Below are 57671 nucleotides of genomic sequence, written 5' to 3' on the forward strand. Positions count from 1 at the left end.
TGTTGTTCAAGCACCCCGAGGGAGGCCCACCGCTCTCCCTCATACAAGTTGACGATTTAAGAGGAAAAACCCATCAGGGAAGGTGGCCGTACTCATCCAAGGGCGGACGCCTGTTGCTCCAAGGCCGCGGCGGCGAGGCCCTGAATACGCTGGAGACCGAAGGTCAAATGCTCCAGCGTGTCATGCCGGATCTGATGGGCCTGAAGAACATCCTCGCCATCAACGACGAGGCCCATCACTGCTACCGCGAGAAACCGAACGCGTCCCTGGGGGGCGCCCCCGAAGGCGAGCTGAAGGGCGACGACAAGAAGGAGGCCGAGAAGAACAACGAAGCCGCCCGGCTCTGGATCTCCGGTTTGGAGGCCGTCAATCGCACACTCGGGCTGGCGCGCGTCCTCGACCTCTCCGCCACACCCTTCTTTCTACGCGGCTCGGGCTATGCCGAAGGCACGCTCTTTCCCTGGACCATGAGCGACTTCTCGCTGATGGATGCCATCGAGTGCGGCATCGTCAAGCTCCCGCGCGTGCCGATTGCGGACAACATCCCCGGCGGCGAGATGCCCATGTTCCGCAACCTCTGGGAGCACATCCGCGCCAAGATGCCCAAGAAGGGGCGCGGCAAGGCGGCCTCGCTGAATGCGCTCGACCTTCCGCCGCAGTTGCAGACCGCTTTGGAGGCACTCTACGGACACTACGAGAAGACCTATGCCCTCTGGACGAAGACCGGAAAATCGTCCCCGCCGTGCTTCATCGTCGTCTGCAACAACACCGCCACGTCCAAGCTGGTCTACGACTACATCTCCGGATTTCAGCGCAGCCAGAAGGACGGGGGGCAGGACGGCAGCTCAAAGCTGGAGCCCGGTCGCCTGGCCCTGTTCCGCAATCACGACGAGCACGGCAACCCGCTGCCGCGCCCCCGAACCATTTTGATCGACAGCGAGCAACTGGAATCGGGCGAGGCGCTGGACGCCAACTTCCGCGCCATGGCCTCGGATGAGATCGAGCGATTCCGCCGAGAAATCATCGAGCGCACCAATGACGCCCGTCAGGCCGAGAACCTGACCGACCAGGACCTTTTGCGTGAAGTCATGAACACCGTCGGCAAGCCCGGCCGACTCGGGGCCGAGATTCGCTGCGTCGTCTCCGTCTCCATGCTCACCGAGGGCTGGGACGTCAGCACCGTGACCCACGTCCTCGGGGTGCGCGCCTTCGGCACGCAGCTCCTGTGCGAGCAGGTCATCGGCCGGGCACTGCGCCGCCAGTCCTATGATCTCAACGAAGAGGGTCTCTTCAACGTCGAGTATGCCGACGTGCTCGGCATCCCCTTCGACTTCAACGCCACGCCCACGGTCGCCCCGCCGCAGCCGCCGCGCGAGACCATCCAGGTCAAGGCGATGCGCCCCGAGCGCGATGCGCTGGAGATCCGTTTCCCCCGCGTCGCCGGCTATCGCACGGAGCTACCGCAGGACCGCCTGAACGCCCAATTCGACGCCGACTCCATCCTGGTCATTTCACCCGAGCTGGTCGGCGCCGCCGAGACCCGCAATTCCGGCATCATCGGCGCGACCGTGGATCTCAACCTGGTCCATACGGGCAACGTGCGTCAATCCCAGGTCCTCTACGAGCTGACATCCCATCTCTTGCTGAGTCGATTCCGTGACGCCGACGGCGAGCCGCAACTCCATCTGTTCGGCCAGCTCAAGCGCATCGCGCGTCAATGGCTCGACGCCTACCTGCAATGCAAGGGCGGCACCTATCCGGCCCAACTCAAGTACAAGACCCTCGCGGACATGGCCTGCGAGCGCATCACCGCCGGCATCACCCGCGACCAGCTCGGCAAGCGACCCATCATGGCGCTTCTCGACCCCTACAACCCGGTCGGGTCCACCACGCACGTTAACTTCAACACCTCCAAGACCGAGCGCTGGGAGACCGACGCGCGCCGCTGCCACCTCAACTGGGTCATCCTCGACAGCGACTGGGAGGCCGAATTCTGCCGAGTCGCCGAGGCCCATCCGCGGGTCAGGGCCTATGTCAAAAACCACAACCTGGGCTTCGAGGTCCCCTACCGGTATGGCTCCGAGATGCGCCGCTATCGCCCCGACTTCATCGTGCAGGTCGACGACGGCCACGGCGAGGAGGATCTGCTGAACCTCACGGTCGAGATCAAGGGTTATCGCGGCGAGGATGCCAAGGAGAAGAAGACCACCATGGATGTCTACTGGGTGCCCGGCGTGAACAACCTCGGCACCCATGGCCGCTGGGCCTTCGCCGAATTCGCCGATGTCTACCAAATCGAGGCCGACTTCAAGGCCAAGGTCGAAAGTGCGTTCAACACGATGATCGAGCAGGTTGTCGGCGAGCTCGAAACACAGGATGCTTAGAGATAGCTTAAAAACAAGGTGTACAGATGCGTGACCGGCATCAGACGTAGGTTGGGCAAAGCGCAGCGTGCCCAACTGCTCCCAGCGATGCCGGCGCTGATCGTTGAAAATCCGTTCATCTAAGGAGCCACGATGGCCCCCAAGCCCAAGACCTCATCGCTGAACGTCGAGACCCTCACTCACGATGAGGCCACCCGCAAGAACATCCCGACGGCCGAATACCAGTCGATGATGCGCAAGGACGAGCAGGCCCCGGTACGGGTGACCTATGCGCGCGGTGCTGCGGACCGTCCCGATCCGCTCGCGGACGAGAAGGCGCGGCGCAACCGCGACCTCGACCCCCAGCTCATCTGGCGCGGCAAGGATCAACAGGATTGGAGCGATCTCGTCGTCCATGCGCCGCCGCTCTATATCCAGGAGAAGATCCATCCGAAGGCGTTGATCGACGATTTGCGTCGGGAGTCGGCGGGGAGTGGCGACTGGTCAACGGGGAGTGAAGAGCGACAGGGCAAACTAGACCTGTTCGGCGACTTCAACGGGATTCCCAAGGACGCGGATAAGACCGAGTTCTATCGGCACGACCAGAACTGGTCGAACCGCATGATCCTGGGCGACTCGCTTCAGGTCATGGCCAGCCTCGCCGAGCGCGAGGGTCTACGCGGCAAGGTCCAGTGCATCTACATCGACCCACCCTACGGCATCAAATTCAACAGCAACTTCCAATGGAGCACTACCAGCCGCGATGTGAAGGACGGCAATGTCGCGCACATCACCCGCGAACCGGAGCAGGTGAAGGCGTTTCGGGATACCTGGCGGGATGGTATTCATTCTTATCTGGCTTATTTGCGAGATCGGTTGACGGTTGCGCGCGATCTGCTGACCGATTCGGGATCGGTGTTTGTGCAGATTGGGGATGAGAATGTCCATCGGGTTCGCATCCTCATGGATGAAGTATTTGGTGAAGTCAACTTTTGCGCTCAGCTCACGGTAGTCAAAACCGCCAGCCAATCCGCCGAACTCATCGCAGGTACAGCCGATTACGTGTTGTGGTTTTGCAAGAGCCGAGAGTCAACAAAATTTCGAATTCCGCTAGCTCCGAAAGGGTTAGACGCAGACAAATCGAACGTGTATCGGTGGCTCAGAAAACCGGATGGCAGTGCGAGGCAGCTGACTATTGAAGACCGTGCGTCTGGTGCTACGGAAAACGTCTTTCGGCAGGACAACATCACATCGCAACGTCCTCCTGGCGATTTCCCTGTAATGACGAACGGACGAGTATTCGGGCCAGGAAAAGGCTACTGGAAAACCGGCGAGATTGGGATGTCTCGGCTAATCAAGGCGGCTCGTATACAGCCTGCCGCAAACAGCCTCACCTACATTCGGTTTCTCGATGACTTCAGGGCACAAGCGATCAGCAATGTCTGGACTGACACCGGCACCGGAAGCTTCACAGACGAGAAGGTGTACGTAGTACAGAGTGGTACAAAGCTGGTCCAGAGATGCATACTGATGACCACCGACCCCGGCGACCTCGTCCTCGATCCCACCTGCGGCTCCGGCACCACCGCCTACGTCGCCGAACAATGGGGCCGCCGCTGGATCACCATCGACACCTCCCGCGTCGCGCTCGCCCTGGCTCGCGCCCGCATCATGGGCGCCCGTTATCCCTATTACCTGCTCGCCGACTCGCCCGCGGGCCAGCTCAAAGAGGCCGAGATCACCCGCGGTGCCATCTCGTCGCAGCCGACCCGAGGCGACATCCGCCACGGCTTCGTCTACGAGCGCGTCCCGCACATCACGCTCAAGTCCATCGCCAACAACGCCGAGATCGACGTCATCTGGGACAGGTGGCAAGAGACCTTGGAGCCCCTGCGCGAGGCGTTGAATGCCGCGATGGGCAAAACATGGGAGGAGTGGGAGATCCCGCGCGTTGCCGAGGACATTTGGCCCGCCGAGCCACGGCGGCTCTTCAACGCGCTGAAGGGCGAGCAGGCAAAGGGCACGAATGCCAGACCCAGCACGATCGAAGATACCCTGCGTGGAATCAACAAGGCCCTTGAACGCGACTACAGCATCGCGACGCTGCCGGCTCGCCCGGTCGACCCTTGGCCCGAGCCGGCCGCCGCGCTGCACGCCGAGTGGTTGAAGGCCCGCATCAATCGCCAGCAAGAGATCGACGCCTCCATCGCGGCCAAGGCCGACTCCGAGTATCTCTACGACAAACCCTACACCGACAAGAAGACCGTCCGTGTGTCCGGCCCTTTCACCGTCGAGAGCCTGTCGCCCCATCGCGTGCTGGGTGTCGACGCGGACGACGAGCTGATCGACCCGGCGGACAGCATCGCCAATCCGGATGCCGGTTACGGAGACAAGCCGACCTTTTCGCAAATGATCCTGGACAACCTCAAGGTCGCCGGCGTGCAGCAGGCCCACAAGGACGACAAGATCACCTTTACCTCGCTGACCCCGTGGCCCGGCGATCTCATCTGCGCCGAGGGCCGGTTCGTCGTCGGCGACGAGCCCGGCAGCGTCGATGGCAACGCAGCCTCGCCCGAGCCCACCGAGAACCCGAGCTCACTCACTGAAAAGCGCGCAGCGATTTTCATCGGCCCCGAGTTCGGCACCGTCACCCGCCCGGATCTGGTGCTTGCCGCACGCGAGGCGGGCGAAGCCGATTTCGACCTGCTGATCGCCTGCGCCTTCAACTACGAGGCCCACGCCACCGACTTCAACAAGCTCGGACGCATCCCCGTGCTCAAGGCGCGTATGAACGCCGACCTGCACATGGCAGAAGACCTGAAGACCACCAGCAAGGGCAACCTCTTCGTGATCTTCGGCGAGCCGGATATCACGATCCTGCCCGCCGAGAACGAGCGGATCCGGATCAAGATCAACGGTGTGGATGTCTTCCATCCAAGCACCGGCGAGGTCCGCAGCGACGGCCCCGAGGGCATCGCCTGCTGGTTCATCGACACCGACTACAACGAAGAGAGCTTCTTCGTCCGCCACGCCTACTTCTTGGGCGCGGAGGATCCCTACAAAGCGCTCAAGACCACCCTCAAGGCCGAGATCGACGAAGACGCCTGGGCGAGCCTCAACAGCGACACCTCTCGGCCCTTCCCCAAACCCGCCTCCGGACGCATCGCGGTCAAGGTGATCAACCATCTCGGAGACGAGGTGATGAAGGTGTTTCGGGTGACGCCGCCGTGACACCATCGTGGCCACGCCGCGCGGACGGCGCTCAAGCGTGGCCATTTCTCGGATCCGGGCGGGCTGCGGCGCCGGCATGGAAGTGGCGCCCGACCGGCGATGGCTGATCGAAGCGGCAATTGAGGCATGCCGAGATATCGGAACACCGCTCGGACAGAAAGGCCGATTACCCGCTTGATTTCTCGGCAACCATCACGGAAATCAAGGCATGTTTGTAGACGCATTCGACGGTCTGAAAACCGGCATCCCGAAGCCATTGGATCTGATCCGAGAGCTTGGCCTCCTTATCCAATTGTCTTCGACGCATGAGGCGATCCATATCCTCCCGAGAATGCTCGAAACGATCCACGTAGTCGCGCCAGTAGCCCTCGAACCGCTCCGCGTACCTGCTTGACTCGGCGAGATGCTGGTCGGCGTTGACGAACATGCCGTGCGGCGCCAGAGCCGCATAGACGTTTTCGAACAGGCGCTTTTTGTCGTCATCCTCGAGATGATGAATCGACAAGGCCGAGATGATCAGATCGAATGTCCCGCTGATTCCCGAGGTGCAATAATCCGCGACGACATAGCGTACGTTGTCGTTTCCAGCGAACCTGTCGCGGGCAACCTCGAGCATCTTGTCGGAGACATCCAGCAGCGTGACCCGGGCGTCGGGATATTTTTTCAGAATGAACGCGCTGAACAAGCCCGTTCCGGCACCGAGATCGAGAATGCGCGGCGTGTCCATGATCGATTCGGCAAAGTAGGTCGCCGTCCCGTAAAAGTCGTCGAAGCCGGGGACGAGCTTTCGCCGTTCTCCATCATAGTTTTCCGAAACCGCATCGAACTGTTCCTTGACGTCGTTTTCCATTCAGCTTTCCTCACAAAAATAGCGCCTCTTCGGTCTCTTTAATCCGTCCGATAGAGGCCGATCTCGACACTTGGCGATGAGCTCGCCGGGGCTTCGCAGGATCCTCGAAATCGCCTACGCTTGGAAGTGCATACCTTCTTCTTGGTTTACCGCATCCTTCGTGCCCTCGGGCTTCGAACAGTCTTTCCCGACCAACGGACCAACCCATGGCCCCACGCCGCGACATCCGCGATCAGATCGATGCCTTTCGATCGCTCTGTGACCGGGAAACCCCGGAGCGCGTTCTGGCCGCGGCACGAGAGGCGTTGACGCACCGGCATCGGCTGATGGTTGCGAAGGCCGCGGAGCTGGCCGGTGATCGGCTGATCTATGCGCTCGAGCCGGACTTGATCGCGGCCTATCGCCATTTCCTGGAGGATCCCGCAAAGCGCGATCCGGGCTGTACGGCCAAGGGCGCGATCGCGCGAGCACTGGTCGCGCTGGACAGTCAGGACGCGGGTTTCTTCATCGACGGCATCCGCTATCGCCAACCCGAGCCGGTGTGGGGCGGCAGCGTCGATACGGCCGTCGATCTACGCGTGAGCTGCGCCATCGGGCTCGCGGCCACGAGCGATCCGCGTGCCCTGATCCACCTGGTCGGCCTGCTCCACGACCCGGAGCCGCATGCCCGCAGCGGCGCGGCGCGTGCGATCGCCTGTACGCAACCCTTGGCGGCCGAGGCGGTGCTGCGCTCCAAGGCGCTCGGCGGCGATCCGGAGCCGGAGGTGACGGGCGACTGTCTTGCCGCACTCCTGCAGGTGGCCGGGGAGGATGCACTCGATTTCGTCGGCGGTTTCCTCGTCACGCCGAGCATGGAGATCAACGGCCTCGCCGCACTCGCACTCGGGGAGTCGCGGCTCGACGGCGCCTTGGATCTGTTGCGCGCCCGCTGGGAGGCCGAACCCTTCAAGCGCGGCGCGGAGCATCTGCTCCTGCGGGCGGCGGCGCTGCACCGCAGCGAGGCGGCGCTCGACTGGCTCGTCTCGGTCGTGGCGGATGCCGATCGCGCAAGCGCCGAGGTCGCAATCGCCGAGCTGGGTGCCTATCGCAACAATGCTCGACTGCGGGCGCGCCTGGGCGCCGTGATTGCCGAGCGTGATGATCCGCGACTCGGCGCCGCCTATGCGAAGGCATTTCCGATCACGCCGCCGGGGGCATAGAGCGCCCCGGCGTCGACCGCTATCGGCCGCTCCTCTGGACCGCCGCAATCCCCTCCCCCGACCCTTCCTGCGACGAGGTAGGCTTCCAGACAAACCCTGCAAGCTCATAGCCGAGGACCATCGACTTTCCGTCGACGGAGACCAGGATCTCGACCTTCTCGGGCGAACGCATGGTCCGATTCTCGACCGCCTTGATCGACTCCGGAAAGCTCTGCTGCAAGTCGCGGCAGACCAGCTCCCCGTCTGGGCCGATGTCGCCGATTTCCGGTGGATCGGGTATGCACATGGCCATGCCTTCGAACGTCGCGAACGACAGGCAGGCAATCAGGGGTAGCTTCGTCATGGTCGTGTCCTCCTCGCCGATGGTCGACAGATCCCGCTGTCCGAGTCCGGAAACGTATTTACGGCTCGCCGGACCGCGGGGGTGTCTTAAGGCTTAGGCCAATCGGCACGCATTGTCCTGACGAAAACACGCCGAAAGTCGGATGATTCGCCGCAGGGCATGTCCTCGTTTCTCCGTCGGCTAAACTCAGACCCATGAGCAAGCCCGAGCCTGCCCCAGAGCCTACGCCAAGCCGGCTAGGTGCCGACATGTCTCCCGCGACACGGGGAGAGGATGGCTTTCGGGTCGGACCCTGGTCGGTCGAGCCGAAGGGAGACCTTCTGCGCCGGGGCACTCACCTGGTCCGGGTCGAGCCCAAGGTGATGGATGTGCTGGTCTACTTCGCCGGGCGCGCGGGCGAGGTGGTCTCGCGGGAGGAGCTGGAGCGCGACGTTTGGCGCGGCGCCTTGGTGGTCTACGACGCCATGACCAAGACGGTCACCAAGTTGCGCCAAGCGTTGGGGGACGATCCCCGCAACCCGCGATTCATCCAGACCGTGCCCAAGCGGGGTTACCGGTTTGTCGCCGAGGCCGAAAGGGCCGATCCGATCGAGGGCTCGCAACCCGAGGCGTCCGATCGCATCCGGCGACCGCTTGGCTCCCCGCGACGTCTGCTGCTCGTGGTCATCCTCGGGGTGGCGGTATCGGCCTCGTTTCTATTCTATCTCGGGGTGCTCCGGCCTTTCGGCGGGCCCGCCGGTACACCCGGCGGGGCAGTGGAATCGAGCGGTCCGACGGATCCCGTCCCGCCGAAAGTGACGCGTGTATTGGTCCTGCCTTTCGATGTCTTGGGCCAAGATCCAGACCAGCTCTATCTCGCGCGTGGTATCACGGCCGACCTGATCGCCGACCTCTCGAAGCTCTCGGGCTTGACCGTGACGGGTGCCGAAAGCCGGAGCGAAGCGGCGGACATCAAAGAGGCTGCATCCCCCGGAATTCGCTACGAGGTCTGGGGCGGCGTACAACGCGCGGGCGATCGCATCCGGGCGGAGGTTCGTCTTACGGATGCGCTCAGCGGTCGCCAATTGTGCGTCGAGCGCTACGACCGACCGTTCGAGGATCTTTTCGAGGTTCAACAAGACATCGGGAGCCGCTTGGCGCGCGCCCTCTCGGTGACGCTGACCGAGGTCGAGCAACATCGGATCGCGCACCGCTACACCCGCTCCGTTCAGGCTTATGACCTCTTCCTTCGTGCACAGTCGCAGCTGTTGGTCCGCCGCGGGGACGAAAACAGACGCGCGCGGGATCTGTACCTTCAGGCCATCAGACAAGACCCCGGATTCGCGCGTGCCTACGCAGGGCTCGCACTCACCTATGCATACGATTACCGCAATCAGTGGAGCAGCGACGGGGCAGCTGCGCTTGAGCGGGCGGTGACGATGGCGGAAACCGCCGCGGAGATCGATCCGACCATCCCGGAGGTCCATTGGGCACTCGGCTATGTGAAGGTCCAGCAGCGTCGACACCAAGAGGCGCTGGCACACCTCGATGAGGCGCTACGGCTGGACCCCGGGTTTGCCGACGCCTTGGCGCTCAAGGGCGGCATCGAGACCTACGCGGGCCGGCCGCGAAGGACCATCCCGCTCGCCAGGGCCGCCATCCAGCGCAATCCGGGCGCGGGTTATCTCTATTACATGATCCTCGGACGGGCCTACTTCTTCATCGACGACCAGATCCAAGCGATGATCAACCTGCGGGAGGCGGCCATGCGCAACCCCGAGGACCTGGAAGTCCGCGTCTTTCTCGCGGCAGCCCTCGACCTCGGCGGGGAACACCAGGATGCGGCCTGGGAAGCGGAAGAGATTCTCGCCATTCATCCCGATTTCTCGACCGACGCCTGGCTGGACACCTACCCCATGACGGACCGGGACCAGCGACATCGGCTCGTCGCAACCCTGGCGAGATTGGGGCTTTGACCGGCGCAGACGAACCCTTCGGAGTGAACGCTTTCGAGCCATGACCCATCCAACCTCGCCAAACACGCCCGACGACTTCGCCCGCTCTTGGGATGCGCGCTACCAAGGCGCGACAGCGATCCCGCAACCGGCGCTGGTGCTGCGCCAATGGCCGCACTTGCTCCCCGCGGGAGGCACCGCGCTCGACCTCGCCTGCGGACTAGGCGGCAACGCGCTGTGGCTGGCCGAGCGGGGTTTCCGGGTCTCGGCATGGGACCTGTCCCCCACTGCCATTGCGCGGCTCCGGGAGGGGGCGCGCCTGCGAGGACTGCACCTTGATGCCCGGGTCCGCGACCTGATCGCGGTGCCGCCGAGTCCAGAGAGCTTCGACCTGATCCTGGTCGCACATTTCCTGGATCGCGACCTGGCCCCGAGCATTGCCGCCGCTCTGTGTCCGGGCGGCCTGCTCTTCTATCAGACCTTTGCACGGGAGTCGCGCAGCAGCCGCGGCCCGACCAACCCGGCCTATCGTCTTGCTCGCAACGAGCTGATCACCCTCTTTCCCGACCTGACCATCCGCGCCTACCGAGCCGAAGGTCGACTCGCCGCACCCGAGAGCGGTTTGGGCGACCTGGCCTTGATGGTCGCCCAACGGATTTGAGAGGCGGAAACCGACATGAGCGCGAGACTGCAGATCCAATTGCTGGGCGGTTTCGCGGTGGAGCGCGACGGCACGCCCGTCACGCTGCCGACCCGCAAGGCCGCCGCACTCTTGGCCATCCTCGCAATGCCGCCGGGCGCCCTGATCACGCGCGAGCGTCTCGCCGACCTGCTCTGGTCGCGCAGCGCCGAGGCTCAGGCGCGCGGGAGTCTCCGCCAAGCCGTAGCGCAGCTTCGCAAGGCCATGGAGGATGACTCGGGCGCGCTGATCGCGGCCGTCGGCCCCGGCCTTCGCCTCGCATCGCCGGGCGTCGAGGTGGATGCGGTGACTCTCGAGCGGGCACTGACCTCGGGGTCGCCGGCCGACCTGGAGCTGGCCGGGCAGCTCTATCGGGGCGAATTCCTCGCGGGACTCGCAATCGAGGAGGCACCCTTCGAGGATTGGCGGGCGACGGAAGCGGAACGGCTGCGGCGGCTTCTGCTGCGCGGGTTACAGGCCCTTCTGGCTCGGCATGTCGACCGGGGCGACCTGGAGGCGAGTCTCGATCTGGGCGAGCGCCTGGTAAGGCTGGAACCGCTCGCCGAGGAGACCTATCAGGCATTGATGCGCCTGCATCTCGGCCGCGGGGCCTTGGGCCCGGCCATGCGGGAGTACCAGCGTTGCCGGGCGGCCTTGGCGGCGGGTCTGGGTGTCGCGCCCTCGGCGGAGACCGAGGCGCTTCGACGAGCGATCCGCACGCGGCCGCCCACCCGCTCCCCCGCCCACGAGGAGAGCGAGCCCCGGACCCTGCCGGTTCTCGCGGTCCTGCCCTTCTCTGATACGGGCGAGACCGAGACCTCCGAGGACCCAGTGCGCGATTACTTCGTCCGTGGCTTCACCGAGGACGTCGTCTCCGCACTGGCGCGCTTCCGGTCGCTGCGGGTGATCTCGGCGCAATCCTCGTTCGCCGAGGCGGATCTGCAAGCCAGTCCGCGCGAGATCGGGGAAGGTCTCGGCGCAACCTATCTGCTCGTCGGCAGTCTCGGACGCGGCAAGGAGCGCGTGCGCCTGAGCACCGAGCTGCTGGATGTGCGCGCCGGCCATCTGGTCTGGTCCGATCGCCACGAGGTCGCGACGACCCGCCTACCGGAAACCCGCGACGCGATCGCCCGCGGTGTGGCCGCGGCGCTGGCGGCCCGTATCGACGGCGACCTGCTGCGCCAAGCCATGCGCAAGCCGCTCGACAGCCTGGAGGTCTACGACTGCTGGCTGCGCGGCATGGCCCGCCTGCGTCAGGGCACGCCCGAGAGTCTTGCCGAGGGCCGGCCGCTGTTTCGCAGGGCGCTCGAGCTGGACCCGGGATTTGCACGTGCCCACTCGGGCCTGTCGCTGACCTATTTCAACGAGTGGACCTGTCTCGCCTGGCAACGCTGGCGCGAGGACGAGCGCATGGCTTTCGAGCATGCACGAGACGGCGCCGCCCTGGACGAGACCGACCATGTCACCCACTTCGTGCTGGGTCGGGTTCTGCTGTATCGACGCGAGTTTGCGCGGGCGGAGCAACACCTGGATCGCGCCGAGGCGCTCAACCCCAACGATGCGGATATGCTCGCGCAACTGGCCATCGCCGACGCCTACCTCGGGCATCCCGTGCGGGGGGCCGAGCGCATCGAGCTGGCGATGCGCCTCAACCCCTATCACGACGACTGGTACTTCGCCTATGCGGTCTATCCCAACTTCGTGGCCCGCCGGCTGGAGACGGCGATCGCATTCGGTCTGAAGGCGCCTCACGTCGCCACCGATGTCACGGCCTACCTGGCCGCGGCCAGTGCCCACCTCGGGCAGATGGAGACGGCCCGTCGGCACCTCGCCTACTTTCGGGAGATGTTCCGGAGCAACATCATGCAGGGCAGCGAGCCGGCCGCGGAAGAGCCGATGCGCTGGCTGTTGCATGTGAATCCCTTCAGCCGGATAGAGGACGCGCGTTTCTGGGCCGACGGGCTGGCCCGGGCCGGGTTGGTGATCTCGGATGATCTCTGGCGCGATTTTCCCGACGGACCCTGGCCCGGCTAAACCTAAACCGCGTCCAGAGCGACATGCATAATTTTCATGTTGTATTCGGCCTTGGGGACTTCACCTCCCTTGGTGGAGGCACGGTTTAAAATTTTATATTTTTTAAACCTTTAAACCGCGCCAGCTCCAACAATCGTCGAATTTGCCGGGGCCGATCCCATCCAGAAACACCACATACCGCACTGGGCGCGGTTTAGATCAAAAGTACTGGCAATGATCCGCCCGCGCGGCAATCTCCTGGAGAAAGACGCCCGGATCCATGATCCCCTCGGCCTCGGGCAAGAGGTCGTCTTCGGCGACGTCGAACGTCATGGCGGCCAAGCGACAGCCATGCAGCCGGACGTGACCGGTCGAGGAGAGCAGCTTCAAAAAGTCATGGATCTCCAGCGGATCCCCGTCCCGCCGCAGCCGTTGCTTCAGCCAGTCCTCGCGATGTGCGTAGCGCGGATCCATCCGACACTCGCGCACCCCCTCATGCGTGAGCAGACGCACCGACCAAAGGACGAAGAGGATGTCCACCTCGACGCCCTTGCGGCCCATCTCCCAGGCAAAGGTCAGCGGGGTCAGAAGCCGATCGAAGGCGTCGTCGCGGATGACGATGGCGAGACGCCGAATGGACGGCGCCGCGGACAGGTCGGCCTGTCCCGCATCCGCCCTCCCATCCGGCCGGGCGCTAGGGACCTCCTCGGATTGACGCATGGCGGCCTCGGTATCGAGGCAGATGCCGGGCTGACCTGGGATTTGTCGCGTTTGAATCGTCGCGGATGACATGATCTCGACTCCCGCCGCCGGGTGTCGCGGAGACCCCGGCGGCGTTTTGTATTGAAGGGTTCAAGCAACCTGCCGTACGCGCGGTTCGGCCGCTCTCGCCAGGAGGGCATGCGCACTGGCGCTGTCCGGCTTGAGATCGGTCCGCTCGGCAATCAGCGCCCGCGCCAAGGCGAGCTGCCCATCCCGCAGCGCGGCCTCGATCAAGGTCAGATCGATCAGATCCCGTTGGGCATGGCTGCCGCCGAACCGATTGGCCCGATCACGGACCGGACGCAGGAGACGCACCGTCTCGGCATAGTCGCCCTCGCCGAAGGCATGGATCGCGCGAGTGACCGGGGACCCGACCTCGCGGACGAAGAAGCGGTTGTCGCCCGAGCCGTCCGTCGCGTGCGCTTGTGCCGCGAAGACACGCTCGGCGGCCTCTCGCCGCTGCGCACCCGTGAAGGCCATCATGGCGTGGGCGTCGTTGAAGGCGTAGTTGCCCACGTCCGCGATCGGCTCCCAGCCATCCGCCACGGCCTGCCAACGCTCGCCGAGCGGGATGCCACGAAGCTTCAGGCGCCACAGGAGCGCGGAGGCGTCGATCATGTCGAGCACGACCCGGGAGCGCGGTCCGTAGATGGGTCCGTCGAACAGCCGCAGGACCTCGTCGACCTCGCCCAGCTCCAGGTGATAGAGCGCCAGGTGCCACCAGAGGTGAACCGCGAAGAAGTTGTCGACGGACCAGGCGTCCGAGTCGCTGCGCAGCCAGTCGATGCCCTCGACCGTGCGGCCCTGCATCTCCATGACATGGGCAACGGCGTGCCAGGCCCAGGCGTCGTGTCGCTCCAGCTCGACCGCACGCCGCCCCGCGGCCTCCGCACGCGCGTAGAGCCCGGTCTCCTCCAGCCCGAAGGCGTGCATCCCGACAATGACGTGATAGCCGGGCATCTCCGCGGACCATGCAGGCAGCGCGCGGGCGATGCGGTCGCGGAGCAACCGGGTCGAGCCCGTGTAGAAGTCCACCAGATGACCGACCTGCAGCGCGAGGATGTCGTGCGGGTGCTCGATAGCGATGTCCTCCAAGATCCTCGAGGCGACATGCCACTCGCTGTCCGAGAGGTGCTTCACGACGCTCAGATGGGCACGCTCGCGCGCCGTGCTCGGGAGGGTTTCGGCGGTCTCCAGATCCGCGCGGGCCACGGTAAATCCGTCCGGCTCGGTCCCCAGCAGATGCAGATAGGCATGAAGAACCCGGGCCATGACGAATTCCGGACTCCGGCTCACCGCCTGCTCCGTGGTCGCCACCGGGTCGCCCCGATAGCATTGAAACTCATGAAGCGCCTGTTGATAGAGATCGGCTGCGGTCGCATCGGCGCCGCTCATGGGAAGGCCGATGGCATCGTTTCGGGTCATCGCGATTCCTCCTCGCTTTGGTTTATCTGTCGTTTGATCCACCGGGATGCTGCGGTGTTGAAGATAGCCTAGGTCCCGTCCGTCATTCGGCCGTGAAACCTGCGTGAAAATTGGGGTAAAAATGCGGACCACCGGTGGCGCAACGTCGGTGCATCCGCCGGGCTGTGCGCTTTGCTGGAGTTCTATCACGGAGAAACGCCGGTAGAACGCGCAATGACAAAAGATAAAAACGTCTTTCGACATCATGAATGAATACCCTTCTTTACGCCCCAGAACACGGCGAGAATTCCCATTTGCTCAACGCCTTTCGGCATCACGGATGAATGGACTTCGCTCGAGGCGCGTCCGACGACATTCTGTTTCGAGTGCTCAACGCCTTTCGGCATCACGGATGAATGGACCACATCCGCGGGGACCGCGCCGAGGTTGTCCTGGATGTGCTCAACGCCTTTCGGCATCACGGATGAATGGACCAGCACGTTGGCCCCACGCACCTCGCACGTCTGGTGGTGCTCAACGCCTTTCGGCATCACGGATGAATGGACGTCGGCGGAGCGGAAAGCTAACGGCCACTCGAACAGTGCTCAACGCCTTTCGGCATCACGGATGAATGGACACCTGGACAGGGATACGCCGCGAGTGCTCGACGTGGTGCTCAACGCCTTTCGGCATCACGGATGAATGGACGATCGCTTGACCCTCCTCGGGCTGTCTGATTGGGTGTGCTCAACGCCTTTCGGCATCACGGATGAATGGACCTGCGCAACTGGAGGCCCGGTAAGCCGCATAAGCCGAGTGCTCAACGCCTTTCGGCATCACGGATGAATGGACCCGCGATCACGGCCGCGCGCGACGCGGCCATCGACGCGTGCTCAACGCCTTTCGGCATCACGGATGAATGGACCCCGACCTCGCCCAGTGGGACATTACCCGCGTCGAGTGCTCAACGCCTTTCGGCATCACTGATGAATGGACCGGACTGGATCGGCTTGGGCAGTGAGGAGGGGTTTGCGCTCAACGCCTTTCGGCATCACGGATGAATGGACCTGAACCGGAACGCGGCGAGTGTGCTCGACATGGTGCTCAACGCCTTTCGGCATCACGGATGAATGGACCGCGGGTGCAACGTGTGACCAAACAAAGGCCGCCGGTGCTCAACGCCTTTCGGCATCACGGATGAATGGACACAGCACGCCGTCTCCGCCGGGCGCGCCCTTTCGCAGTGCTCAACGCCTTTCGGCATCACGGATGAATGGACCGTCGTACAGCGAATTGATCGCAGCGTCTGCAGACTGTGCTCAACGCCTTTCGGCATCACGGATGAATGGACCATCGGCCCGGACGGACGCCCGAACAACTCCGTCGTGTGCTCAACGCCTTTCGGCATCACGGATGAATGGACCCGGGACCGAGCGCCTGCGCGTGACCGCGACCGGGTGCTCAACGCCTTTCGGCATCACGGATGAATGGACTAGGCGGCCTGGCAAGCGGCGATCTCGGCGAGGATCTGTGCTCAACGCCTTTCGGCATCACGGATGAATGGACGATCGAGTCGGCCGGGCTTGGTAAAGTCGTCGACATGTGCTCAACGCCTTTCGGCATCACGGATGAATGGACACCCATGATTACGAGGTTTTGGCAACATGCCAGCTACGTGCTCAACGCCTTTCGGCATCACGGATGAATGGACCAGCCACGGAAAAAGCGACCGTCATCCCGATCTTGTGCTCAACGCCTTTCGGCATCACGGATGAATGGACATGCGCGAAGCCGGGACGATCGTCCGTGACGACGTGTGCTCAACGCCTTTCGGCATCACGGATGAATGGACGCGCACCGAGCATGACTGTCAGTGCTGCAGGCAGTTGTGCTCAACGCCTTTCGGCATCACGGATGAATGGACTCAACACATGCCGAAACCCGTTCGATCTTCTCGAAGTGCTCAACGCCTTTCGGCATCACGGATGAATGGACTCCCGAAGTTCGCGAGATCCCGCCGCACATGCTCTAGGTGCTCAACGCCTTTCGGCATCACGGATGAATGGACCCGAGAGCGATCCGTCGGAGTTGAAGCGAGGCGCAGAGTGCTCAACGCCTTTCGGCATCACGGATGAATGGACCGCCCTCCGACAACCCGACACCGACCCGGCAGATCTCGTGCTCAACGCCTTTCGGCATCACGGATGAATGGACCAGCGGAGACTGGGCGGGCGGGGAAATCTATCAGCAGTGCTCAACGCCTTTCGGCATCACGGATGAATGGACGATCCGATTGGCGTAGGGGCGCAGGTACGCCTCGAGTGCTCAACGCCTTTCGGCATCACGGATGAATGGACACCTGACCAACGCAGCGCCTGGGATCTCGGCGCCATGTGCTCAACGCCTTTCGGCATCACGGATGAATGGACGCTCAATCCAAAGCGGCTCGCCGTCCTGGTCGAGCAGTGCTCAACGCCTTTCGGCATCACGGATGAATGGACACGGTTTTTTTCTCATCTTTCGCATTTCTTCGTTTGTGCTCAACGCCTTTCGGCATCACGGATGAATGGACCCGGCCTGATCGGTCGCGTGCTTTCTCGGGGGCGCAAGGTGCTCAACGCCTTTCGGCATCACGGATGAATGGACCGGCAGCACGTGCGATGTTGCGCCCCGTCCCGGTGTGCTCAACGCCTTTCGGCATCACGGATGAATGGACCCATGCCGACCAAAAAACAATCGGCTTTCGCAACGAGTGCTCAACGCCTTTCGGCATCACGGATGAATGGACATTCAAACGACAATGGGAAAAGAACCTCAAAATTGCGGTGCTCAACGCCTTTCGGCATCACGGATGAATGGACTTTTCTACTGCCGTGCACAGCCACCGCTGACATTACTGTGCTCAACGCCTTTCGGCATCACGGATGAATGGACAGACAAAGGCGATGACCGGCCCACGCCTTGACCGGTGCTCAACGCCTTTCGGCATCACGGATGAATGGACAGGGGGGAAGCGCTTTTTTCATGATCCGCGCCGAGAAGTGCTCAACGCCTTTCGGCATCACGGATGAATGGACAACACGACGACAAATAACAATAACACAATTGCATTGTGCTCAACGCCTTTCGGCATCACGGATGAATGGACGCAATGCCGGATCGCGCTGCAGCGCGCCACATCACAGTGCTCAACGCCTTTCGGCATCACGGATGAATGGACGCTGGCGGTCGGCATCCGTGGCCATCTCATCCATCAGTGCTCAACGCCTTTCGGCATCACGGATGAATGGACCGCCGTCGAAGACTTCGCCGACGCTTACGGGGTCGCGTGCTCAACGCCTTTCGGCATCACGGATGAATGGACGAGGTACACGCTGATGACCGACGTGATCAAGATCGAGTGCTCAACGCCTTTCGGCATCACGGATGAATGGACGCGGGATCTCACCTGTTAGGTGTTAGCGCAACCCCGGTGCTCAACGCCTTTCGGCATCACGGATGAATGGACTCGAGCGAGACGAGGCCGTTGCGCACCAGGCCGACGTGCTCAACGCCTTTCGGCATCACGGATGAATGGACTCCGCCGCGCGCTTGATCGACCTCATCGCCGTCGAGTGCTCAACGCCTTTCGGCATCACGGATGAATGGACTCGCTTTCTTTGCGAGTGAAGCTCCGGACGTGATTTGTGCTCAACGCCTTTCGGCATCACGGATGAATGGACGACCGACGACGAGAGCGTCGGCCGCAGCCTCGAAGCGTGCTCAACGCCTTTCGGCATCACGGATGAATGGACCTTCTGATTCATGGTGGGGTGTGCAAGAGAACAAATAGTGCTCAACGCCTTTCGGCATCACGGATGAATGGACGACTTGTTGGATTTTAACCCCATCAAGTAATTGAGTGCTCAACGCCTTTCGGCATCACGGATGAATGGACCGCGCGGAAATAATACCTTGTTTTAAAAGAGCAATTCGATACGACCCGCAAGTATGGATGACCCTCAGGCCATTGGCATCCATGTGTGGTGAGCGCTCCAAGGAAATTGGACCCGAGATTCCGGAGGTTAGGCGATACAGGCATCGATTGCAGCTGGAAGGGTCGAATGCGCCTTTAAAAACAGCACGGTTGCGGGACATTCCGAGATTCGGCGTCCGCCCACAGATCGATCCATGTCGTCACAGAACTTGGAAGCGTGCGGGCGTTTGAGTCCAACCGGAGTCTTTGCCTTTCTCCTGGATTCGACCGGCGCAGCGGACGCAGAGGTGAACGAACATGAGGTCGTCCTCGGCGTCGAGGATGGTCTCCAGCTCCCATCGCAATGCCTCCATTTCGGTCATGGACAAGCGGCAGCGAAACAGAGAGTACTGGATCCGCTCGCCCGTACCCTTGAGCGTCTTGTAGGCTCGGCGCCAACGCGCCGGATCGCGAATATCGTAGCTGACGAGGTACCAGCGCTTTTCAGCGTGCTCGTGATCGTGAGCCATCAGCGAACCCGCATGCGGCCGAATAGACCGGGCGCGCCACTCCATTCCTTTTCGAGCAGCCGCACTTCCAGCTCGATGGCGCGGGCGTAGCTGAGCGAGTAGTCGAGCACCGGGTGTCGCCACCGCTCCTGTTTGCGCTCCTCGTAGATGCCGATGGCAAGCTTGCGGCCCTCGGGCGAAAGCCATACGCGCGGTGCCGTTACTTGAAAGTGCTCGGCCGTCCACTGCCGCCGATTGACGGAGGCGACCAGCGGCATATCCCATAAGGTGGTTCGGAATAGTTCCATCAGGTCGAGGGCCAACGGGTAGGCCGCACTGCGTGGCGTGTGGAAGAACCCGAGGGCAGGGTCGAGTCCAACGCAGAGAACGGCGGTCATGACGTCGCGATAGAGCAGGCTGTAGCCGAAGCTGAGGGCGGCGTTGAAGGGATCGCGGGGCGGTCGACGATTCCGCCCGGAGAAGGCCATCAGGGTTTGGTCCGGTGCCAGCAGATGTCGCAGGCCCGCGAAGTAGTGACGGCCGGCCATGCCTTCGTGGCCACGCAGGGCGTCAGGCCCGGTATCGCGCTCCATCCCGCGCAGCTCGGCCCGGATGCCCGCCAGCGCCTCGGACATCTCGTCGAGCTTGCCGCGGCTGCGAGCACTGCGGACCAGAAAGCCCAACTGGTTCTCGACCTTCGACTTGGCCAGACGGTGGGTCAAGGATTCGCATCGTGTGGTGTCGCTCAGACCTCGATATTGGCGAAGACGACGCTGGACTCCGCCCGCCGGGACCAAACCGCCGACATAGGATCCGCCACCACTCAACCAGTGAAGTGCAATGTCGCGCGAAGCCGCGTAATGGATGAGCTGTGTACTGATCTGCACGGCGCCGTGCATCACGAGGGCAGCCACATCATGAGCAGGATAGGCGGTCGGATCGCCCTCGCGCGGCGTGATCAGAATCTGCTCGCCCTTCTTACCGAGGCGCGTGCCGGCCTCTGCAACATGCAGGATCAGGCGCTCGTCGTCGGCCGGGAACAGCCTCTGCGGCTTGCTCCGCTCGATCGGAATGGTCTCGGCAATGGTTTCGTCGGCCGCGAGAAAGCGCTCCTCTTCGGGCAGACACACCGGGGCGAGCGAGCATCGGGCGCATAGGTTCTCGTTCTCGGCCACCGGCGGACGATCGATGCGCTCGGCCAATCCCCGTGCCCGGTCGACGGAGCGACGCAGGTCCTCAAGCGCTGCCTCATCGATGGGAACACGTACCGTCTTGTTGTTCGCGTGATAGCGAATGCGCCCCTCCGGCACGGGCCGCCCGAGGTGCTCGCCGAGCAGGGCCGCGTAGGCGATGACCTGGAGCCGGTCCGATTCCCATGCCGCGTCGCCGCGAGAGCGACCACGCTTGTGCTCGAACGGGCAAATGGCCCCGTCGCGATAGCGCACGTAGTCCATCTTGCCCATCAAACCCCAACGCTCGCTCTCCAGCGTGACGCTACTCCAGTCCCCCTCCTCGCCGATATTCTCGTGCAGCGTGCGTCCGGCATAGACACGGTGGTCGGCGACGCGGATCTCTTCGACCTCCTCCAAGTAGAACAAACGCTCGCAGTAGGCCATGGCGTGGAGGGCCATGACGCGGACCGGGCGGTACAAGTCAGTGTCCGTAGGCATCCCAATCGACCTCCATTGACTAAACAAGCCGAACAAACCCAGGCGTGCTTTCTCGAGCGCTCCGATCCGCTGAGATCAACTCAATCGTATGCCAGTGCGGTCCACGCCGTATCCGGAACAGCGGCCGTCTCGGCGGCACCCATCCTGTAAAGCCGGCTGATGGTTCTGGACATGTCGGCACGGTCGATGGTGACTGTCAGACGCATGGGCTCCTCGTCCGGTTCCAGGACCTCGTCCTCTCTCAACGGCACCAGCCAGCGAGCGGCACGCGGAGACTCCAAGATGTCGATGCGATCCGGCAGGAAGTTGTTGTCGCCCAAAAACGGGAGTCCGTAGACTCGCGGCCCCTGGCCCGCCAGACCCCGCCGGACTTGGTCAGCCAGATTCTCATTGCCGCGTACGCCGATGCAGGCCCGCAGATTCGAGAGGAAGGCGCGTCGTGCCGGGGCGATGTTGTACTTCGACCCTTTGCAGGCGGGTGCGTGGTCCGCTCCCGTATTGCCCACCGGATAATTGTGGAGCTGTTGGTAGAGGCTGTGCCGTTCGGGCACCACGATCGCGCCGAGTGCGATCTCGACGTTCGGCAGATCCTTCGCGATCAGCGTCGTCGGGGATCGGTCATCCTCTAGCCTCATCTCGATGCCGGCCACGTTGAGCAACAGCCCATAGGCCGCGGAGGGTGTTATGAACGGCGCGGTGGGACGGAAGCTCCCCGCCGTGAAGTGGCGAAAGGCCGCGAAGGGCGCTTGAACATAGAGCCAAAGCATGGCGTCCTCACTGTGCCGTCGCGTGAAAGCCGGCGCGGTCCGCTACGGTCATCAACAGACGCTGGGGATTGCGATCGAGTGTCACGCCTTTGTCGGACAGGTCCGCGGCGGTCGCCTCGTCCATCTCCTTGACCAATTGGCCTCCCAAGAAGAATTCTGCACCCGGGTAATCCCGGTGACGGATGCCTTCGACGATCTCGGGCAGTTGATGCCGGCCCTCCGAGATCCGGAACCCGTAGGTGTCGTACCCGGCGACCAGTTGCTGAGTCAACCGCACGACGATCGAGGCCGGTGCCATTTCGAAGTAACTGCGGGCGTGATTCCCGGCGACGTCGTTGAGCTCGCCGATCGCCCTGAGCAGGACACGGGTCCAGTCTCCCTTGCCGCGGCAGTCCTCGAGGTTGAGAGCGAAGGGGTATTGAAATGCGGTATAGGCAGTCTCGCGATGGAGCAATTGGCTGCTGTCGGCGTTCTTCCAAGGGCTGTCGACCTGGGCGGGCGATTGCGTGAACACGGAATCGTGCCGATAGGGTTCCAGTGAAACGGCCATGTTCATCCGCAAGATCGAGTCTCTCCTGAACTGAAAGCGGGCCGGATCGCGACCGGCCTTCGCCAACTCCTCCAGGATCCGCTTGCGGTCTTTGCCCCCGGCAGCCACCAGCCAGCCCATGAAGAAATCGTCGGCATAGCGATCGTGATCCGGGTAGTCGGCGAATTTGACGGACAACTGGTCTTCGTCGCCGAGACGCTCCCGATTACTCGGCAAGCCGAGGTGGCGCAGGCTCTCGCGGATGGCGTTCCGGATGGCTTCTGGGCTGATGATTGCGTGCTCGAAGCGATCCTTCGTGATCTTCTGGATCACGGCGCGGTTCTCGGCGGACTCTCCACGGTAATTCGCGCTGGGGGCGGTATAGGTCAGAACGGTGGCAAATAGGTTCATCTCTGCGACTCCTTGTTGGTCAGTTGGCGGGGGCTTGTGCGCTATCGGTCTGCTCGTCCTTTGCACGGGGCGTCCAGGAGTGCGCCGACAGCGCCAGCATGGCCAGATTCTTGGCCTTCTCCGGGTTGTGCATCAGCAGGTTTCCGATCAACAGAAAATCGTCTTCGGACAGATAGTGACCGACGGAGCAGAGGGTACCCGTGAAATACTCGGCGATATCCTGATCGCGGCGGCCACGAAGGGCCAAGAAGGCGCCGGTCGCGACCTTCGGCTTGACGTCCCGGTACTTCTGTTTGTCGGCCTCGGACAGATCGCTGAATTTTTTGTCACCGATCGAGGCTCTATCACGGGTGCGAAGATCGACATAGTTGCGGATCAGCTTGTAGATCAAACGCTGCAGGGCCTCGTCATCGCCTGTGGGTTGCATGAGTTTCTCCGTGTGCTCGAGGTCTTGGATGATTTGCTCAAAGCGCTTATGCACGTCGCTCCCGAAGAAGCGCGTGCGCGGCGAGTCCGGGCGCTGGATGAAGAACCCAATCGGGTATCGGTCGAAGAGATCTTGCGCGCCCTCGAACCAGGGCTCGCCTCGGACCAAATTTCCGATGAGTAGGCGCTTGAACAAAGGATGCGCGCGACGGTCGCGGGCGTTGACATAGGCGCGCAACAACCCCTGGTCGACGCGCATGCGCTCGGCGATATGCTGGCGGACGTTGTTGCCCTGCTTTTCCTGGTGGTAAAGCTCGACACCGTGGACGCCATAGAGCATATCGGCACGTTCGAGCTTGTCGCGAGTCAGGTGGTATAGGAACTCCAAACCACCTTCCGCGGGGAGGTCCACCAACGCCTGTGTCGGGCGATAACCGCTGGCCTCGGGTTCCAAACGACGCCAATAACGCTCCATGTCTTCGCGGATCTCGACCAGATCTGCAACCTCGGGGATCACGACGAGGAAGCCGCGATACTCCCAGTTGCCGGTACGCGCATCGACGGACCTGGGAACGAAGATCGGGGCCGCCCATTGCCAGAAATGCAGCAGCAAGTTGTGCTCGATACGGCCGAGAAAGCTCACCCGCTCGGCATTTTTGTCCTGGGCGCCGATGAAGAGCGAACCGGCAATGGATTCGGTAACCAAGGCCCCTTTGGCACGCTGCTTCTGTGCCTTCTTCAATGACAGCCAGAGTTTGCCGACGAAGCTGACGGGCTTCTCATCGGCGCGGTTCTTGTATTCCCCTCGAGTCGTGGGCTGTGCGCGCAGGATCCCCCAAAGCATGTTCTGCCACAGCCTAAGCCACGGATCATCAGGGCCTTTCGAGAGCCAGAACGCGAGCACGCGGCCACCCGGGCGCTCGTCCTCGTAGACGTAACGCTTTTCCTGCAGGACCTTTCCCCCGCGCTTCACCTCGACGAAGGTCTCTCCCAAAGGCGGCTTGTTCGCGTATTTGCTGCGGGACAGGATCTGCTCTCGTTTGGCGGCGTAAAGATCGTCGAACAGCAGCTGCAGGCTAGCGCGGCTGAAGCGAACGGATGTCCCGAACCGGTCGAGCCGCTCCACGCTCGGAGCGCCTGCGATCCCGCGTTGCTCCAGGCTCCGCAGATGGAGGAGCAGCCCGGCCAATCCGGCTTTATGCTGTGCGGTCGGTAGATCCAACAGGTCGTAGTCGAGCACCAGGGAGTCGGCCTTCGTGGCGAGTTCGGCGGTCATGCATCGGCTCCTTGCGGTTGATTCAACGGGTGCTTGCAAAATCCGAAACGCTCGCAGTAGTGACTTGCCGGCGCCACATGCAGATGACGTGGAAGACGAGGGTCGCTTCGACCCAGCTTGCGAGGTACAGGAACCACGAGACCCTCACATCCCGGCGCCCATCGCGGGAGGTCCTGATCGAGGATGGCGGCGACCGTATAGTCGTCGCCGTCGCGCAAGTCCTGCTCGCCGCCCCGAGCCCACGGCCCGTCGTCGAGGAATGCAGTCAGTCGCTCCGGCTCCTTCTGCGCAAGCCGGCTGTAATGCTCAAGGCGCTCTTCCAGGTCGGTCTGGCTCACCGTCTCGGCTGACATCAGGTCGGCAATGAACGCCTCCGTCCCGGACAGCTCCTGCTCGCTGTAGGGACTCAGTGACTCGGGGCGATACAGGTAGACGTCGCCGAGTGGGCGGCCGGGGGCTTCATGCCGATTGCAGCGGCCCATGCGTTGAATCAGAGCGGGAATCGATGCGTACTCGCTGATCAGCACGTCCGCGTCCAGGTCCAGACTCATTTCGCAGACCTGCGTGGTGACGGCGAGCAGGGCGCCTTCCGCTCCGGCGAAGCGATCGATGACCTCCCGATGGCGCCGATTGCGATCTTCCAGCTTGAAACGGCTGTGGTAGCAGAGCGGGCACCAGCGGGACAGACGCTCGGCGATGGATTGACAGCGATCGACCGTATTCACCACCCAGAGCACGCGCAGGTCCCGCTTCAGCGCGTGCTCGGCGATTTGTTGCGCCTCGGCATGATCGGCAATCGTACGCACCCGGTAGCGCGATGCTCGCGCGCGCTCCTTGAGGTCGCGGAAGGCGGCGAGATCATGCGGATAGACGGCAAATCCGCGCCGTTGCAGTTGCTCGCGGCGTCCTGCCGGTAGGCTGGCAGTCATGCACAGGACCGGCACGTCGAAGGCGTCCATGAATCGTGTCAGCGTCGAGAACAGACCGGAATCGAAACTGTGTACCTCATCGACAACGATGATGCTGTCGGCCAGCACCGGCAGCAGGCAGGTGCTGCGATAGACCTGCTGCATAAACCCGAGGAATTGGTCCACCGTGGCACTGAAGAGTCGCTTCTGCCAGACGCCGACGGCAAAGAGGCGCGCATCGGTCTCGTAGCAGCGCTCACCGCGCGGGTCGTCGGGGTTGGCGAACATATCCTTGAGCTCATAGGCGGCCGTGGCGCTCAACAGGGTTGCGTCCGTCTCAGGCGCATGGGAGACGTAATCCTTGAAACCCTCGGTCGCCGTGGCACGCGTCGGATAAAGAAACAGAACGCGGCTCGCCGGCTGTGCGTCCAGCCGCGAACCGATCCAACGCCAGGCGGCGAGAGTCTTGCCGAGACCGCAGGGGGCGATCAGAAGTGCACGGGCCGGGAGCAGGGCCGCTCCGTCCTGGAAGTCGTGATACCGGAAGACGTATCCGGGCTCCTTAATTCGTCTGCGCGCCTCGATCTCGGCAATACGCTTGCCGAGCACATGCTCTTCGATGTCGGCACCCGTCAGTGCCGGTGCGCCCTCGAAGGTTGCCGAGATCCAGATCTTGATGTCCCGATGTTCGCGGGCCAAACCCGAGCCGGCTGCATCGGCCACGACCAGTGCGGCCTTGAGTGCCGGCAGCAGGTTGTCGGGCTGAAACCGTTGCATCGGACGAAACAGCTGCTCCACCTGGCGTTTCGCCTGATTCAGAGCCTGACCCCGTGAGCCATCCATAGTCCATAGGATGGGCACCTCGGGCGGCGGCGGCAGATCGAGATAGCGCGCAACGCCATCCAGAAATCCGTGCAGGGCCTCGGGCTCCTGAATCACCAGGATGTTCCGGTCATTGCCGGAATACGGCTCAGCGAACGCCGGATATCCGGCGCGGCTCGGCGGTTGTTTGCTGGCCTTGAGGTGATGACAGGCGATGGCGCTGATGACCAGCTCGGGCATCAGCAGTACATTGGCCGCAAGCCATGCCCGCAGCGTCGGCAACGCCAGGATTAAGGCACTCAGATGCTCGTGGCGCAGCAGTTGATGATCGCCGCCGCGTGTCATTGCCAGCTGGAATCCGTCGTTTGCCTTGCCGATGTCGTGCAACAGAGCACAGGCGGCAAGATTGAGGCGGAACATCCTCCAACGCTCGGTATCCAGGCGAAAGAAGCGCAACCAGGCCACGGCAACCCGGGTTGGTGTATCGCCATCGCCGAATATCGTGGTGGCCGCTCGCAGGACGTCCCAAGAGTGCTCTTCGAGCCCTTTAGGATCCGAATCGTCGGGGCGCTTCCGTTTTGCGTAAAGCATCGTTGATCACCCTCGCCACGGGTTGAACACCCCGCACCCCATCTTGCGCCGCCCGCCGAGCCCCGCCTCCTGAAGGTCGATCGATTCTTGGGCGGTCAATTCCGTGACAAGCATGGAGTGGGCGACAACGATCTTGTCCCTGATCCGCAGCACACGGCGCTTGCCGCGCGTCGCCTTCCCGCGGATGCGGAGGCCGTCGAGCTGATGCCGGATCTCGGCATCGAAGCGATCCTCGTCCTGGCCATTTCGGGTGGTGACAGCATGGGCGTAGAGCGCAGCTGCGGGATGCAACAGGGTCGTTTGGGGGATGCCGATGCGCAGCTGATGTCCGTCGATGTCCAGGACCTTGCCGGCCAGCGGGAGGATTTGAGGTAGCGCCGCCGCAGGAAGGCGCAGGCGCAAACGGCTCTTGTCGCCGAGCTTCAGCAGGCTGTTGCCGACGAAGAGGCCGCGGATCGAATGGATGGCGACATCCCCGGCCTCGTGAAGCCAAGGGCCGGCGATCGGCTGGCGCGACAGCGCAGCGTAGAGGGCGTAACCGTGATCGACGGGGATGCTGTCGCCGCGAATGGCAAAGGCTGCTTCGATGATGTGCCTGTTAGGTTGCAGGACGCCTTGCGGCATCGGGGAATCCTCCGTGAGTAGTGGGCTTGGGCGGTGTTGTTATGGGTGGCCAGATGGCAACTTACTGTGTGTTGGGACGACCGCAGGAGGTCGAAGCGCCCTGCTGCGAGACCACAGGCGCGGTTGGTCATGCGGCCTGCACGCGCCAACAAGTGAGGTGGGATTGGAACTCTCGGGGGACATTGCAGACGTCCTGATCCATGTCGATGTCCTGATTTTTAACACGGACGGTGACTCAGAGATTGAGCCTGTGCCGAAATATTGGCCGTGTTCTCTACTAGCAGAGCGGGAGCCTTAAGAATCGCCTTGCGGCATCAAAGAAGAATCAACCGATTCAGTAGCGAAACACCGACTAAGAGGCTCCAGTGCTCAACGCTGCAGGCATCAAAGACTCCCTCGCGACAACATCGACGTTGCCCGCAGAACGACCGCGGAGACAATCGACGTTATGAACTGCCACAACCACGAGATGCTGGAATGCTTCATGGGCTGGACCGCCCTGGACACCTCAGCTTCTGTCCGCAACTCTTCCTCCGAGCAAAGGATTCGGGTCGTCGCCTGACCCAGCGAGCCCACGACCGTGTGGGAAAAACGCCGACGGCGAGATGTTACGCGGGACGTTACGATCGTTTCCGTAGACAAGGTGGGGATCCCCAAGGTTGTTGACTTTTACAAGCTTAGACCGCCCGCCAAAAAATTTCAAGTATGTGGAGGCTATTGGTTGGGGTTTTAACGATCCCCTCAAATCCGAAAAAACGCATTCGCCCGCTCAGGAAGGAGCTTGAGTGCCTGCATACAGCTTCGCTGCATCGACAAGGCGTTCCGCCACCATCGTCCGCAGCTCGGGCGGGGCAATCACCTCTACCTCCGGGCCGTACTTCAAGATGTCCATCAGCAGCTCGCGGGGATCCGAATAGGGGATCTGCAGCTCGTAGCGATCCTTAACCCATTGGCCGATCTGATCCGGATGCCATGCCTCGTCGGCCACCCAGCGGGAGGCATCGGGGGCGAAGCGCAGGACGGCCCAAGCGCTCGCACTGCCGGAGAAGATACCGAAGCTCGCACCGAGGAAGCGATCCAGTTCCTTCGGGTCGGTACCGCACGCCGGATCGGTCAGGCGCTTGGCGCGACGGATCCGATCCAGCGAGAAGATACGGAGCGCGGCCGCTTGGTCGCAGCGGGCGGCGAGGTACCAGTTGTCGCGATAGCGCAGCAGGCGCTGGGGATGGACCCTTCGGTCACTGAGACGGTCGCGCTCGCGGCCATGGTACTGAATGACGAGTTGGTGCCCTTCGAGCACAGCGCTTGCGACGGTGCCGAAACGTTCCGGGTGCGTCGTGCGGGTGGCGAAGGGCTGCAGCAGGATCCGCTCGTCGACAGTGGTCACACTGTGCCCGCTCTGGCCCAAGAGGCTTCGGATACGAGCCCGCAGCGGACCGACATAGGGAGCAAGCAGTCCCGGTTGCACCAGCTCGAACAGGCGCGCACTTGCCAACAAGGCATAAAGCTCGCTTTCGTTCAGCCAGAACCCGGGAAGCTCGAATTTCGGCGAGGTGGCCTGGTAGCGATATCCATTGGAGGGGCGGTCGTATTCGATCGGCGCGCCCATGAAATCCTTCATGTAACCGAGGTCCCGGACCACGGTCGCGCGCGACACTTCGAGGCTTTGTTGCATCTGCGCCAAGGAGCAGGGCTTTTCTTGAAGGAGCGCGTGCAGTTTGTAGATGCGTTCGGCACGGTTCATCGTACGGGGCCTTTGGTGTCTCTCATCGGCGGAATCTCGAGCAATCGACGCCAAGGCAAGGGACTGTACGATAGATGGGGCCGTCCGGGCGATGCGATTCAGGCCGAAGGCGTGCGTCTGCACACCAACGCCTGCGCCCGACGCGAAGGCACCGTCATCAACCCGCCGGGAGCGGCAGCGCGCCGCCGACCGTGAAGAGATCGACCGGAAAGACATGCAGCTCCGGCTCGTCCTCGGACACGAAGACGATGCGATCGGGACGGGTCTCGCACAGCCAGGCACGGACGCCGAGCGGGGCGCGGCTGGTCAATGCCTCCGGCCCGAGCAGCGCGACATTGATGCCGCGATCCGGGTCGCGGGCGGACACGAACTCGAAGGCACCGACACCGCTCTCGCGCAGTGCGCTCCCCAGACGTTGACAGGCACCGTAGTCGCTCGGGTGACGCAGTTGTGTTTCGTAGGCAGCACAGGGCGGCGCCTGCAGGCGGACACCGCGCTCGCTTCGCCAACGCGCACGGAATTGGGTGTGTTGAGTCAGCAGCCGGCCCGACGGCGGGGGAACCTCCATACCGGTCCAGAACAGGAAGCGATAATAGGCGACCTCGGCCAGCAGGGTCGGGAGCCCAAGCGCACCGTAGAGCAGACTCGGCTCAAAGCGCGTTCCGAAGCGTGAGCCATGACGGAGCGGTGGATAACGGAACGGGGTGGCGAGAAGATAGTGGAGCCGCTCGGTTCCGGGTCGCAGCGGAGGCTTTGAGCGCTCGATCAACTCCTCGAGCAGGGCCTGCTCGGCGAGATCGTCGACAAGCGACGTCGTCGCGATCTGTTGCTGGCTTTCGACCATGCGCAACAGATCGCCGCCGAGGGGACCGATGTGGATCGTCTCGCGGCACGTCGACCAGAGGTCCATCGTCCGACTCAGGCGTTGCCGCGCATCGCGTCCAGATATTCGACGACGCGCACAAGACCGGCGACCGAGCGCACCTGCTCCGCCGGAATGCCGCCGATGTCGCGATTTGCGGTGTGCATCCAGTGGCGCATGTCCTGCTGCCGGCCGCCGACCAAGGAATAGAGGCTGCGATAACAGCGGATCAACAGCAAAGCCAGCTCCCCGGCCTTGCTGTCGGGATCGAGACCCCGGGCGATGGAGCTGCGGTCGCGCCCGATGATGTCGCCGAGCGCCTCCTGCGACAACCCCAGCGTGCGGCCGGCGTTCAACAGGGCCTTCGTGAGAACAGCCCGCGGATCAGGGTTGGGTTTCGCAGCAAGCTCCATGGTATTTCGGCCGCAGATCGAATGTTGCATTTACAAGTTATAGGCCGCTGATCGCGTATTTGCAACAAGCGCTCGACCCGATATCCGTGCCCGACGGAACCATACCCGGACGGGGCAGATCGGAATATGAGCATGGCCGGCGAGTAGCCGGTCGCTGCATGGAAACGTCGCTTGAAGGTGCGCTCGGCCAGGCCGGATTCGGCCACCAGACGGGCCACCGGATTGTCCAGGCTGTAGTGCTCGGCGATTCAGGCTTGGCAGCGTGCAATGACCGCATCCTCGTGACGCCGAGGTCGCGCACCGGCGGCGTAGAGCATCTGGCCCTCGCTGCGATCGCCGAACAAGTAGAGCTTGGCCAGGCGCACCGCCTCGGCCTCGCCGCAAAACCGGGCGACCAAACTGACCGTCGAGCAGGCCGGCATCGGCCAGCAGGATGGAGCCGGTACAGACCGAGCAGAGGGTTGCGCCGGAGCGGTAGCGCTCGCGCAGCCAGCGCGACTCCTCCGGCCAGCGACCGCGCGGATCGCTGTCGGGGGCAAGCGCCAAATCGGTCACGACGATAATGTCGGTCTCGGCGACCGCATCGTCCGGCCAGTCCTCGGGCACTCGAGCGATGGCCGGACTGACCGCGACCAGGTTCAACAAGGGCGAGCTCCAGACCTCCCGAAGCAGGTCACGAGCGGGCGCAAGCCCGGCGTCTTCGTAGCACCGGTTGATCCGTGGCAGAAGACGGCTGTTCAACACATGGCCGCCCGACCGCCAAGCCCGGGGGTTGATCCAACGCCCCCAATCCCGGTATTCGGCAGGCGGTTGATGCCGCGTCGGTATGGCGTTGTATGCGAGCGTCGAGAAAATCTCGGGAGCGCTCTAATCCATACCGAACGCCGGCCGATCTGCTATCTTCTGAGGTAACCCAGCAGCTAAGTCAAGAGTTATCGGGAAGCACCGGGGCGCGCTCCGGTGACAATGCAAGTGTTGCACCGATCGTCAATTTTAAGAGGTCCTCAACCGCCGCTTGGAGGTTGGCCTATGGATGATTTCGCGCAGCTCAATTTGGTTGGCCGGTCGCCGGCTTTTCTTGCAGCACTTGCCGCTGTCGCTAAGTTCGCCGTCTGCGACGCGACGGTTCTGATCGAGGGCGAAACCGGCACCGGCAAGGAATTGGTCGCACGTGCAGTCCATTATCTGAGCGCGCGCCGCGATGCCGCGTTTATCCCGATCAACTGCGCCACGCTCCCGGACAACTTGGTCGAAAGCGAGCTCTTCGGGCACGTCCGCGGTGCCTTCACGGATGCCAAAGAGGCCAGGATCGGGCTTATCGCGCAGGCTGAAGGCGGGACACTTTTCCTCGACGAGATCGAGGCGATCAGTCCACGCGCCCAGGCCGGGCTTCTGCGCTTTCTCCAAAATCGGGAGTATCGTCCCGTTGGCGGGACTCTGGTCCGACAGGCGAAAGTTCGGGTACTCGCGTCAAGCAACGCCGATTTGAAGGCGATGGTCGCCCAGGGGCTATTTCGCTCTGACCTGCTGTTCCGGCTCAACGTGCTTAGCGTCCAACTTCCTGCGCTGCGTGTTCGAACAGGAGATATCGCTCTACTGACGGCGGCCTTCTTAAGGCGCCTGAGCAGCGAATTCGATGCGCCCGTCAAGACTCTCTCCAGGGCATCTATGGGTAGGCTGGAGGCCCATTCATGGCCCGGGAACGTTCGCGAGCTCGAGAATCTGGTCTACCGTGAATGGCTTTTGGCAACGGGTTCCGTCATCGAGATCGGGTCGATCGAGGACAGTCCCGCCGATGTCGATCCGCCTACGGCCACGCGGGATTCGGGTCAACAGACCTATAAGGTTGCGAAGGCATCTGCTGTCGCCGAATTCGAACGCATCTACATGTCGCGCCTCCTCGCCACAACCGCGGGGAACATGACACTCGCGGCGCAAATTGCCGGAAAGGACAGAAGCGATCTCGGCAAATTACTCAAGAAGCACGGACTGTCCCGCCAAAGTTTTTTAGGCTGCACCGAAAACCCTTAACCTTCCGTCTGTTGGCTGGCGATAACTCCTCGCCCGGGTCGCCGGTTCAAGTCAATCAGACCCGATCCCCGTCTGCGTATCCCACTTGAAGCGACCGCTACTCGCGGTCAAGCCTTCAGCGAGCGTCCATCCGATGAGGCTGCGTCCATCGACCCGAGCGTTTCGACGGGGTGTTTCTCCCCCGGGCCGCGGGAAAAATCCCAGGGTCTCAATAGCTGTCGGCAACGCCCTCCTTGTCGCTTTTCTTGATCGAAGCGATGGGGATTATTCCCCGCAGCCACCCATCATAGACAATAAAAAACGTTATTAATTAGCATATTATCCTCGGTTTTTGAATTGGCGCGACCTTTGCGGAGATACAGTTAACTGTGCCGCTTTGAATACTTCCGGATCGACATGGCAACTCAAGACGATGCAATTGATCGGCTCGCCGAAGAGATTGCTCGGTACCTGTCGGAGCATCCATCCGCGGCGGATAGTGCGGAGGGCATTCGACGCTGGTGGCTGTTACGCCAGCGCTTCGACGAGGCCTCCGAGCAGGTTCAACAGGCGCTTGACCTCATGGATGCGGCGGGACAGGTGCGAAAAGAGGTCTTGCGCGACGGAACCGTGATTTACCGTGCCGTTGAGCCGTCTTCGAGCAGCCGAAAATGAACGCGCCACCACAAGTGTCCATTGCATCCGGAAGTCGCTCAAGGCAAGGCGACGAACGCCTAACCCCGTTGTCCGTGTCGAATGGAGATTCTCCTATGCAGAGCGATGTCATCTTTCAGCCGCTCGCGTTTCGCCACCTGACCGTCAAGAATCGTCTGTTCCGATCCAGCATCTCCGGTCGCTGGGATAACTACGACGGATCCGGCAGTCTCGCGCGAATCAACTGGGAGGAGAAATTCGCTCGCGGCGGCGTCGGAGCCATCATTTCATCCTTCGCCCCGGTCCATATCCGCGGCCGCATCCTCCCCAATTACGCGATGATCGACCACGACGACAAGATTCCGTTCTGGCGTAAGGTCGGGGAAAAGGTCCACGAATACGACTGCAAGTTCATCATCCAGCTCAGTCACTCCGGGCGTCAGCGCGACATCGGCGGGGTCGAGAATCGGTTCAATAAAGGGTTGTCGTCCACCTCTCGGATGGACACCTTTCATGGCCTCTTGTGCGAGGCCGCCACCCTGGATCAAATCAAAGAGCTCGTTCAGCTCTTCGGCCAGGCCGCAAGACGCGCCAGGGAGGCCGGACTGGATGGCGTCGAACTGCACGCCTCGCATGGCTATCTATTCACACAGTTTCTCAGCTCGGCGATCAATGACCGCAAGGACGACTACGGCGGCTCGTTACGCAACCGCTACCGCTTTCTGCATGAGGTGATTCAGGCCGTGCGCGCGCAGGCGGGCACTGATTTCCACCTGCAGGTCAAGATGAACGCCTTCGATCTCAATAATGCCCTCTTCCCCTGGGAGAAGAAGGGCAACGACATCACGGATTACATCCAGGTCTGCGAATGGCTCGAGGAAGACGGTGTCGACGGCCTGCATATATCCGCCGGCAGCATCTTCCCGCATCCGCTGGTTCCGCCCGGTGCCTTTCCCGTCGACGAGGCAAACAGCGCCTATGGAGCCATGGTCGCGAACGGGGTCCGTGCCTATTTCCCGAATTATTTTCTGTTTCACTTCAAATCCCTGCGGCCGATTTTTCTCTGGCTGTGGAATCGCACCAAGAAAGATTACCCCTTGGAGGGCGTAAGCATGGATGGCTGCCGCCGGATCAAGGCGCGGGTCGGGATCCCCGTCATCAACACCGGAGGCTTCCAGGATGGCACGCTGATTCGCCGGGGCATCCGGGAAAACTATTTCGATGGGGTGGCGATCGCACGACCGCTTGTCGCGAACAACGATCTGCCTCGAATCCTCGCCTCGGGGCAGGATCTGCCGGACCGCCCCTGCTCGTTCTGCAATCGCTGTCTGCTCAATGCGCCCGCGAATCCCTTTGGCTGTTACGACGAGCGGCGTTACGCCAACCACGAGGAGATGATCGCGGACGTCATGTCGGTCTTCACGCCGCAGCCCTTCCACTAGACGTAGGCGCCGATCCCTTGACCCTTTCACCCGTTGGAGGTTCGCGGCGATGAGCACGAAACAGGCGACAACCAAGACCGGCACGCGCGTCTTGACCGACGTGGTTCGTTCGAGCCCGGTCGATGAGTATCTGGAGCGCGCACACCGACGCATGTTCTGGGTCCTGGTCGCGGTTCTGCTGCTCATCCTCCTGATGATCTGATCCGGGACCAAGCCGGACCACGCGGACTCAATCGACATTCGCTACCGCCGTCACACCGGCGCTGGATGGGAGAGACCTCATGAAAATACTCAGCCGCCCACTCGTCATTGCGATCGCCGCCGTCGCTGTCGTCGCGGTCTTTGTCGCTCTAAGGAACGCGCGCCCGGCGCAGGACGAGGCGAAGCTGGCCGGTAAGACAACCGCCGACTTTCCGGAATCGGCGGTGGACTATTTCAAGGGAATGGACAACGGCATCGCACTGGACGCGGATCAGGTCAAGGGGCGCAACACCTGGATGATCTGGACCGGCGGCAACGAAGCCTTCTGGGACTGGCTGGCCAACAACAGCTTCGGCACCTTCGATCTGCTCAAGGCAGCGGGATCCTATCCCTGTGCTCCAGGCGCCGAGTCCCCGGACACGGCGGCGCCCTATGCCGGATCCGAAGCCGACACGCCGCGGTATCCGGGCGGGAACTACACCGCCTACTACAGTCGCACCAACCGCTTCGCTTATCTGGGCCTGATGAACGAGCCCGGCTTCGTTCAGGCCACCAAGCCCGACAAGTTCGGACTCTGCCTGGACGAGCGCACCGCGCCGCCCGAGCCCTTCGACGAACAGGTCTATGGCAAGGCATCCGGCATTCTGGGGCTGCGCCTCTATCCCAATCCCAATTTCGATGAAAAGGCCGCCGCGCATTGGGACGCGGACAAGTTCTACAACGATCCGGACTATTACTCGAACCCCAAACTGATACGCCCCTATCGGGTCGGCATGGCCTGCTCCTTCTGCCATGTGAGCCACCATCCGCTGCATCCGCCGGCGGATCCAGAGGCGCCCAGATTCGAGAATCTCTCCGCGACCATCGGCGCCCAGTATTTCTGGTTCGGTCGCGTCTTCGGGGTCAATGTGGAGAAGGACAACGTCGTCTGGCACATCCTCGACAGCCAGAAGCCCGGCGCGGTCGATACCTCCCTCGTCCCCACGGACTACATCAACAACCCGCGGGCGATGAACGCTATTTTCGATGTGGCCGCGCGGCTCAAGGCGGCCGAGCTCTGGCATCGGGAAACCAGTGCCGGCGGCGCCCTGAATCTACCCGAGGTTCAGAAACGCGGGCCGACCTTCGGTGTCCCGCACATCCTTTGGGACGGCGCAGACTCGGTCGGTATCGATGCCGCCCTGACCCGCGTCTATATCAATATCGGCGAATACCATCAGGAATGGATTCGCCATATCCGCCCGGTGATCGGCGTCAGGCCCCAGACCCCGATCGAGGTCAAGGTCGCGCAGGAAAACTCGGTCTATTGGAATGCAACCCAGGAGCGCTCGGGCAATCTCGCCAAGTACCTGATCGCGGCCAGCGGCCCCATGCCTCTGAAGGATGCACCCGGAGGCGCGGACTACATCAGCCCGGATCCCGCCGTGATGGACCGGGGCAAGATCGCCTTTGCCGAGAATTGCGCCCGCTGCCATTCCAGCAAGCTCCCGGACGACGCGCCGAAGCTCAACTGCGGAGAGCGCAACTATCTGGAGTGCTGGCAGGAGTACTGGGACTGGACCGAGACCGACGACTTCAAGGGCAAGATGCGCGAGCTGGTGATGGCGGACGATTTCCTCAGGGACAACTATCTGTCCACCGACGCCCGCATCCCGGTCACGACCCTGGAGACCGAGATCTGTAGTTCCATGGCCAGCAATGCGATCGAGGGCCATGTTTGGAGCGATTTCTCCTCGCAGACCTACAAGAATCTGCCGGCGATGGGCAAGGTCGCGCTCAAGGATCCCATCACCAACGCCGAGTTCAACTGGGAAACCCCGGCCGGTGGACGTGGCTATCAACGGGTTCCATCGTTGGTCGCGATCTGGTCCACCGCGCCCTATCTGCACAACAACGAGGTCGGCCTCTTCAACAGCGATCCGAGCACCGAAGGTCGCATGGCCGCCTTCGACGACGGCATTCGCAAGCTGCTGTGGCCCGAGACCCGTCCGGGCATCATCAACCGCACCACCGAGGTCAGCTTCCTCAAGGCCGCGACCCAGACCCTGCCCTGGTACACCCAGCCACTGGTGGACGGCAACCCGCTGTCCAGTCTGCTGCGGTCGGTGGTCGGACTCGGCGGTTTGGTCGAGGGGAGCAACATCGTGGTTGGTCCCATCCCCGAGGGCACGCCGGTCAATCTCATCTCCAATCTGAATGTCGACCTAGGGGACGAGGGCGTCGGTCTATGGCGGATGCTGCGTTTTCTCAAGAGCGCCAAGCGTGCCTATCAGGAGATCGACCGCGAAAATCTCGATCCGGCTCAGACCACCGAACGCCTCAAGGCGTTGGCCCCGGACCTGATGGCCCTCAGCACCTGCCCGGATTTCGAGGTCGACCGGGGGCATCCATTCGGGAGCGATCTTCCGGATACCGACAAGGAAGCCTTGATCGAGTTCGTGAAGACACTCTGAACCCGGACTGAAACGGGCCGCGACCGCGTCAACCGTCCGACGGAGATCGATCGATGGCGTCCGATCAACTCGAAAACGGCCTGCCCCCGGACGAAGCGCTTGCGTATGACTATATCGTCGTCGGGTCCGGCGCGGGTGGTGGGCCGGTCGCGGCCAATCTGGCCGAGGCCGGCTATCGGGTGCTGCTGATGGAGGCCGGCGGGTCGCCGGATAGCTACGACTATCAGGTGCCGGCCTTTCATCCCGCGGCGTCCGAGAACAAGGAGATGTCCTGGGAGTTCTTCGTCAGACACTACGCGGATGAGGACCAGCAGCGGCGCGATTCCAAATACACGCCCGAGCGCAAGGGAGTCTTCTACCCCAGGGCCGCCACCTTGGGCGGCTGTACCGCCCACCACGCCATGATCCTGCTCTATCCGCACAACAGCGATTGGGACGAGATCGCCCGCATCACCGGCGACGACTCCTGGCGCGCCGGCAAGATGCGCCGTTACTTCCAGCGCCTGGAAAACTGCCGCTACCGCACCATCCAGCGCATCCTGCAACGACTGTTGCGCTGGAATCCCAGCCGTCACGGGTTCGATGGCTGGCTGGAGACCAACAAGGCGGATCCACTCATGATCCTCGACGACAGACCCATGCTGCGGCTCATCGTCAGGTCCGCCAAGAAAGCGTTGTTCGCGAACGCCAACTGGCTCACGCAGATCTGGCACAGCCTCACGGGGCTGTTCGACCCCAATGATTGGGCGATGGCCAGCGGCAAGCGGGTCGGCTTGCGTGTCACGCCCCTATCGATCACCAAGGGCCGTCGACTCGGGACCCGCGAGCGCATAACGGCCGTGCAAAGGGTTTGCCCGGATCGGCTGCATCTTCTGACCGGGGCGTTGGCGACCCGCGTGCTGTTCGACGCGGACAACAAGGCCATCGGTGTCGAATATCTCCCCGGCGAGCATCTCTACGCCGCCGATCCCAATCCACGCGATGCTCGGACACCGGCACCAAGGCAGGTTTTCGCCACACGCGAGGTCATCCTTTCCGGCGGAGCCTTCAATACCCCGCAACTGCTGCAACTCTCCGGCATCGGTCCCGCCGACCTGTTGCAGAGACATGGCATTGAGGTCCTGGTCGATCTGCCCGGGGTCGGTGCCAATCTCCAGGATCGCTACGAGGTCACCATTGTCAACCGTATGAAAATCCCCTTCGCCCTGCTCAATGGCGCAACCATGAAGGGACCCGATCCGGGCGAGGAGCCCGATCCGCAGTTTCGCTTCTGGCAGCAGGGCCGCGGCCCCTATACCACCAATGGGGCCGTGGTTTCGATCGTCAGGCGATCCGCTGCGGCCCGGGCCGCGAAGGGTCCGCCGGATCTGGTCCTGTTCGGCCTAGTGACCAACTTTCGCGGCTATTTTCCCGGCTATTCCAGAGAGGTCCGGGCGGCCACCCAGTATTTCAGTTGGGCCGTGCTCAAGGCGCACACCAACAACCACAGCGGAACCGTCGCCATCCGCTCGAAGGATCCCACGGCAATGCCGGCGATCGATTTCCACTACTTCGATGAGGGCAACGATGCCTCGGGAGAGGATCTGGAGGCCGTGGTCGAGGGGGTGCAACTCGTGCGTCGCATGATGGATGGGGTCAGGCGCTTGGTGGCCGAGGAGACGGTACCCGGTCCCAAGATTCGGACCAGGGAACAGATCCGCCGGTTTGTCAGGGACGAAGCCTGGGGCCACCACGCCTCCTGCACCTGCAAGATCGGTGCGGCGAACGATCCCGACGCAGTGCTCGACAGCCGCTTCCGGGTTCGCGGCGTCCGCAACCTACGGGTGGTGGACGCCTCGGTCTTCCCGCGCGCGCCGGGTCTCTTCATCGTCTCCGCCATTTACATGATTGCCGAGAAGGCCAGCGACGACATCCTGGCCGATGCGCGCGCCGGCTGATTGCCGCGTGCGGTTTCGTCGGATTTCGCGACACACGGGGGCTTTGCCATGAGCCATGACGGGATACGTGACAACAAAAGTGATTCGGCGACGCTGACCAAGGCGTTCCGACGCGGGTTGAGCCGGCTAAGGTGGCTGCTGTCGCTGTTGATCCTGATCGGCGTAGCCGTCTGGCTCTCTGCGCGCTTCACGGCGGATCGGCCACGGGACTACGCCGACATCCAGGATCAGTTCAAGTATGGCTCCCTCGGCAGTGAGCCCGGCGGATCGGTATTCGATGCCGTTGGCGGTCTGCTCCCGCCCGAGCCCATCTTCGCCGTGCTGCCGAACGTCTGCCCGGACAAGCTGCCGGGCGGTTATGCCTCGCTGGGTCTGCTGGCGGAGGAAGGACGGCCCTTCCCGATCGGAATCTCGCAACGCCATCGGCTCGGCGTGGATCAGGTCGGGCTCAATTGCGCCGTCTGCCACACCGGCACGGTGCGCGCGACTGCGGACGCCCCGCGCCGGATCGTCTTGGGAATGCCATCCCACCAACTGGACCTTCAGGGCTTCTTCCGCTTCGTGCTGGATTGCACCCTGGACGAACGTTTCACCCCCGACAACCTGATGGAGCTCATGGCGCGCAATGGCGCCGAGCTGGACTGGTTCGACCGCGTTCTTTACCGCTTCTTCGTCATCCCGCGCACCCGCGAGCAAACCCTGATCCTGTCCAAGCGGCTGGAACGCATCATGGGGCACGAGGTGCCGGACTGGGGGCCGGGTCGGGTGGACACCTTCAATCCCTACAAGGGACTCCAGTTCAATTGGCCGTTGGCCCGCCTGCCGTTGAGCGAGCTGATCGCCGCCTCGGACTTCCCGTCATTGTGGAATCAGCAGCCGAGGGACGGGATGTATCTGCATTGGGACGGCAACAACGACTCGGTGGACGAGCGCAATCTCAGCGCTTCGCTCGGCGCCGGCGTGACGCCGGTCACCATCGACCATCCACGCCTGCAACGCGTGCGCGACTGGATCTGGACCCTGCCGCCGCCTGCCTACCCCTACCCGATCGATCAGGCCAAGGCCGCGCGGGGCGAGCCACTCTATGCGGAATACTGCGTGGATTGCCACGCCGACCACCGCTTCAAGGAAGGCGTGCGCAGCGGCAAGTCCATCGGCACCGTCGTGCCGATCGCGGACATCGGAACCGATCGACATCGGCTGGATTCCTACACCTTCGATTTTGCGGCGAATCAGTACAGTCTCTATCCGGATTCCAAGTACCGCTTCACCCGTTTCCGCAAGACCCAGGGGTATGCGAACCATCCGCTGGACGGCGTCTGGGCGCGGGCGCCCTATCTGCACAACGGCTCCGTTCCGACCCTGCGCGCACTGCTCGACGATCCAAAAGACCGCCCGGCACGCTTCTATCGGGGTTACGACGTCTTCGATCAGACAGGGGTGGGGTTCGTCGCGGATGTGGCCGAGGAGGGGGGCAGCCGCTTCTTCCTATACGACACCGCGCTTCCCGGGAACGGCAACGACGGGCATCGCTATGCCATCGATCTGCCGTCGGACGACAAGGACGCCATCGTTGAATACCTGAAAACCTTTTGATGCGGCCGCGCGCCGGAGGGCATGACGATGTCGGACAAGCATCCCAAACAAGGCAAATTGGTTCGTGTTCTCGCAGTTGCGCTGATCGTGGCGGCGCTTGGAGGCGGATTCGTCTGGTGGAAACTGTTCCGCGAGCCCGCGCAGGAACTGGCCGATGACTCGATGGAGGAATATTTCAAGTACGGCTCCATCGGCACCGAGCAACAGGACGGCATTCCCTACTGGATCTGGCTGGTTCTGCCCAAGATGTTTCCGGAGTATCTGCCCGGTCCCGGTGGTTGGGCCTCGCTCGGGTTTGGCTGGGAGCAAGGGCATGAGCTGCCGGTCGGCTTCTCGAAGAAGGTCATCGGTTTCGAACGGGTCGGGGTCAATTGCGCGCTCTGTCACACCGCCACCCTGCGCGAGACACCAACCGGTGCCCCGACCATCTTTCTCGGCGGCCCGCCCAACCGGGTGGATGTGCTCGGCTATCAGCGCTTTCTCTTCAAAAGCGCCGCCGATCCGCGCTTCGACGCGGACAACATTCTGGGGGAAATCGCGCAGGTCTACGAGATGTCCCTCATCGACCGGCTGCTCTACCGCTATCTCCTGATCCCGGCCACCCGCAAGGCGATCCTCCAACAGGAGGAGCAGTTTGCCTGGACCGAGAGCCGGCCGGACTGGGGCCGTGGACGCATCGATCCTTTCAATCCGGTCAAGGTCCGCGCCTTGGGGGTCGATCCGGGCGAGACCACCGGCAACTCGGACATGCAGTCGATCTGGAACATGGCGCCGCGGGTCGAGCATGGCATGGCCCTGCATTGGGACGGGCTCAACACCGATCTGACCGAGGTCGTCCTGAGCTCGGCCATCGGCGACGGCACGCTGCCCAAGGTCCTGCCGGTCGAGAAGCTCAAGGAGCTGGAGACCTGGCTCAAGGCGCTTCCGGCGCCCAAGTTCGGGGACCGGTTTCCGGTTGACCGCCAACTGGCGGCCGTCGGTGAGCCGATCTATCAGGCGCACTGCGCGCGCTGTCATGCGATGGACGGCGAGAAGACCGGGCAGGTGCTGACCCTGGACGATCCCGAGTGGGCCGCCGCCGGGACCGATGCCAGCGGCTTGCCGCCCTTTACCGATCGGCATCGCGCCGACCTCTGGACGCCCGAGGCCGCCGCGGCCTACAACGCATACGCCGTCGACTATCCCTGGGATTTCAGCCATTTCCGCTCCACCGGCGGCTATGTCAACGTACCCCTGGACGGGCTCTGGCTGCGTGCACCCTATCTGCACAACGGCTCGGTGCCTTATCTGGGCGAATTGCTGGAGCCGCCCGAACGGCGCACCAGGGTCTTTCACCGGGGCCTGGATGTCTACGACCCGGTCCGCATGGGGTTCGTTTCCGAGGGACCGGACGCCGAGCGTCTGGGCAGCCCCTATGACACAGGCGTGATCGGCAACAGCAATCAGGGCCATCTGTGGGGGACCGACTTAGAGCCGGAGCAGAAGTCGGCGCTGATCGAGTATCTCAAGTTGCTTTAAACCGCGTCCGGCAGGATCGGTGTCGTTTGTGCCTTGGCCCGACCTTGCTGCAACTCACAAGCGTCGGCGCCGACGCGGTTTAAGAGATTAATTCTATTCATGACTGACGATTCACATCCGCTCGATCGATGGAGGCCCGACATGAAGACACCCGCCAAGTGGTTCCGTCGCGCGCTCTGGCTCGGCATCATCGGCAACTGGGTGTTGGCCCTTCCGCTCATCTTTGCGCCCGAATGGACGCTGGATCTGCTCGGGTTGCGCGCCACCCATGACCCGGTCTGGACCGCCTTCGCCGCCCTGTTGGTCTTCCTGGTGACCTTTTTCTACATCCCCGGAGCAAATCAACCCTATCGGTATCGCTTCAACGCCTGGCTCGCCGTGCTCGCCCGCCCGCTGGAAGTCTTGTTTTTTCTCGTTCTTTACCCTGGACTCTATCCCGGCTTCGTCTTCTATGACGGCGTCCTCTTCCTGATTCAGCTCCCGCTGTTGCTGCTGACGATGCGTCAACGCCCGGCCGAGGAGCCGCTGGAAAAAACGCTCCAGGCGCCGCCCACCGACCGTAACGCGCTCTGGCTGAAACGCACCCTCTGGGCGGGCATCCTTGCCAATCTGGTGCTCGCGATACCGACGATCTTCTGGCCGGAAAAGGTGCTGGACCTGATCGGTGCGCGTCAGACCCTGGATCCGGTCTGGAGCGCCTTCGCTGCTCTGATCCTGGTGCTGCTGACCGTCTTCTACATCCCCGGCGCCAACCAGCCGTACCGCTACCGCTTCAATGCCATCATGGCGGTGCTGGCCCGTTCGGCCGGTGTCCTCTTCTTCCTCTGGCTGTGGGCGGGTTTCTATCCCGCCTTTGGCTATCTGGACGCCGTTTTTTTCCTGGCTCAGCTCCCATTCCTGGTCATGGTCCATCTGCATAAACCGCGTGCTGCGTGATCTGCGTCGCTTCGCACATGGGTTCTGAACTCGTCCGCACCAACGCATACACGACGACATCGGTTTGTGGTTCCGCTTCCTCGACACTCTGGGGGGCGCCGTCGAAGCGGCCAGCGCCATCCGTCTCGACGCGGTCGAGGATCACGCCATGATCGACTATCTGGACGCGATCCGGGCCTGGAATCGCGAGCCTAGCTGAACGGGCCGTTCCTCGATCTCAAATAAGACATCCGGAGAGAGGCAACCCTCATGACACCGCAAGCGCAACCGGCAGGCTACGTCGACCCGATCGACCGCGAGGATCTGGCGCTCACCGCGCACAACGAGGCAAGCACTGAACAGCGGCTCCGGGCGCCATTTCCGGTCGCGCTGGAGCAGGCCGAGACCGACTACGTTCACGCCTGGCGCCGTCAGCGCGGCTGTGACGAGCCGGAGGTGGCCAGCGACAAACGGGTGGGCCTGGCCCTCTCGGGCGGAGGTATTCGTTCGGCAACCTTTGCGCTGGGTGCCATGCAGGCACTCGCTGCCCGAGGTCTGCTCGAGAAATTCGACTATCTATCGACGGTGTCCGGTGGCGGCTACATCGGCGGCGCACTGACCTGGCTCTTGAGCAAGGACGCTCAGGGCGACGGCGTTCCAGGCCCCGATGCGCCTCACTTCGGCCTCGGTCGCGACAACTTCCCGTTCGGCACCGACGACCCTCGGCCGGATGCGGCGCGGCGTGCCGACGAACGACAGCGACGCATGCTCAGCTATCTGCGTGAACACGGCTATTACCTGACTCCGGGGGCGGGGATCACCGTCGTGTCGCTGCTGGGGATCGTGCTGCGGGGCACCTTTCTCAACCTGATCGTCTGGATACCGGTCTACATTCTCTTTTTTCTTTTCGGTCTCTGGTTTTTCGGTCATTTCAATCCCGGTATCGAGGGGATGATCCTGCTGCCGATGCTGATGGATATCCGCGGCCACGCGGAGCTATTCGGTTTCGAGCTGTTTCTCTGGATCGGTGTCCTGCTCTTGGTGCTGACGGTTCTTGGCACCTTGATCTATGCCTTGCTGACCGGGGTGCGACGGGAAAACACCATGCCCGGTATCGCGCGCTTCTGGTATGCATCGCGCCGCCTCGTGGAACACCTGGGCGGAATGCTGCTCACCGCCATCGTCTTGTTTCTCCTGATCGGCAGTCTCCCGGCGATCGGTGACCATCTCAAGGATTCCCTCAAGGCCGTGGGTCCGATCGCCATGCTCTCGGGTATGGGCGTGTCGATGCGTCGCTTTCTCACCCCCCAACCCAATCCGCTGCGCCCAGGCCCCGATGTGATGGCCAACCTTGGCGCCGCGCTCTTTCTGTTCGGCACCCTGCTCGTAACCTATGAGATTGCCTTCTGGCTCTCCTACCAGGAGCTAACCGTCCTGGCCGTCAGCATCCTGATGGCGGTTGCGCTCAGCTTCGGCTGGCTGGTGAATTGCAACTACATTTCCATCCACCGCTTCTATCGGGACCGGCTGATGGAGACCTTCATGCCCGACATCGATCGGGCGCTCGACAGCCGGACCGGCGCGGCGCTGGGTGCCGATGTGGCCAGATTGGCCGATGTGGTCGATTCCCGAAACCCGCGCGGTCCCTATCACATCATCAATACCAATGTCGTTCTGGCGGACTCGCGCGAGTGCGTCTACCGCAATCGCGGAGGGGATAACTTCATCCTTTCCCCTTTGTATTGCGGAAGTAATGCCACGGGCTGGTGTCGTACCGATGTCTTCTGCGACGGTCAGATGACCCTGGCCACTGCAGTGGCCATCTCCGGGGCGGCGGTCAACCCGAACACCGGCGTTGGCGGCACCGGCTTGACCCGCGCCCGGCTGGTGTCGTTCATCATGGCCCTGCTTAATCTGCGTCTGGGTTACTGGGCCGGACATCCCGCCCCGAACAAACGCCCGCATCACGCCCCCAATCACTTCCGCCCCGGTGCCTACACGGCCGGGAACCTGCTGGGCCTGGACCTCCTCGGCTTCAACGAGCACCGGTCTTTTCTGCAACTGAGCGACGGCGGGCATTTCGAGAACATCGGGGTCTATGAGCTGGTGCGTCGTCGGGCACGGCTGATCCTCGTCTGCGACGGGGGTGCCGACGGTGCGTTCTCGTTCTCGGACTTCCAGACCACCCTAAGGCGCATCGAGCAGGATTTCGGCGTCCGGATCGAGGCCCTGGACGACGCCTCCCCGGATTTCGTGGTGCCCGCTCCGGCGCCGGCGCCGATGTTCCCCAAGGACGTCGGCTTCTCCGAACAGGGCCACCTGGTCGGGTGCATCATCTACCCGGACGACACCCGAGGCTGGCTGATCTATCTGAAGGCCACGCTGACCGCGGCCATGAGCTTCAAGGTCAAGGGCTATGCCGCCCAGCATCGAGAGTTTCCCCACCAGAGCACCGCCGATCAGTTTTTCGACGACGTCCAGTTCGAAGCCTATCGGGAGCTGGGCTATCGCCTGGCAGCCGACATGCTCGACGCGAAGACCCCCGAATCTGCGGTCGGTGAAGGGCTTCCCTATTGCAGCGACGCCGCGACGTCGACCCTTGCCGACGTGGTGAGAGCCAGCGGGGCTTAAACGGTTCAACGAGATCAACCGGAGGATGGGTCATGACTCTCTCACGCGCCGAAAGCCGTCCCGCGGCGCAAACGGAACGGCTCAGGCAAAGACTCATCTCTGTGCCGGGCGACCTGACCATGATTGTCTGGCTGCTCTTCGTCTCGATGGATGCCGCCGCGACCGAGGCACCGAATCCTCCTTCCGTGGGCTCGACTCGCCACGGATATCTGTTGTCGACCCCGCAGATCGCCGACCCACTTCAACCACTGGCGCACGCCAAGCATGCAGCCGGAAGCATAAGGGTCCGCGCTGCGGTCGTGACGGTTGCGGATCCGTTGGAAACCCATCTCGGGCGTGCTTTCGACGTTCAGGTGTCGGCGCTGATCCGCGCCTTCCACACCAAAGATTTCGTCCTCGATGGCTTTGCGCTGACGTGGAACTTAAGGCGCGCCGAGGCCGTGCAGGACGGCGGCGACACCCCCGAGAATGGCACCGCATCATTTACCGATGATCAGCGCAGCAGACCGAGCGTACTCGTGTTTCGCAGGGATCTCTGGAGGCGCGGGGGAGGTGCAGGCGATGGCGGCTCAGCAGAACCCGGCAGCGAATACTTCGTCGTGTTTCTGGTGGGCGAGTCGCCGACCTTCGGGGTTCATCCGAATGCGTTCAGATGCGCCATCACGTGCGCCGCTCGGCTTGCCGACGCAAGCGATCCCGAGCGCTTCTTTCAGGCATGTACCTGCGCTGAGAGCAACCCAACCTCGGGAGGGGTCAAGCTGGAGATTATCGGCCCCACTTTTTCAGGCTCCATGGACTCGCTGGCGATGGTTCTCGCCTCGCTGTCTTCGAACCGCGCGTGGATCGAGGTCAACCTGCAATCGCCGTCGGCCACTGTGCAGAGCAATGACCGAATAGATGAATGGATCAGTCGGATTGCAGGCGGACCTATCGACGTTCAATACACATCGCTGGCAAGCAGTCTCAACTGTCAGCTTTGCACCCTTGCGACCTATGCTTGGGGAAAAGGCACGCTAGATCTGAAAGATACCAAGGGTAAAGAGAGAGGAGTCCTGATCTTAGCTGAAGAGTCAACGTTCGGGCAGGGTGTTTCCGAGCTTCTGAAAAGCGAACGCGCCAAACTAAATTTTGCAAAATCGCAACCATGCAAACATGCGAACAGCGATAATGCAGCTTGGCCCGCGTTTCTCAAACGCGCCAGAGTCACGGGTTTCCCGCAGAACATTGCGGCGATTCGCGGCGAACATTCCCGAATCGACAAGAAGCAGAGCGAGTCCCGGCGCGATCTTCTCAAGGTACAGAATCGACTGCTCGAGCTGGATCTTTCCGGCATCGACTTGGTCACCGACCGACCACCGGCCTATCGGCGCCTACTCAGCTCCCGTTCCGACGAATTAATGCTCTATGGCACCTTTGACGCGCTTCGGGTCCGTGTCAATCCGGCCATGGTCGTCATCGTCGCGACCGATGTCCGCGACCGCTTATTCCTGCTGAACGAAGTACGCAAATCGCTCCCCAATGCTCTGCCGGTCCTAACTGAGATGGACTACCTGACGGCACACCCTGACTACCGCAAGATCAGCCGCGGGGCGCTCGTCGTCCCGAATGGGGACACGGTCCTCTGTGTCGATACGAATGGTTGCTTGGCATCCTGCGGTCAAGGTAGGGCGAGTCCGTGTGCCCAAGGCAACATCGATTCCGCCTGCGATAGGAAGTCATACCTTTCCTTCCCTTCAGACTACGCGGCCAACATGTTCCGAGCGGCGCTCAATCTGATCGAAACCGGGTGCGGCTCCAAGGATCAAACAAACTCCAGTGGGTTGAATAGCGATCAGAAAGCGGTCTCCCTGTATGTCACTACACTTGCAGGATTTCAGCAGGTCTACCCGGATGTCGGAGCACGGACGAAAGACGCCGATCGGCCAACGGAATACACTGCGCCGCGCAGCCGATTGCTCGCTGCCGACGGACGTCTGTTGCTGGATCGCCCGATTACAATCTTCTTTCTGGTCGCCGGCCTCGTGGTGGTTGCGAGCGCTTTGTGGCTAGCAGTCTTCGGCCGCGCGCATTTGGTGATGTTCTCGCCGCTGCGCCATCCCAACCCTCTGTGCGGTATACGCGAGGCGGAGCTCAATCCGAAGGGTGACGCAGGCGAGGGTCGAGAGGATGCGATTCGGAGGTTATTACGCCTAAACCGTTTTCTCTCGATGGTGCTCTTGGTGCTCGGCCTTGCGGTTTTCGTGATCGCAGGAACGCATTTCTTCGGGCTCTTCTTACCGACGCACCAACAGACGTGGAGCCTTGCCCATGGCCGCGACGCCCCGATGTTGCTCGGCCTCTTTCTGCTCTATATCTGTGCGGCGATTGTTGCGGGATGGAGGCTGTCTCTTTGGCGCCGACGCTGCATCGGGCATCTGAGCAGTCTGGCTGGTACCGCCGGTATCCCATCGCAGGATCGCAGTCGGGGGCAAGTCGCGCTCAGCGCGGCAGTGGTTGTGGTTGTCGCGTTATTGCTTTTAGCCTGGTTCAGCGGCATGCCGAGCTCGGTCGACTCAGCGTTGACGTCGATGTTCGTCAACTCAATCCTGTTGCTGCTCGGGTTCTGGTTCCTCGCCGAGCTTTGGACGGAATCGAGACGCCTTGCCTGGTTTGCCCAATTGCTTGCGCCGACGGCCGGCCTCTCGGCCGAGTCAGCTGGAGCGAAACCCGCCCCGTCCAGCGGGAGTCCGCCGACCGAGAGTTGGGCAAACCCGATACAACTCAATGCCCTGCCACAGTCGCCATTCAATCTCCACTTTCGCGAGCGCGATTTGGCTGCCTTGGTCGCTTATCCGGATGAGACTTGGCGAGTACATACCGGCGATCTGTTGGCGTGTCGATCACCATTCGAGGCTGGATCGCATCCTTCCTTTCGGGACTGGCAGGCACGCTTGGTCGCGGAGATGCGCTACGGTACGACCGCGATCCGGAGCTGTGCCTGGGCAGCCATCCTGGCGCCGACGACAATCCTGCTCGGAATGGGCCTCTACCCGCCTTACGGTGAGCGACTCATGACGACCGCGTCGGTCGTGCTGGTTTTCCTCGCCTTCGCATTGACCATGTCTGTTGTCGTTAAGCTGGAGCAGCATCCCTTGTTGGGTCCGATGTTCACGCTCAATCGCGACAAGTTGTCGTTCGGTGGGGCCATCGGCGCGCTGTGGGGTAAGCTCATCGCGGCAGCAGTCATTCTGATTCCGGTGCTCTTTCCTGATGCGCTATCCGGACTGTATGGGCTACTCCAATCGATCGACTCGCTGCGGTGACCGCACCTGATGCCTGCGAGCCGGGGGGACGGCGTGCACTGCAACCGCGGCGACGCTGTGCGAGAATCCTCGCCTTGTTGTCGTCGCGAGGTATTGCCGTCCATGCACCCGGTGGCCCTGAACCAGATGCCGTCTCCGCTCGGCCCGCCGCTGCCCGGTCGACCCGGCGAGCGCCTGCTGTGGGGGCGGCTGTACGGCGCGAGCATCGCACTCGCAATCGCCGAGGCCGCCCGCGCGCATGACGGGCTGATCCTTGCGGTCGTGCCGGATGTCCAGGCCGCCGCCAACCTGCGCGCCGAGCTCGGGTTCTTTCTGGCCGGGAGCACGCTGCCGCTGCTGGCGTTCCCCGACTGGGAGACCCTGCCCTACGACGTCTTCTCGCCGCTTCCGGAGCTGGTCTCGGAACGCTTGTTGACGCTGCATCGCTTGCCCGGGCTCGACAAGGGCGTCTTGGTCGTGCCGGTCGCCACCCTGATGCAGCGCTTGCCGCCGCGCGAGTATGTCGACGGGCAGTCCCTGGTCCTTGCGGTCGGGGATCGGCTGGACCTGGATGCGACCCGGCGCCGTCTGGAGCGTGCCGGCTATTCCTGCGTCTCCCAGGTGATCGGTCACGGCGAGTATGCGGTGCGCGGCTCCCTGCTCGACGTCTTCCCGATGGGCAGCGATGTGCCCTTGCGCATCGACCTCTTCGACCAGGAGGTCGAGACCATCCGGACCTTCGATCCGGAGACCCAGCGCTCGCACGAGAAGCTGGAACGGGTCCGGATGCTGCCGGCGCGCGAGTTCCCGCTGACCGAGGAGGCGATCTCCGGGTTTCGCCAGCGCTATCGAGCGAGCTTCGAGGGCGACCCGCAGTCCAGCCTGGTCTATCGCGAGGTGTCCGAGGGGCGCACGCCGGGCGGGCTGGAATACTATCTGCCGCTCTTTTTCGAGACCACCGCGACACTCTTCGACTATCTGCCCGCGGGTGTCCTGGCACTGGAGTCAGACGCCTGCCGCGAGACCGCGACGACCCTCATCGCCGGCGTCGCCCAGCGCTACGAGCAGCGTCGTCACGATATCGAACGTCCGCTCCTGCCGCCGGCCAAACTCTATCTGCATCCCGACGAGATGGCCGGGGCACTCAACCGGCTGTCGGGCGTCCTCTATCAGTCACCGGAGGTGCCGGAGCGGCGCAAGGGCTACGCGGCTTTCCACAACTTTGCGACCACCACCCTGCCCCCGTTGGCCATCCAAGCCCGCGCGGCGCAACCTGCGCAAGCCTTGCAGGACTTCCTGAGCGCGCCGGATCGGCGAGTCCTGTTCGTCGCCGAGAGCACGGGGCGGCGCGAGATGCTCGCCGAGCATCTGGCCGGGTTCAACATCCGCGCCCGTCAGGTCGAGGGCTGGCAAGCCTTCGTCGAGGGTGATCTCGACTTGGCGCTGACGGTCGCGCCGCTTGAGCGCGGACTCCTGCTGGAAGATCGCGGCATCGCCCTGGTGACCGAGACCCAGCTCTACGGCGAGCGGGTTCGCCAGGAGCGTCGGCGCCGCGCCCGCGAGCGCGACAGCGACGCCATCGTGCGCAACCTCACCGAGCTGACCGAGGGCGCGCCGGTCGTGCACGAGGAGCACGGCGTGGGGCGCTATCTGGGGCTACAGACCCTGCAGGTCGGCGGCATGACCACCGAGTTCCTCGCGCTTGAATATGCCAACGGCGACAAGCTCTATGTCCCGGTCAGCTCGCTGCATCTGATCTCGCGCTACACGGGTGCCTCGCCCGAGAACGCGCCACTGCACCGTCTCGGCGGCGAGCAGTGGGACCGCATCAAGCGCAAGGCCGCACAAAAGGCGCACGACGTGGCCGCCGAGCTGCTCGATATCTATGCACGGCGCGCCGCCCGCGAGGGTGTCGCCTGTCCGGCCCCGGGCGACGACTATGCCGCATTCGCCGCCGCCTTCCCCTTCGAGGAGACGCCGGATCAGCTGCGCGCCATCGAGGGCGTGATCTCGGATATGGAAGACGCCAAGCCGATGGATCGGGTGGTCTGCGGCGATGTCGGCTTCGGCAAGACCGAGGTCGCCATGCGGGCGGCCTTCATGGCCGTGCAGGGCGGACGGCAGGTTGCCGTACTGGTGCCGACCACCCTGCTCGCCCAACAGCATTTCGAGAACTTCTCCGACCGTTTCGCCGACTGGCCGATCAAGATCGAGAGCCTGTCGCGGTTCCGCACGGCAAAGGAGCAGAAGAAGGTGCTCGAAGGCCTGGCCGACGGCACAGTCGACATCCTGGTCGGGACCCACAAGCTCCTGCAACCCAACCTGAAATTCAAGAATCTGGGACTGGCGATCATCGACGAGGAGCACCGTTTCGGCGTGCGCCACAAGGAGCAGCTCAAGAACCTGCGCAGTGAGGTCGATGTCCTCACGCTCACCGCCACGCCGATCCCGCGCACGCTCAACATGGCCATGTCGGGCCTGCGCGATCTGTCCATCATCGCCACCCCGCCGGTCGAGCGTCATCCGATCAAGACCTTCGTCAGCCCTTGGAACGACGGACTGATCCAGGAAGCGGTGCTGCGCGAGCTCAAGCGCGGCGGTCAGGTCTATTTCCTCCACAACGAGGTGGAGACGATCGAGAACCAGGCGCAGAAGCTCGAAGCCCTGATCCCGGAGGCGCGCGTGCAGGTCGCGCACGGACAGATGCGCGAGCGTGATCTCGAGCGGGTGATGCGCGACTTCTATCACCAGCGCTTCAACCTTTTGGTCTGCACCACCATCATCGAGAGCGGCATCGACGTGCCGAGCGCGAACACCATCGTGATCAACCGGGCCGACAAGCTGGGTCTAGCGCAGCTGCACCAGCTGCGCGGCCGGGTCGGGCGCTCGCACCATCGCGCCTATGCCTATCTGATCACGCCGCCGACCAAAGCGATGACGGCGGATGCCAAGAAACGCCTGGAGGCGATCGAGTCCATGGAGGATCTGGGTGCCGGCTTCACGCTCGCGACCCATGATCTCGAAATTCGCGGTGCCGGCGAGCTGCTCGGCGACGAGCAATCCGGCCAGATCCACGAGGTCGGCTTCTCGCTCTATATGGATCTCTTGGAGCGGGCGGTGCAGGCGCTCAAGGCCGGTCGCACGCCCGAACTCGATCGGCCGCTCAGCCACGGCGCCGAGATCGACCTCGGCCTACCCGCCCTCCTGCCGAGCGACTATCTGCCCGACGTGCACGCACGTCTCGTCATGTACAAGCGGATTGCGAGCGCCGCCACGGCCGGCGATCTGCGGGAGTTGCAGGTGGAGATGATCGATCGCTTCGGTCTGCTGCCCGAGCCGGCCAAGAATCTGCTCGAGATCACCGAGCTGAAGCTGAAGGTCCAGCCCTACGGCATTCGCAAGATCGAAGCGGGGCCGGCGAGCGGGCGGATCCTGTTCGACGAATCCCCGACCATCGATCCCGGCAACCTAATCCGCCTGATTCAGCAGAAACCCAAGGAATTCAAGCTCGACGGCAGCGACAAGCTACGGTTCTACCGCGACATGGCCGAGTCGCAACGCCGGCTTCAAGAGGTCAACGCCGTGGTTCGGCAGTTGATCGGCTGAGGGCCGCAAGGGATACTCGCCTCGGCAACAACGCCCATGAAGTCCGCACGGCAAGCTCGACAGCCGACCAAACTCCACGCGCCTTCCCGCCTGGAGGCCGGAGGCTGAAAGCCGGAGGCACGACACTCACCGCTTCTTCATCTTCTCGCACTCCGCACAGATCCCGTAGAGCACGAGCGAGTGATCCTCGATGCGGAAGCTGCGCTCCTCGGCGATCTTGGCCTGCCGCTCCTCGATGATCGGGTCGCAAAACTCCACGACCTTACCGCACTTGATGCAGACAAGATGGTCGTGGTGGTCTCCGCTGTTGAGCTCGAAGACGGACTGGCCGGTCTCGAAGTGGCGCCGGCACACGAGCCCCGCCCCCTCGAACTGGGTCAAGACGCGGTAAACGGTCGCGAGCCCGATCTCCTCGCCGTTGTTGAGAAGCTCTTTGTAGACATCCTCGGCGCTCAGGTGGCGCTTACCGCAGTTCTCGAGAATGGCGAGGATCGCAACCCGCGGTGCGGTGACCTTGAGACCTGCCTGTTTGATCTGCTCGATTTCCAAATCCCATCTCCCCGTCTAAGGCAGGTCCTGCGCCGTGCGCGGGTCTGCCCGATTCGTCTTCTGATTCGTTGCCGCGATGATCGGATCCGGGCGCTGCTGTATCATGCCTGGGTTCAATGCAAACGCGCTGTTTTCAAGACATGCGAAAGTTGGTTTATATCTCGATTCTCGGCTGCCTGGTTGCGCTCGCAACGGCCAGCTGCTCCCGTGACAAAAAGCCCGAGGAATACCGAGGCTCCGTCCTGGAGGATCTCCCGTTCGTCTACAAGATGACGGTGCAACAAGGCAATATCATCACCGAAGAGATGGTCGATCGACTGGAGCTCGGGATGAACAAGCGCCAGGTTCAGTTTTTATTGGGGACACCTTTGCTCACGGATTTCTTCCGGACCGATCGCTGGGACTACACCTACACCATACAGCGCGGGCACGATCCCATGGAGATCCGCTACCTGACACTGTACTTCCAGGACGAAAGCCTTGCGCGCATCGAGGGGGATATTCGCCCGAATCCGGCGCGCGCCGAGGCCAGAGCTCCGCAGGAAATGGTCGTAACCGTGCCGGATTATCAGGAACGTAAAGGACTGATCAAGCGCGGTCTGGAGACGATCGGCTTGGAGCCGAAGGACTAGAAGCCCGCCGGACGAAGAAAGCGGGCCGATCGCAAAGGGTCCAGGGGAGGTTTAGTAACGGTTCAGAAACAACTGAGCCATTCCGGTTCATTTTCCCCCTCTCCCCAACCCCTCTCCCACGAGGGGAGAGGGGCTAAGATTGATCACTTGTTATTGAACGGTTGCTTACCCGTCCAAGATAAGCCGCGGCTCAGGACTCGGCGCTCTGGTCGGCCTCCGCGCCGCCCTTGCGCATCGCCTTACCCTCCGCTGCCCGTCGCTTACGGGCTTCCTTGGGATCGGCAATCAAGGGACGATAGATCTCGACGCGGTCGCCATCGTCCAAGACCTGATCCAATTTGGCCGCTTTTCCGAAGATGCCGACTTGGTTGACCGCCAGATCGATCTCGGGGCATCTCGAGATCACCGCGGATTGCTCGATCGCCTCGCGCACAGTGGTCCCGATGCGGACCTCAAGTGGACGAAGCATTTGGTCGTCTGGACCGACGTAGGCCACGGACACCTTCAGATACTCAGTCACCGTAGACCTCTTCGGCGCGCCGACAAAAAGCGTCCACCAGAGTGTTCGCGATCTGGTGAAAAACGGCCCCGAAGGCCTTGTCGATCAGATGTCCCGAAAACTCGAATTCCAGCTCCAACTCGACCTTGGATGCGTCCTCGCGCAAGGGGACGAAACGCCATCCGCCGACCAGTTTGCGGAACGGCCCGTCAAGCAGATCAATGTCCATCCGCCGGTCGCGCTCGAATCGATTGCAGGTGCTGAAGGTCTGGCGAATCCCCATGCGGGCGACCTCGATCTGACCGCAGATCTTCTCGTCGGTCTCCGAGATGACACGCGTCTTGGCGCACCAAGGCAGGAATTTGGGGTAAGAGCCGACATCGTAGACGAGGTCGAACATCTGCGATGCCGAGTAAGGCACCAGCGCACTTTTTCTGACGATAGCCACAGCTAAACCGCGTCCAGAGTTAAAAACCGACGTTAAGACAGGGCCTGCCCTCGAGGGCATCCGTAGCCGTGTGCGCGACGCGGTTTAGAGAAAAAAAAGATCCGAATCTCGGCGCTCGACAACCGTTGATCCACGCGCACGGGTCTACCCTTGAGTCGAGCCGACGGAAGCCCGTCGCAGGTGATCTCTGCGCGCCTCACCCCAGCCCGATCCACTTCAACACGCCGACGGCATTCAGCAACACGATGCCGACGGCAATTGGGGCAACATAACGGATCAGCAACCACCAAAGCCGGTAGAACCAGCCGTCTCCCATCTCCAGCTCATCGACGGACGAGGCACGCGACAGCATCCAGCCGGCGAAGATCGCGATCAGGACGCCGCCCAAGGGCAGCATGATGTTCGCGGTCAGGAAGTCGAAGAGATCGAGGAAACCCTTTCCGAAAATCTTGACCTCCGACCAAGCGTTCAACGACAGCAGACAGGCGATGCCCAGCAGCCAAACAGTCACGCCGCCCAGCACGGAGGCACGCACCCGGCTGAAACTCAGATTCTCCACCAGCCAGGCCACCAGAGGCTCGAGGAGCGAGATGGCCGAGGTCCAGGCTGCGAACAGCAAGAGCACGAAGAACAAGGTGCCGAAGAAGGCGCCGCCTGGCATCTCTCCGAAGGCGATCGGCAGGGTCTGGAAAACCAAGCCGGGACCGCTGTCGGGGGCGAGCCCATGCGCGAAGACGATCGGAAAGATCGCCAACCCCGCCAAGAGGGCCACCAGTGTATCCAGTCCCGCGATAATCATGGTGTTCTGCGCGATCGAAGAGTCCCGCTTCAGGTAGGACCCGTAGATCATAATGGCGCCCATCCCGAGGCTCAGGCTGAAAAATGCCTGCCCCATGGCGCTGAGGATCGCCTCGCCGGCCTTGCCCTGAAATTCGGCAAAATCGGGCTCGAAGAGGTAGGCGACCGCCGCGTCGAAGTCGCCGGCCTGTATGCCATAGACGACCATCACCACCAGAAGGAGGAAGAGGGCCGGCATCAGAATCCGCACGGACTTCTCAAGCCCGCCTGCCACCCCGCGAGCGACCACGAGCACGACCATCACCATGAAGATGGTATGCCAGGCTAGCAGACGCTCGGCGTCGCCGATCAAGCCGGCGAACATCGCACCCGAGCCCGCGGCATCGATACCGGTGAACATCCCGCTTGCGGCCCGGAACATGTAGCCCATGGTCCAGCCGGCGATCACGCTGTAAAAGGCAAGGATCAGGAAGCCCGCAAGGATCCCCATCCAACCCAACAGCTGCCACGCCGGCGCCCGACCTTCCGCCTTTGCGAGCGCCCGCATGGTGTTGATGGGACTGCGCCTGCCGCGGCGGCCGAGCATGATCTCGGCCATCATGATCGGAACGCCGATCAGGACGACACAGAGGACATACACCAATACGAAAGCCCCGCCGCCGTATTCACCGGCGGTATAGGGGAAGCGCCAGATGTTCCCGAGACCCACGGCCGAACCGCTGGCGGCCAGGATAAAGGCCAGTCGGGTCGACCACATGCCATGGATCGAGTTGGTCGCCGTCATCTCGGGCTCCTTTCATAAGCCAAGCAGTCGTCTTCAACGGACGCGGATCGTCCCCGCGTGAGGCGGCCGACGGGTGCGGAGCGCAAAAAAAGCCCGGGCCGCCGCCCAGGCTCTCGTGATTGTCCGGTAATCAAGCCTCCTGCTCAAGATCGACACGGGCACCCGAGCGGAACGCCTGTCACGATCTTCAAGAGGTTTGCTCGGCCGAGGACGGAGCCATCTGCGCACGGACGACATCGGACAGCCACTCGGCAAGTCGTCCAACCTCGTCCGCGTCGACACCCTCGACCATGACGCGCACCAGAGGCTCGGTCCCGGACGGTCGCAGCAGGATGCGCCCCCGCCCCGCCAGCGCCTGCTCGGCTGTGCGCAACGCATCTTGCACGGCAGGAAGTCCGACAACGTCCCGCTGCGCGTCCAAGCGGATATTGATCAGGACCTGCGGGTAAGGCTCGACCTCGGCGCAGACCTCGTGTAGCCCTCTGTCGAGACGTTTGAGACCGGCCAGGACCTGGAGGGCCGCGACGATCCCGTCACCCGTACTGGTGCGGTCGCGACAGATGATATGTCCGGAGGGCTCGCCGCCGAGGATGCCGTCCGAGCGTTTCAGATGCTCCATGATGTAGCGGTCGCCGACCCTGGCCCGCACGAATCCGACACCAAGACGCTGCAACGCGTGCTCGAAGCCCAGGTTGCTCATCAGGGTACCCACCACCTCGCCGCGCATCGCACCGTCGGCAAGGCGATCCTTCGTGATGACATAGAGGAGTTGATCGCCGTCGATCAGCCGCCCTTTGCCGTCGACCATCAGCACCCGGTCGCCGTCGCCGTCGAAGGCGATGCCCAGATCGGCCCCTTCCTGCACGACCGCTCGGCACAAGGCGTCCGGATGGGTCGAGCCGACATCGCGATTGATGTTGAATCCATCCGGCTCGGCGCCGAGGCGGATGACATCGGCGCCGAGCTCCTCGAAGACATAGGGCGCGGTGTTGTAGGTCGCGCCGTTTGCGCAATCGACCACGACCTTCAGTCCGCGAAAATTCATGCTCCCGGGAACAGTACTCTTGCAGAACTCGATGTAGCGCCCGTTGGCGTCGTCGATCCGCTTCACCTTGCCGAGCGCGGCCGAGTCGACCGTTCGCAAGGGTCGCTCCAGCTCGGCCTCGATTGCTTCTTCGACGTCGTCCGGGAGCTTATCGCCGTCGGCCGAAAAGAACTTGATGCCGTTGTCTTGATAGGGATTATGGGAGGCAGTGATGACAATGCCGGCCGACGCACGAAAGGTCCGCGTGAGATAGGCGACGCCGGGCGTGGTCATCGGCCCGAGCAGCCGGATGTTCACCCCGGCCGCCACCAAGCCCGCCTCCAAGGCCGACTCGAACATGTAGCCCGAGATCCGCGTGTCTTTCCCGATCAGCACCTTGCCGCCGCC

Annotated in this window: 40 protein-coding genes, 1 pseudogene and 1 CRISPR repeat array (1 of these 42 running past the window's edge); of the genes and pseudogenes, 19 read left to right on the plus strand and 22 right to left on the minus strand. The window is 62.7% G+C overall.

Annotated elements, in window-relative coordinates:
* Window positions 1-95: 95 nt before the first annotated feature.
* Window positions 96-2384 (plus strand): annotated as a pseudogene (locus tag BLV04_RS10020) (BPTD_3080 family restriction endonuclease); the annotation flags it as partial.
* 153 nt (window positions 2385-2537) lie between these two features.
* Here BLV04_RS10020 and BLV04_RS25630 read toward each other — a convergent pair.
* Window positions 2538-2780 (minus strand): hypothetical protein, encoded by a 243-nt coding sequence (locus BLV04_RS25630; RefSeq protein ID WP_245731830.1) that lies wholly within the window; start codon window positions 2778-2780, stop codon window positions 2538-2540.
* 204 nt (window positions 2781-2984) lie between these two features.
* Here BLV04_RS25630 and BLV04_RS10025 point away from each other — a divergent pair, with 204 nt between their 5' ends.
* Window positions 2985-5594, plus strand: coding sequence for a site-specific DNA-methyltransferase (locus tag BLV04_RS10025; RefSeq protein ID WP_503660762.1), 2610 nt, complete (start codon window positions 2985-2987; stop codon window positions 5592-5594).
* A gap of 166 nt (window positions 5595-5760) precedes the next feature.
* Here BLV04_RS10025 and BLV04_RS10030 read toward each other — a convergent pair whose 3' ends face one another.
* On the minus strand, window positions 5761-6444 hold the full coding sequence (locus BLV04_RS10030) for a class I SAM-dependent methyltransferase (protein ID WP_093030892.1): 684 nt from the start codon (window positions 6442-6444) through the stop codon (window positions 5761-5763).
* Window positions 6445-6650: 206 nt separating this feature from the next.
* Between BLV04_RS10030 and BLV04_RS10035 the strand changes: the two genes are divergently transcribed.
* The gene (locus tag BLV04_RS10035) at window positions 6651-7643 is read left to right on the plus strand and encodes a HEAT repeat domain-containing protein (protein ID WP_245731832.1); all 993 of its coding nucleotides are present in this window, start codon (window positions 6651-6653) and stop codon (window positions 7641-7643) included.
* A 19-nt stretch (window positions 7644-7662) separates the two neighbouring features.
* Here the strand turns inward: BLV04_RS10035 and BLV04_RS10040 are convergent, their stop codons facing one another.
* Window positions 7663-7986 carry a hypothetical protein gene (locus tag BLV04_RS10040; protein WP_093030895.1) on the minus strand — a complete coding sequence of 108 codons (324 nt, stop codon included), beginning with the start codon at window positions 7984-7986 and terminating at the stop codon, window positions 7663-7665.
* A gap of 248 nt (window positions 7987-8234) precedes the next feature.
* On the opposite strand from BLV04_RS10040, the gene BLV04_RS10045 reads away from it, so the two are divergent.
* From BLV04_RS10045 to BLV04_RS10055, 3 genes are read left to right on the plus strand one after another with little or no spacing between them, the layout of a single operon-like run.
* Entirely contained in the window at window positions 8235-9941 is a 1707-nt protein-coding gene (locus tag BLV04_RS10045) for a winged helix-turn-helix domain-containing protein (protein ID WP_175534575.1), read from the plus strand.
* Between the two features lie 40 nt (window positions 9942-9981).
* A complete protein-coding gene (locus tag BLV04_RS10050) occupies window positions 9982-10581 on the plus strand; it encodes a class I SAM-dependent methyltransferase (protein ID WP_093030901.1) in 600 nt (199 codons plus the stop codon).
* 15 nt (window positions 10582-10596) lie between these two features.
* A complete protein-coding gene (locus BLV04_RS10055; RefSeq protein ID WP_093030904.1) occupies window positions 10597-12633 on the plus strand; it encodes a BTAD domain-containing putative transcriptional regulator in 2037 nt (678 codons plus the stop codon).
* A 198-nt stretch (window positions 12634-12831) separates the two neighbouring features.
* On the opposite strand, the gene BLV04_RS10060 is transcribed toward BLV04_RS10055, so the two are convergent.
* The 13 genes from BLV04_RS10060 to BLV04_RS24900 form a co-directional block, all read right to left on the minus strand.
* Window positions 12832-13332 (minus strand): hypothetical protein, encoded by a 501-nt coding sequence (locus tag BLV04_RS10060; protein WP_245731833.1) that lies wholly within the window; start codon window positions 13330-13332, stop codon window positions 12832-12834.
* A gap of 132 nt (window positions 13333-13464) precedes the next feature.
* Window positions 13465-14799, minus strand: coding sequence for a tetratricopeptide repeat protein (locus BLV04_RS10065; RefSeq protein WP_093030907.1), 1335 nt, complete (start codon window positions 14797-14799; stop codon window positions 13465-13467).
* A 293-nt stretch (window positions 14800-15092) separates the two neighbouring features.
* Window positions 15093-18715: direct repeats of the CRISPR family, unit length 36 nt; unit sequence GTGCTCAACGCCTTTCGGCATCACGGATGAATGGAC.
* A gap of 239 nt (window positions 18716-18954) precedes the next feature.
* On the minus strand, window positions 18955-19263 hold the full coding sequence (gene cas2 / locus BLV04_RS10070; protein ID WP_093031313.1) for a CRISPR-associated endonuclease Cas2: 309 nt from the start codon (window positions 19261-19263) through the stop codon (window positions 18955-18957).
* Entirely contained in the window at window positions 19263-20912 is a 1650-nt protein-coding gene (locus BLV04_RS10075) for a type I-MYXAN CRISPR-associated endonuclease Cas4/Cas1 (RefSeq protein WP_093030910.1), read from the minus strand. Before BLV04_RS10075 ends, cas2 begins: the two co-directional genes overlap by 1 nt.
* Window positions 20913-20992: 80 nt before the next feature.
* A complete protein-coding gene (gene cas5, locus BLV04_RS10080; protein WP_093030913.1) occupies window positions 20993-21679 on the minus strand; it encodes a type I-MYXAN CRISPR-associated protein Cas5/Cmx5/DevS in 687 nt (228 codons plus the stop codon).
* 7 nt (window positions 21680-21686) lie between these two features.
* A complete protein-coding gene (locus tag BLV04_RS10085; protein WP_093030916.1) occupies window positions 21687-22619 on the minus strand; it encodes a type I-B CRISPR-associated protein Cas7/Cst2/DevR in 933 nt (310 codons plus the stop codon).
* A gap of 19 nt (window positions 22620-22638) precedes the next feature.
* Window positions 22639-24321 (minus strand): type I-MYXAN CRISPR-associated protein Cmx8, encoded by a 1683-nt coding sequence (gene cmx8 / locus BLV04_RS10090; RefSeq protein WP_093030919.1) that lies wholly within the window; start codon window positions 24319-24321, stop codon window positions 22639-22641.
* A complete protein-coding gene (locus BLV04_RS10095; protein WP_093030922.1) occupies window positions 24318-26642 on the minus strand; it encodes a CRISPR-associated helicase/endonuclease Cas3 in 2325 nt (774 codons plus the stop codon). Before BLV04_RS10095 ends, cmx8 begins: the two co-directional genes overlap by 4 nt.
* Window positions 26643-26648: 6 nt before the next feature.
* The gene (cas6, locus tag BLV04_RS10100; RefSeq protein ID WP_093030925.1) at window positions 26649-27266 is read right to left on the minus strand and encodes a type I-MYXAN CRISPR-associated protein Cas6/Cmx6; all 618 of its coding nucleotides are present in this window, start codon (window positions 27264-27266) and stop codon (window positions 26649-26651) included.
* Window positions 27267-28035: 769 nt separating this feature from the next.
* Window positions 28036-29010 carry a helix-turn-helix transcriptional regulator gene (locus tag BLV04_RS10105; RefSeq protein ID WP_093030928.1) on the minus strand — a complete coding sequence of 325 codons (975 nt, stop codon included), beginning with the start codon at window positions 29008-29010 and terminating at the stop codon, window positions 28036-28038.
* A gap of 157 nt (window positions 29011-29167) precedes the next feature.
* On the minus strand, window positions 29168-29920 hold the full coding sequence (locus tag BLV04_RS10110; protein WP_093030931.1) for an RES family NAD+ phosphorylase: 753 nt from the start codon (window positions 29918-29920) through the stop codon (window positions 29168-29170).
* Window positions 29921-29928: 8 nt separating this feature from the next.
* Window positions 29929-30285, minus strand: a complete 357-nt coding sequence (locus tag BLV04_RS10115) for an MbcA/ParS/Xre antitoxin family protein (RefSeq protein WP_093031316.1) — start codon at window positions 30283-30285, stop codon at window positions 29929-29931.
* Window positions 30286-30533: 248 nt separating this feature from the next.
* Window positions 30534-30683 carry a hypothetical protein gene (locus BLV04_RS24900; protein ID WP_175534576.1) on the minus strand — a complete coding sequence of 50 codons (150 nt, stop codon included), beginning with the start codon at window positions 30681-30683 and terminating at the stop codon, window positions 30534-30536.
* A gap of 631 nt (window positions 30684-31314) precedes the next feature.
* Between BLV04_RS24900 and BLV04_RS10120 the strand changes: the two genes are divergently transcribed.
* Window positions 31315-32316, plus strand: a complete 1002-nt coding sequence (locus tag BLV04_RS10120; RefSeq protein ID WP_093030933.1) for a sigma 54-interacting transcriptional regulator — start codon at window positions 31315-31317, stop codon at window positions 32314-32316.
* Window positions 32317-32823: 507 nt separating this feature from the next.
* Here the strand turns inward: BLV04_RS10120 and BLV04_RS24905 are convergent.
* Window positions 32824-32997 (minus strand): hypothetical protein, encoded by a 174-nt coding sequence (locus BLV04_RS24905; RefSeq protein ID WP_175534577.1) that lies wholly within the window; start codon window positions 32995-32997, stop codon window positions 32824-32826.
* Between the two features lie 68 nt (window positions 32998-33065).
* On the opposite strand from BLV04_RS24905, the gene BLV04_RS10130 reads away from it, so the two are divergent.
* From BLV04_RS10130 to mfd, 11 genes are all read left to right on the plus strand, one after another.
* Entirely contained in the window at window positions 33066-34391 is a 1326-nt protein-coding gene (locus BLV04_RS10130) for an NADH:flavin oxidoreductase (protein WP_093030941.1), read from the plus strand.
* 49 nt (window positions 34392-34440) lie between these two features.
* The gene (locus tag BLV04_RS24910) at window positions 34441-34593 is read left to right on the plus strand and encodes a hypothetical protein (protein ID WP_175534578.1); all 153 of its coding nucleotides are present in this window, start codon (window positions 34441-34443) and stop codon (window positions 34591-34593) included.
* Between the two features lie 79 nt (window positions 34594-34672).
* Window positions 34673-37045: a hypothetical protein gene (locus BLV04_RS10135; RefSeq protein WP_093030945.1), complete on the plus strand. Its 2373-nt coding sequence runs from the start codon at window positions 34673-34675 to the stop codon at window positions 37043-37045.
* Window positions 37046-37098: 53 nt separating this feature from the next.
* Entirely contained in the window at window positions 37099-38982 is a 1884-nt protein-coding gene (locus tag BLV04_RS10140; RefSeq protein WP_093030948.1) for a GMC family oxidoreductase, read from the plus strand.
* Window positions 38983-39099: 117 nt separating this feature from the next.
* Window positions 39100-40578: a c-type cytochrome gene (locus BLV04_RS10145; RefSeq protein ID WP_245731834.1), complete on the plus strand. Its 1479-nt coding sequence runs from the start codon at window positions 39100-39102 to the stop codon at window positions 40576-40578.
* Between the two features lie 27 nt (window positions 40579-40605).
* Complete coding sequence (locus BLV04_RS10150; RefSeq protein WP_093030952.1) at window positions 40606-42096, plus strand: c-type cytochrome; 1491 nt, start codon at window positions 40606-40608, stop codon at window positions 42094-42096.
* 141 nt (window positions 42097-42237) lie between these two features.
* Window positions 42238-43032: a hypothetical protein gene (locus tag BLV04_RS10155; RefSeq protein ID WP_093030955.1), complete on the plus strand. Its 795-nt coding sequence runs from the start codon at window positions 42238-42240 to the stop codon at window positions 43030-43032.
* A gap of 64 nt (window positions 43033-43096) precedes the next feature.
* Complete coding sequence (locus BLV04_RS25880; protein WP_281241831.1) at window positions 43097-43231, plus strand: hypothetical protein; 135 nt, start codon at window positions 43097-43099, stop codon at window positions 43229-43231.
* A gap of 50 nt (window positions 43232-43281) precedes the next feature.
* Window positions 43282-45642: a patatin-like phospholipase family protein gene (locus BLV04_RS10160; protein WP_093030958.1), complete on the plus strand. Its 2361-nt coding sequence runs from the start codon at window positions 43282-43284 to the stop codon at window positions 45640-45642.
* A 32-nt stretch (window positions 45643-45674) separates the two neighbouring features.
* A complete protein-coding gene (locus tag BLV04_RS10165; RefSeq protein WP_093030962.1) occupies window positions 45675-48944 on the plus strand; it encodes a hypothetical protein in 3270 nt (1089 codons plus the stop codon).
* Between the two features lie 102 nt (window positions 48945-49046).
* Entirely contained in the window at window positions 49047-52529 is a 3483-nt protein-coding gene (gene mfd, locus BLV04_RS10170) for a transcription-repair coupling factor (RefSeq protein WP_093030965.1), read from the plus strand.
* Between the two features lie 126 nt (window positions 52530-52655).
* Here mfd and fur read toward each other — a convergent pair whose 3' ends face one another.
* Window positions 52656-53078 (minus strand): ferric iron uptake transcriptional regulator, encoded by a 423-nt coding sequence (gene fur, locus BLV04_RS10175; RefSeq protein WP_093030968.1) that lies wholly within the window; start codon window positions 53076-53078, stop codon window positions 52656-52658.
* 140 nt (window positions 53079-53218) lie between these two features.
* Here fur and BLV04_RS10180 point away from each other — a divergent pair, with 140 nt between their 5' ends.
* Window positions 53219-53710 (plus strand): outer membrane protein assembly factor BamE, encoded by a 492-nt coding sequence (locus BLV04_RS10180; protein ID WP_245731835.1) that lies wholly within the window; start codon window positions 53219-53221, stop codon window positions 53708-53710.
* Between the two features lie 190 nt (window positions 53711-53900).
* On the opposite strand, the gene BLV04_RS10185 is transcribed toward BLV04_RS10180, so the two are convergent.
* The 4 genes from BLV04_RS10185 to glmM all read right to left on the minus strand — a co-directional run.
* Window positions 53901-54230: an RnfH family protein gene (locus BLV04_RS10185; RefSeq protein ID WP_093030974.1), complete on the minus strand. Its 330-nt coding sequence runs from the start codon at window positions 54228-54230 to the stop codon at window positions 53901-53903.
* The gene (locus BLV04_RS10190) at window positions 54223-54657 is read right to left on the minus strand and encodes a type II toxin-antitoxin system RatA family toxin (protein ID WP_093030977.1); all 435 of its coding nucleotides are present in this window, start codon (window positions 54655-54657) and stop codon (window positions 54223-54225) included. Before BLV04_RS10190 ends, BLV04_RS10185 begins: the two co-directional genes overlap by 8 nt.
* Window positions 54658-54853: 196 nt before the next feature.
* Window positions 54854-56239, minus strand: a complete 1386-nt coding sequence (locus tag BLV04_RS10195) for a sodium-dependent transporter (protein ID WP_093030980.1) — start codon at window positions 56237-56239, stop codon at window positions 54854-54856.
* Between the two features lie 187 nt (window positions 56240-56426).
* Window positions 56427-57671: the 3' portion of a phosphoglucosamine mutase gene (gene glmM, locus BLV04_RS10200; RefSeq protein WP_093030983.1), read on the minus strand. It continues 117 nt past the right edge of the window; 1245 of the gene's 1362 nt are visible here — the last part of the coding sequence; its start codon lies off the right edge, out of view; its stop codon occupies window positions 56427-56429.

Source organism: Thiocapsa roseopersicina, from assembly GCF_900106925.1.
Lineage (GTDB): Bacteria > Pseudomonadota > Gammaproteobacteria > Chromatiales > Chromatiaceae > Thiocapsa > Thiocapsa roseopersicina.

What these genes read in the sequence shown, in the direction of transcription:
- BLV04_RS25630 (WP_245731830.1), bottom strand. Translation starts at nt 2,780, where the DNA reads ATGGACGACGAGATCGCTCCAATCCTGTTGATCCTTGCCGCGCCAGAT.
- BLV04_RS10025 (WP_503660762.1), top strand. Translation starts at nt 2,985, where the DNA reads ATGATCCTGGGCGACTCGCTTCAGGTCATGGCCAGCCTCGCCGAGCGC.
- BLV04_RS10030 (WP_093030892.1), bottom strand. Translation starts at nt 6,444, where the DNA reads ATGGAAAACGACGTCAAGGAACAGTTCGATGCGGTTTCGGAAAACTAT.
- BLV04_RS10035 (WP_245731832.1), top strand. Translation starts at nt 6,651, where the DNA reads ATGGCCCCACGCCGCGACATCCGCGATCAGATCGATGCCTTTCGATCG.
- BLV04_RS10040 (WP_093030895.1), bottom strand. Translation starts at nt 7,986, where the DNA reads ATGACGAAGCTACCCCTGATTGCCTGCCTGTCGTTCGCGACGTTCGAA.
- BLV04_RS10045 (WP_175534575.1), top strand. Translation starts at nt 8,235, where the DNA reads ATGTCTCCCGCGACACGGGGAGAGGATGGCTTTCGGGTCGGACCCTGG.
- BLV04_RS10050 (WP_093030901.1), top strand. Translation starts at nt 9,982, where the DNA reads ATGACCCATCCAACCTCGCCAAACACGCCCGACGACTTCGCCCGCTCT.
- BLV04_RS10055 (WP_093030904.1), top strand. Translation starts at nt 10,597, where the DNA reads ATGAGCGCGAGACTGCAGATCCAATTGCTGGGCGGTTTCGCGGTGGAG.
- BLV04_RS10060 (WP_245731833.1), bottom strand. Translation starts at nt 13,332, where the DNA reads ATGCGTCAATCCGAGGAGGTCCCTAGCGCCCGGCCGGATGGGAGGGCG.
- BLV04_RS10065 (WP_093030907.1), bottom strand. Translation starts at nt 14,799, where the DNA reads ATGACCCGAAACGATGCCATCGGCCTTCCCATGAGCGGCGCCGATGCG.
- cas2 (WP_093031313.1), bottom strand. Translation starts at nt 19,263, where the DNA reads ATGGCTCACGATCACGAGCACGCTGAAAAGCGCTGGTACCTCGTCAGC.
- BLV04_RS10075 (WP_093030910.1), bottom strand. Translation starts at nt 20,912, where the DNA reads ATGCCTACGGACACTGACTTGTACCGCCCGGTCCGCGTCATGGCCCTC.
- cas5 (WP_093030913.1), bottom strand. Translation starts at nt 21,679, where the DNA reads ATGCTTTGGCTCTATGTTCAAGCGCCCTTCGCGGCCTTTCGCCACTTC.
- BLV04_RS10085 (WP_093030916.1), bottom strand. Translation starts at nt 22,619, where the DNA reads ATGAACCTATTTGCCACCGTTCTGACCTATACCGCCCCCAGCGCGAAT.
- cmx8 (WP_093030919.1), bottom strand. Translation starts at nt 24,321, where the DNA reads ATGACCGCCGAACTCGCCACGAAGGCCGACTCCCTGGTGCTCGACTAC.
- BLV04_RS10095 (WP_093030922.1), bottom strand. Translation starts at nt 26,642, where the DNA reads ATGCTTTACGCAAAACGGAAGCGCCCCGACGATTCGGATCCTAAAGGG.
- cas6 (WP_093030925.1), bottom strand. Translation starts at nt 27,266, where the DNA reads ATGCCGCAAGGCGTCCTGCAACCTAACAGGCACATCATCGAAGCAGCC.
- BLV04_RS10105 (WP_093030928.1), bottom strand. Translation starts at nt 29,010, where the DNA reads ATGAACCGTGCCGAACGCATCTACAAACTGCACGCGCTCCTTCAAGAA.
- BLV04_RS10110 (WP_093030931.1), bottom strand. Translation starts at nt 29,920, where the DNA reads ATGGACCTCTGGTCGACGTGCCGCGAGACGATCCACATCGGTCCCCTC.
- BLV04_RS10115 (WP_093031316.1), bottom strand. Translation starts at nt 30,285, where the DNA reads ATGGAGCTTGCTGCGAAACCCAACCCTGATCCGCGGGCTGTTCTCACG.
- BLV04_RS10120 (WP_093030933.1), top strand. Translation starts at nt 31,315, where the DNA reads ATGGATGATTTCGCGCAGCTCAATTTGGTTGGCCGGTCGCCGGCTTTT.
- BLV04_RS24905 (WP_175534577.1), bottom strand. Translation starts at nt 32,997, where the DNA reads ATGCAATGGACACTTGTGGTGGCGCGTTCATTTTCGGCTGCTCGAAGA.
- BLV04_RS10130 (WP_093030941.1), top strand. Translation starts at nt 33,066, where the DNA reads ATGCAGAGCGATGTCATCTTTCAGCCGCTCGCGTTTCGCCACCTGACC.
- BLV04_RS24910 (WP_175534578.1), top strand. Translation starts at nt 34,441, where the DNA reads ATGAGCACGAAACAGGCGACAACCAAGACCGGCACGCGCGTCTTGACC.
- BLV04_RS10135 (WP_093030945.1), top strand. Translation starts at nt 34,673, where the DNA reads ATGAAAATACTCAGCCGCCCACTCGTCATTGCGATCGCCGCCGTCGCT.
- BLV04_RS10140 (WP_093030948.1), top strand. Translation starts at nt 37,099, where the DNA reads ATGGCGTCCGATCAACTCGAAAACGGCCTGCCCCCGGACGAAGCGCTT.
- BLV04_RS10150 (WP_093030952.1), top strand. Translation starts at nt 40,606, where the DNA reads ATGTCGGACAAGCATCCCAAACAAGGCAAATTGGTTCGTGTTCTCGCA.
- BLV04_RS10155 (WP_093030955.1), top strand. Translation starts at nt 42,238, where the DNA reads ATGAAGACACCCGCCAAGTGGTTCCGTCGCGCGCTCTGGCTCGGCATC.
- BLV04_RS10160 (WP_093030958.1), top strand. Translation starts at nt 43,282, where the DNA reads ATGACACCGCAAGCGCAACCGGCAGGCTACGTCGACCCGATCGACCGC.
- BLV04_RS10165 (WP_093030962.1), top strand. Translation starts at nt 45,675, where the DNA reads ATGACTCTCTCACGCGCCGAAAGCCGTCCCGCGGCGCAAACGGAACGG.
- mfd (WP_093030965.1), top strand. Translation starts at nt 49,047, where the DNA reads ATGCACCCGGTGGCCCTGAACCAGATGCCGTCTCCGCTCGGCCCGCCG.
- BLV04_RS10180 (WP_245731835.1), top strand. Translation starts at nt 53,219, where the DNA reads ATGCGAAAGTTGGTTTATATCTCGATTCTCGGCTGCCTGGTTGCGCTC.
- BLV04_RS10195 (WP_093030980.1), bottom strand. Translation starts at nt 56,239, where the DNA reads ATGACGGCGACCAACTCGATCCATGGCATGTGGTCGACCCGACTGGCC.